This is a genomic window from Bradyrhizobium diazoefficiens, from assembly GCF_016612535.1.
GTDB lineage: Bacteria > Pseudomonadota > Alphaproteobacteria > Rhizobiales > Xanthobacteraceae > Bradyrhizobium > Bradyrhizobium diazoefficiens_C.
Genome location: NZ_JAENXS010000002.1, coordinates 1630546 through 1687530, shown reverse-complemented (window position 1 = coordinate 1687530; position 56985 = coordinate 1630546). Strand labels below are relative to the sequence as shown.

General features: G+C 64.4%; 49 protein-coding genes and 1 pseudogene (1 of these 50 only partly in view). 17 read left to right on the top strand and 33 right to left on the bottom strand.

Going from position 1 to position 56985, the window contains the following annotated elements; all coding sequences use genetic code 11:
• On the bottom strand, positions 1–444 hold the 5' portion of the coding sequence (locus JJE66_RS24910) for a GMC family oxidoreductase (protein WP_200517111.1). Its footprint begins 1176 nt before the window's first position; only the first 444 of its 1620 coding nucleotides appear in the window; the start codon lies at positions 442–444; its stop codon lies beyond the left edge, outside the window.
• Between the two features lie 277 nt (positions 445–721).
• On the opposite strand from JJE66_RS24910, the gene JJE66_RS24905 reads away from it, so the two are divergent.
• Positions 722–1894 (top strand): M20 aminoacylase family protein, encoded by a 1173-nt coding sequence (locus JJE66_RS24905; protein ID WP_200517110.1) that lies wholly within the window; start codon positions 722–724, stop codon positions 1892–1894.
• A 73-nt stretch (positions 1895–1967) separates the two neighbouring features.
• On the opposite strand, the gene JJE66_RS24900 is transcribed toward JJE66_RS24905, so the two are convergent.
• Together JJE66_RS24900 and JJE66_RS24895 are read right to left on the bottom strand one after the other, a co-directional pair.
• Positions 1968–3590, bottom strand: coding sequence for an inorganic phosphate transporter (locus JJE66_RS24900; protein WP_200517109.1), 1623 nt, complete (start codon positions 3588–3590; stop codon positions 1968–1970).
• Positions 3591–3706: 116 nt separating this feature from the next.
• Complete coding sequence (locus tag JJE66_RS24895; protein ID WP_200517108.1) at positions 3707–5098, bottom strand: UdgX family uracil-DNA binding protein; 1392 nt, start codon at positions 5096–5098, stop codon at positions 3707–3709.
• 234 nt (positions 5099–5332) lie between these two features.
• On the opposite strand from JJE66_RS24895, the gene JJE66_RS24890 reads away from it, so the two are divergent.
• The 3 genes from JJE66_RS24890 to JJE66_RS24880 are packed head-to-tail and all read left to right on the top strand — an operon-like array spanning position 5333 to position 11080.
• Positions 5333–6160, top strand: a complete 828-nt coding sequence (locus JJE66_RS24890; protein WP_200517107.1) for an ImuA family protein — start codon at positions 5333–5335, stop codon at positions 6158–6160.
• Complete coding sequence (locus JJE66_RS24885; RefSeq protein WP_200517106.1) at positions 6057–7709, top strand: DNA polymerase Y family protein; 1653 nt, start codon at positions 6057–6059, stop codon at positions 7707–7709. Before JJE66_RS24890 ends, JJE66_RS24885 begins: the two co-directional genes overlap by 104 nt.
• Positions 7706–11080 carry an error-prone DNA polymerase gene (locus tag JJE66_RS24880; RefSeq protein WP_200517105.1) on the top strand — a complete coding sequence of 1125 codons (3375 nt, stop codon included), beginning with the start codon at positions 7706–7708 and terminating at the stop codon, positions 11078–11080. Before JJE66_RS24885 ends, JJE66_RS24880 begins: the two co-directional genes overlap by 4 nt.
• A gap of 110 nt (positions 11081–11190) precedes the next feature.
• On the opposite strand, the gene JJE66_RS24875 is transcribed toward JJE66_RS24880, so the two are convergent.
• The gene (locus tag JJE66_RS24875) at positions 11191–11478 is read right to left on the bottom strand and encodes a hypothetical protein (RefSeq protein ID WP_200517104.1); all 288 of its coding nucleotides are present in this window, start codon (positions 11476–11478) and stop codon (positions 11191–11193) included.
• A 113-nt stretch (positions 11479–11591) separates the two neighbouring features.
• Here JJE66_RS24875 and JJE66_RS24870 point away from each other — a divergent pair, with 113 nt between their 5' ends.
• From JJE66_RS24870 to JJE66_RS24860, 3 genes are all read left to right on the top strand, one after another.
• Positions 11592–12992 carry a CoA transferase gene (locus JJE66_RS24870; protein WP_200517103.1) on the top strand — a complete coding sequence of 467 codons (1401 nt, stop codon included), beginning with the start codon at positions 11592–11594 and terminating at the stop codon, positions 12990–12992.
• 145 nt (positions 12993–13137) lie between these two features.
• Complete coding sequence (locus tag JJE66_RS24865; protein WP_200517102.1) at positions 13138–14382, top strand: efflux RND transporter periplasmic adaptor subunit; 1245 nt, start codon at positions 13138–13140, stop codon at positions 14380–14382.
• A 219-nt stretch (positions 14383–14601) separates the two neighbouring features.
• Complete coding sequence (locus JJE66_RS24860) at positions 14602–17718, top strand: efflux RND transporter permease subunit (RefSeq protein ID WP_200517101.1); 3117 nt, start codon at positions 14602–14604, stop codon at positions 17716–17718.
• Between the two features lie 60 nt (positions 17719–17778).
• On the opposite strand, the gene JJE66_RS24855 is transcribed toward JJE66_RS24860, so the two are convergent.
• The 4 genes and pseudogenes from JJE66_RS24855 to JJE66_RS24840 form a co-directional block, all read right to left on the bottom strand.
• Positions 17779–18408 (bottom strand): LysE family translocator, encoded by a 630-nt coding sequence (locus JJE66_RS24855; protein WP_200517100.1) that lies wholly within the window; start codon positions 18406–18408, stop codon positions 17779–17781.
• A gap of 199 nt (positions 18409–18607) precedes the next feature.
• Positions 18608–19519 (bottom strand): amidohydrolase family protein, encoded by a 912-nt coding sequence (locus tag JJE66_RS24850; RefSeq protein ID WP_200517099.1) that lies wholly within the window; start codon positions 19517–19519, stop codon positions 18608–18610.
• A gap of 40 nt (positions 19520–19559) precedes the next feature.
• Positions 19560–20115, bottom strand: a pseudogene (locus JJE66_RS24845) (hypothetical protein).
• A gap of 24 nt (positions 20116–20139) precedes the next feature.
• Positions 20140–21570 carry a TolC family outer membrane protein gene (locus JJE66_RS24840; protein WP_409362844.1) on the bottom strand — a complete coding sequence of 477 codons (1431 nt, stop codon included), beginning with the start codon at positions 21568–21570 and terminating at the stop codon, positions 20140–20142.
• A 196-nt stretch (positions 21571–21766) separates the two neighbouring features.
• Here JJE66_RS24840 and JJE66_RS24835 point away from each other — a divergent pair, with 196 nt between their 5' ends.
• Positions 21767–23626 carry an acetyl-CoA hydrolase/transferase C-terminal domain-containing protein gene (locus JJE66_RS24835; RefSeq protein ID WP_200518759.1) on the top strand — a complete coding sequence of 620 codons (1860 nt, stop codon included), beginning with the start codon at positions 21767–21769 and terminating at the stop codon, positions 23624–23626.
• 143 nt (positions 23627–23769) lie between these two features.
• Here JJE66_RS24835 and JJE66_RS24830 read toward each other — a convergent pair whose 3' ends face one another.
• Positions 23770–24549 carry an enoyl-CoA hydratase gene (locus JJE66_RS24830; RefSeq protein ID WP_200517096.1) on the bottom strand — a complete coding sequence of 260 codons (780 nt, stop codon included), beginning with the start codon at positions 24547–24549 and terminating at the stop codon, positions 23770–23772.
• Positions 24550–24662: 113 nt separating this feature from the next.
• Entirely contained in the window at positions 24663–25325 is a 663-nt protein-coding gene (locus tag JJE66_RS24825) for a hypothetical protein (protein ID WP_200517095.1), read from the bottom strand.
• 294 nt (positions 25326–25619) lie between these two features.
• Here JJE66_RS24825 and JJE66_RS24820 point away from each other — a divergent pair, with 294 nt between their 5' ends.
• Together JJE66_RS24820 and JJE66_RS24815 are read left to right on the top strand one after the other, a co-directional pair.
• Positions 25620–26165 (top strand): sigma-70 family RNA polymerase sigma factor, encoded by a 546-nt coding sequence (locus JJE66_RS24820; RefSeq protein WP_200517094.1) that lies wholly within the window; start codon positions 25620–25622, stop codon positions 26163–26165.
• A 2-nt stretch (positions 26166–26167) separates the two neighbouring features.
• Entirely contained in the window at positions 26168–26806 is a 639-nt protein-coding gene (locus JJE66_RS24815) for an NrsF family protein (protein WP_200517093.1), read from the top strand.
• Here the strand turns inward: JJE66_RS24815 and JJE66_RS24810 are convergent.
• Positions 26803–27906: a DUF2336 domain-containing protein gene (locus JJE66_RS24810; RefSeq protein WP_200517092.1), complete on the bottom strand. Its 1104-nt coding sequence runs from the start codon at positions 27904–27906 to the stop codon at positions 26803–26805. The genes JJE66_RS24815 and JJE66_RS24810 overlap by 4 nt on opposite strands.
• A 62-nt stretch (positions 27907–27968) precedes the next feature.
• Complete coding sequence (locus JJE66_RS24805) at positions 27969–29126, bottom strand: GGDEF domain-containing protein (RefSeq protein WP_200517091.1); 1158 nt, start codon at positions 29124–29126, stop codon at positions 27969–27971.
• Between the two features lie 437 nt (positions 29127–29563).
• Here JJE66_RS24805 and JJE66_RS24800 point away from each other — a divergent pair, with 437 nt between their 5' ends.
• From JJE66_RS24800 to JJE66_RS24785, 4 genes are all read left to right on the top strand, one after another.
• Complete coding sequence (locus tag JJE66_RS24800) at positions 29564–30133, top strand: sigma-70 family RNA polymerase sigma factor (protein ID WP_200517090.1); 570 nt, start codon at positions 29564–29566, stop codon at positions 30131–30133.
• Positions 30130–30822, top strand: coding sequence for a hypothetical protein (locus JJE66_RS24795; RefSeq protein ID WP_200517089.1), 693 nt, complete (start codon positions 30130–30132; stop codon positions 30820–30822). The genes JJE66_RS24800 and JJE66_RS24795 overlap by 4 nt, the downstream gene beginning before the upstream one ends.
• A 16-nt stretch (positions 30823–30838) precedes the next feature.
• Entirely contained in the window at positions 30839–32527 is a 1689-nt protein-coding gene (locus JJE66_RS24790) for a S8 family serine peptidase (protein ID WP_200517088.1), read from the top strand.
• A 483-nt stretch (positions 32528–33010) separates the two neighbouring features.
• Entirely contained in the window at positions 33011–33574 is a 564-nt protein-coding gene (locus tag JJE66_RS24785; RefSeq protein ID WP_200517087.1) for a TIGR03809 family protein, read from the top strand.
• 24 nt (positions 33575–33598) lie between these two features.
• Here JJE66_RS24785 and JJE66_RS24780 read toward each other — a convergent pair whose 3' ends face one another.
• The 14 genes from JJE66_RS24780 to JJE66_RS24715 all read right to left on the bottom strand — a co-directional run bounded on the left by JJE66_RS24780 (position 33599) and on the right by JJE66_RS24715 (position 46395).
• Positions 33599–34966: a TIGR03808 family TAT-translocated repetitive protein gene (locus tag JJE66_RS24780; RefSeq protein ID WP_200517086.1), complete on the bottom strand. Its 1368-nt coding sequence runs from the start codon at positions 34964–34966 to the stop codon at positions 33599–33601.
• Between the two features lie 208 nt (positions 34967–35174).
• Positions 35175–35822 (bottom strand): pyroglutamyl-peptidase I, encoded by a 648-nt coding sequence (locus JJE66_RS24775; RefSeq protein WP_200517085.1) that lies wholly within the window; start codon positions 35820–35822, stop codon positions 35175–35177.
• Positions 35819–36808 (bottom strand): methylmalonyl Co-A mutase-associated GTPase MeaB, encoded by a 990-nt coding sequence (gene meaB / locus JJE66_RS24770; protein WP_200517084.1) that lies wholly within the window; start codon positions 36806–36808, stop codon positions 35819–35821. Before meaB ends, JJE66_RS24775 begins: the two co-directional genes overlap by 4 nt.
• Before the next feature lie 81 nt (positions 36809–36889).
• Positions 36890–37876, bottom strand: a complete 987-nt coding sequence (locus tag JJE66_RS24765) for a tripartite tricarboxylate transporter substrate binding protein (protein ID WP_200517083.1) — start codon at positions 37874–37876, stop codon at positions 36890–36892.
• A gap of 123 nt (positions 37877–37999) precedes the next feature.
• Positions 38000–38752, bottom strand: a complete 753-nt coding sequence (locus JJE66_RS24760) for an RsiV family protein (protein ID WP_200518757.1) — start codon at positions 38750–38752, stop codon at positions 38000–38002.
• 52 nt (positions 38753–38804) lie between these two features.
• The gene (locus JJE66_RS24755; protein WP_200517082.1) at positions 38805–39101 is read right to left on the bottom strand and encodes a nucleotidyltransferase family protein; all 297 of its coding nucleotides are present in this window, start codon (positions 39099–39101) and stop codon (positions 38805–38807) included.
• A 37-nt stretch (positions 39102–39138) separates the two neighbouring features.
• Positions 39139–41295, bottom strand: a complete 2157-nt coding sequence (scpA, locus tag JJE66_RS24750) for a methylmalonyl-CoA mutase (protein ID WP_200517081.1) — start codon at positions 41293–41295, stop codon at positions 39139–39141.
• 22 nt (positions 41296–41317) lie between these two features.
• The gene (locus tag JJE66_RS24745; RefSeq protein ID WP_200517080.1) at positions 41318–41782 is read right to left on the bottom strand and encodes a GFA family protein; all 465 of its coding nucleotides are present in this window, start codon (positions 41780–41782) and stop codon (positions 41318–41320) included.
• The gene (locus JJE66_RS24740) at positions 41779–43650 is read right to left on the bottom strand and encodes a methylmalonyl-CoA mutase family protein (protein ID WP_200517079.1); all 1872 of its coding nucleotides are present in this window, start codon (positions 43648–43650) and stop codon (positions 41779–41781) included. Before JJE66_RS24740 ends, JJE66_RS24745 begins: the two co-directional genes overlap by 4 nt.
• A gap of 81 nt (positions 43651–43731) precedes the next feature.
• The gene (gene folK / locus JJE66_RS24735) at positions 43732–44223 is read right to left on the bottom strand and encodes a 2-amino-4-hydroxy-6-hydroxymethyldihydropteridine diphosphokinase (RefSeq protein WP_200517078.1); all 492 of its coding nucleotides are present in this window, start codon (positions 44221–44223) and stop codon (positions 43732–43734) included.
• A 1-nt stretch (position 44224) separates the two neighbouring features.
• Complete coding sequence (gene folB / locus JJE66_RS24730; protein WP_129269276.1) at positions 44225–44593, bottom strand: dihydroneopterin aldolase; 369 nt, start codon at positions 44591–44593, stop codon at positions 44225–44227.
• Positions 44590–45462, bottom strand: coding sequence for a dihydropteroate synthase (gene folP / locus JJE66_RS24725; protein ID WP_200517077.1), 873 nt, complete (start codon positions 45460–45462; stop codon positions 44590–44592). Before folP ends, folB begins: the two co-directional genes overlap by 4 nt.
• A 135-nt stretch (positions 45463–45597) precedes the next feature.
• Complete coding sequence (locus JJE66_RS24720) at positions 45598–46005, bottom strand: DUF4332 domain-containing protein (protein ID WP_200517076.1); 408 nt, start codon at positions 46003–46005, stop codon at positions 45598–45600.
• Positions 46006–46029: 24 nt separating this feature from the next.
• Positions 46030–46395, bottom strand: coding sequence for a DUF2267 domain-containing protein (locus JJE66_RS24715; protein WP_200517075.1), 366 nt, complete (start codon positions 46393–46395; stop codon positions 46030–46032).
• A gap of 362 nt (positions 46396–46757) precedes the next feature.
• On the opposite strand from JJE66_RS24715, the gene JJE66_RS24710 reads away from it, so the two are divergent.
• The 3 genes from JJE66_RS24710 (at position 46758) to JJE66_RS24700 (ending at position 51316) form a co-directional block, all read left to right on the top strand.
• Positions 46758–48380 (top strand): helicase HerA-like domain-containing protein, encoded by a 1623-nt coding sequence (locus JJE66_RS24710; protein WP_200517074.1) that lies wholly within the window; start codon positions 46758–46760, stop codon positions 48378–48380.
• 143 nt (positions 48381–48523) lie between these two features.
• Positions 48524–49882, top strand: a complete 1359-nt coding sequence (locus JJE66_RS24705) for a glycosyltransferase family 87 protein (protein WP_200517073.1) — start codon at positions 48524–48526, stop codon at positions 49880–49882.
• A gap of 24 nt (positions 49883–49906) precedes the next feature.
• The gene (locus JJE66_RS24700) at positions 49907–51316 is read left to right on the top strand and encodes a M20/M25/M40 family metallo-hydrolase (protein WP_200517072.1); all 1410 of its coding nucleotides are present in this window, start codon (positions 49907–49909) and stop codon (positions 51314–51316) included.
• Between the two features lie 25 nt (positions 51317–51341).
• Here the strand turns inward: JJE66_RS24700 and JJE66_RS24695 are convergent, their stop codons facing one another.
• From JJE66_RS24695 to JJE66_RS24665, 7 genes are read right to left on the bottom strand one after another with little or no spacing between them, the layout of a single operon-like run.
• Positions 51342–52886, bottom strand: coding sequence for a response regulator (locus JJE66_RS24695; RefSeq protein WP_200517071.1), 1545 nt, complete (start codon positions 52884–52886; stop codon positions 51342–51344).
• A gap of 15 nt (positions 52887–52901) precedes the next feature.
• The gene (locus tag JJE66_RS24690) at positions 52902–53363 is read right to left on the bottom strand and encodes a response regulator (protein ID WP_246756524.1); all 462 of its coding nucleotides are present in this window, start codon (positions 53361–53363) and stop codon (positions 52902–52904) included.
• Position 53364: 1 nt separating this feature from the next.
• Entirely contained in the window at positions 53365–54372 is a 1008-nt protein-coding gene (locus JJE66_RS24685; RefSeq protein WP_200517070.1) for an ATP-binding protein, read from the bottom strand.
• Positions 54369–55004: a SpoIIE family protein phosphatase gene (locus JJE66_RS24680; protein ID WP_200517069.1), complete on the bottom strand. Its 636-nt coding sequence runs from the start codon at positions 55002–55004 to the stop codon at positions 54369–54371. Before JJE66_RS24680 ends, JJE66_RS24685 begins: the two co-directional genes overlap by 4 nt.
• Positions 54992–55396 carry an anti-sigma regulatory factor gene (locus tag JJE66_RS24675; protein ID WP_311979955.1) on the bottom strand — a complete coding sequence of 135 codons (405 nt, stop codon included), beginning with the start codon at positions 55394–55396 and terminating at the stop codon, positions 54992–54994. The genes JJE66_RS24680 and JJE66_RS24675 overlap by 13 nt, the downstream gene beginning before the upstream one ends.
• Positions 55386–55760, bottom strand: coding sequence for an STAS domain-containing protein (locus JJE66_RS24670; RefSeq protein WP_200517067.1), 375 nt, complete (start codon positions 55758–55760; stop codon positions 55386–55388). The genes JJE66_RS24675 and JJE66_RS24670 overlap by 11 nt, the downstream gene beginning before the upstream one ends.
• A 10-nt stretch (positions 55761–55770) precedes the next feature.
• Complete coding sequence (locus tag JJE66_RS24665) at positions 55771–56724, bottom strand: protoglobin domain-containing protein (RefSeq protein WP_200517066.1); 954 nt, start codon at positions 56722–56724, stop codon at positions 55771–55773.
• Positions 56725–56985 lie beyond the last annotated feature (261 nt).

The window sequence follows — 56985 nt, the reverse complement described above, 5'->3', positions numbered from 1 at the left end:
CCAGCCGCCGCCGGTGCCGTGGTGCTCGCTTGCGCCCAGGAAGTGATCCTCCAACCGCTTGAACAGCGGCAGCACGTCATCATAGCCCCAGCCGGTCATGCCGAGCTGGCGCCAATGATCGTAATCGGCGGCCTGGCCGCGCATCGAGATCATGGCGTTGATGGCCGAAGAGCCGCCGATTACCTTGCCGCGGGGATAGGCGAGCGAGCGGCCATTCAGCCCCGGCTCGGCTTCGGTCTTGAACATCCAGTCCGAGCGCGGATTGCCGATGGCGAAGAGATAGCCGACCGGGATGTGGAACCAGATCCAGTTGTCGTCGCCGCCGGCCTCGAGAACCAGGACGCGATTCCCGGGATTGGCCGACAACCGGTTGGCGACGATGCAGCCCGCCGTGCCGGCGCCCACGACAATGTAGTCAAACTCACCTTCGAGCCGCCTTGGCATTTTGCTTCCACCCGGATGGTCCCTTGACGTTCCATCCAAATAAGGCGTTTTCGAGCGAAGTGGAAACCGGTTCGCGTGAAGAAAACGCGTCAAAACAAGAATCTAGAGCTCCGGTTCTGATCCAATCAGAACCGGAAAGCTCTAGGCAGACCGAGACGACCCGGACAAGCCCGGCCATGCCGGGCGGGCAGGGCTAGACCCCGATCCCTGGCGGTTGGGTGGACTGGCGCTTGCATGGTAGACAGGCCTGCATTTTCAACAAAGCTCGAGACCCTCCATGCCTATCGTGAACCGCGTCGCCGATCTTCAAGCCGACATTCAGACTTGGCGGCGGGACATCCACCAGCATCCCGAGCTTCTGTATGATGTCCACCGCACCGCAGCATTCGTCGCAGATCGCCTGCGCGAGTTCGGCTGCGACGAGGTCGTGACCGGCATCGGCCGGACCGGCGTGGTCGGCGTGATCAAAGGCAACAAGCCGGCCGGCGAGGGGCTCAAGGTGATCGGCATGCGTGCCGACATGGACGCGCTGCCTGTCGACGAGCAGACCAACCTGCCTTATGCCTCGAAGACTCCGGGCAAGATGCACGCTTGCGGTCATGACGGCCACACCGCGATGCTGCTCGGTGCTGCGCGCTACCTCGCCGAGACCCGCAACTTTGCCGGCGATGCCGTCGTGATCTTCCAGCCGGCCGAGGAGGGCGGCGCCGGCGGCGCGGCGATGGTCCGGGACGGCATGATGGAGCGCTTCGGCATCGATCAGGTCTACGGCATGCATAACGGTCCCGGCATTCCGATCGGCTCGTTCGCGATCCGACCGGGTCCGATCATGGCGGCGACCGATGAGGTCGACCTCATGATCGAGGGCCTCGGGGGCCACGCCGCGCGTCCGCACAAATGCGTCGATTCCGTCCACGTCGGTGCACAGCTGATCACCGCGTTGCAGTCGATCGTCGCGCGCAGCGTCGATCCGCTGGAATCGGCCGTGATCTCGATCTGCGAATTCCACGCCGGCAACGCCCGCAACGTCATCCCGCAAACCGCGACGTTGAGGGGCACCATCCGCACGCTGACGCCGGAGGTGCGCAAGCTGGTCGAGAAGCGCGTCCGTGAAGTGGTGGCAGGCGTGGCGCAGATCACCGGCGCCAAGATCGATCTGCACTACAAGCGCAACTATCCCGTCGTGAACAACCACGCCGCGGAGACTGAGGTGGCGACGCGCATTGCGAAGCAGGTCGCGGGCGATGCCAATGTGCTCGATATGTCGCCGCTGATGGGCGGCGAGGACTTCGCCTACATGCTGGAGGCGCGGCCCGGCGCGTTCATCTTCTGCGGTAACGGCGACAGCGCCGGCCTGCATCACCCCGCCTACAATTTCAACGACGAAGCGATCGTGTTCGGCACGTCCTACTGGGTCAAGCTGGTCGAGGAACAGCTCGCGGCATCGTAAGCTTCAAGTCAGTCGGGATGAAAAAGGGCCCGCGCGACGAGCGCGGGCCCTTCGTCGTTGAGGACGTGATCTCTCAGAAGACGTGAGAGAAGAAGTAGTACAACGCGCCGGAGATGATCATCGCGACCGGCAGCGTCAACACCCAGGCCATGGCGATGTTGCGGATGGTTGCCATTTGGAGGCCCGAGCCGTTGGCGGCCATCGTCCCCGCGATGCCTGACGACAAGACGTGCGTGGTCGACACTGGCAGGCCGTAGCCGTCGGCGGCGGCGATGGTGGCAGCCGCCGTGATCTCGGCGCAGGCACCCTGCGCATAGGTCAGATGGGTCTTGCCGATCTTCTCGCCGACGGTGACGACGATACGCTTCCAGCCCACCATGGTGCCGAGACCGAGCGCGATGGCGACCGCGATCTTCACCCAACCAGGGATGAACTTCGTGGCGCTGTCGAGCGAGCCTTTGTAGGCGTTGAGCGTGGCGACGTCTTCGGCGCTGAGCTCGGCTTCCTTGTCCTTCGTCAGGAAGCGGAGCGCTTCCGAAGTGAGGTACATGTCGTTGCGGGTGTTGGCGACGGCTTCCGCCGGCACCTTGGCGAACGACCCGTAAGTGGTGACCTGGGTCGAGATATCGCGAATGAGCACGGCGAGTGACGGGAAGGTGCCCCCGTTGACTTCGCGCGTGGCGACGTAGCTGGTCACGGCGGGGCGCGGATTGCCGATGACGTTGTAGCCGGCGGCCTTGGCTTCGACGACCTTGCTGGCAGCTTGCGAGTTCTTGGTGAACGCCTCGATCTGGCTCGTCGGCAGCGCGCGATTGAGCGCATACGCGGTCGGCACCGTTCCGATCAGGATCAGCATGATCAGGCCCATGCCCTTCTGGCCGTCATTGGAGCCGTGGAAGAAGCTCACCAGCGTGCAGGTCAGGATCAGGATGCCGCGGATCCACCACGGCGGCGGCTGGTCGCCCTTCGGCTCGCCGAACAAGGCCGGCGTCGCGCGCAGCAGAACAGTGCGCAGGACGAGGAGCAGGATCGCGGCGAGCGCGAAGCCGAACAGTGGCGACAGCAGCAGCGCCTTGCCGATGTTGGTTGCCTGCGACCAGTCAACGCCCGACGTGCCGCTGCGACCGTGCAGCAGCGCGTTGGTGATGCCGACGCCCATGATCGAACCGATCAGCGTGTGCGAGCTCGAGGCTGGCAGGCCGAAATACCAGGTGCCGACGTTCCAGATGATCGCCGCGATCAACAGCGCGAACACCATGGCAAAGCCTGCGCCGGAGCCGACCTGAAGGATTAATTCCACTGGCAGCAGCGACACGATGCCGAATGCGACTGCGCCGCTGGAGAGCAGAACGCCGAACAGGTTGAACATGCCGGACCACACCACGGCGATGTGGGCAGGCAGCGAGCGGGTGTAGATGACGGTTGCGACTGCGTTTGCAGTATCGTGGAAGCCGTTCACGAACTCGAAGCCGAGCGCGATCAACAGCGCGACGAAGAGCAGGAGGAAGGGCGCAATGGACTTGACCTGCGTGCCGGCCGCGTCGACGTCGGCATAGATGCTGTAGGCGACGAAAAGCAGCGCCACGGCGACGACGCCCATGTAGATAATGCCGGTCAGCGGATGGAATCCGCCGTCAAGGTCTGGCCCCTTACGCAAGGCTGGCTCGATGGAGCCGGGTAAAGCAACGTCACTCATCGGAATTCTCCTGTCCCAATGCCTCCGATTTTGCGCGCGGCATGTGACAGCCAGTTGAAATGGTTGAAAAAGTCTTGATAAGGCGGAAACTTTTCCGCCGACTGTTGCGGAGAGCGTCAGGCGGCGTGCGCGGATTTCTTCTGCAAGCCAGCGGCAATCTTCAGGTCTTCAACAAAACGCTGATATTCCAGAACCTTCGCCGCCGGATCCGGCAGCCGGAGCAGATAGGACGGATGCACCGTCACCAGCGCCTTGCGTCCGTCGGGGAGGTCTATGAGCCGGCCGCGTGTCTTGCCGATCGGCGTGATCTTGCCAAACACGCTTTGTGCCGCGGTGGCGCCCATCGCGACGATGAGATCGGGCTGGATTGCCGAAACTTCCCGCTCGTACCACTGCCGGCACGCTCTGATCTCCGGCGTTGCCGGCTTCTGGTGCAGGCGGATTTTTCCGCGGGGCACAAATTTGAAGTGCTTCACGGCGTTGGTGACATAGACCTTCTTGCGATCGACGCCGGCCTCCGCCAGCGCACGGTCGAGCATCTGGCCGGCCGGCCCGACGAAGGGATGTCCGGCGAGGTCTTCCTTATCGCCGGGTTGCTCGCCGACCAGCATGATGGTGGCGTCCTTCGGGCCTTCGCCGAACACGGTCTGCGTCGCGTCCTTGTAGAGCGGGCAGGCGCGACAATGGGCGGCCTCCTCGCGGAGTGCTTTGAGATCGTCGGTGGCAGGTTTGCGCCGCATGACAGCCTCTGGACGTGGCGAGATCCGTCCGCCGGTCCAGCGTTCGGCATCGGCGAGCAGGGGTTCAAGTATCGAACCTTCCTGGAGGTTCCTCCGGCGCTGCTTCGATGTGTCCTCATGCAGCGCCTTCGGCCGGAAGTGGCGGCGCCAGGTCTCCTCCAACCGGCCCGGTGCGGGCATCTCCGTCTGGCTGATCCCGGGCGTAAAGGAGATCGCGTGGCCGTCCCAATGGGCGCACACGTCCGGCGTGAGGATCGACCAGGGCATGTCTGCATAACGGCGCGCGAAAAACGGCGCGACGAACTGGACGATGTGATGTTCCGGCTCGAACCAGGCGGCGTAATGCGCCTTCTGCTCGCGTCCGATCTCGCGGAAACGGACGAGATCGCGCATCCGCTGCGCATCGCGATGGACACTGCCGGCCATCGCGGCGGCCTGCACCACATCGGGATCGCTCATCGTTTCCAGAAGATCGTGATCGGCTTTCAATCGCCACAGCAGGCGATAGAGCAGCGCAAAACGTTCGCCGTCGCGATGCAGGATCGCGAGGTGTGCGAGCTCGATGAAATTGGCCGGTACGCTGAAGGTGCTTTCGGTCTCGATCGGCGGCAGGCTTGGTGCTTCCGACAAGCCGGGCGCAAGCGGCTCCGTCTGGCCTTGCACGCCCCACGTTACGTCCGTCGGCGCGACCTGATGCAGTGCCAGCGTACGCGCGGCTTTGCGCCAGCCGTCGAAGTCGGTCTCGCTATCGAGGGTAATGAGGTACATGGTACTTGAATCCTCTTGATTCCGCTCATGAATCGGAAAGAGCGCCAATTCGATTGACTCCAAGGCCGCCGTTAGCTTTATATTAGAACATATCATGAACAAATGAGCCAGCCGCTGGTTCTTATTTTTGAGCCACGGCACCCATCTCAAAGGAGCGGCGAGCATGCAGAGCGCGATCAGCAAAAGTGGTCGCCGGTTTTGCGTCCGATCGCGCTCTTCTTTTTAAGAGGGCGCATGATCTTGTCGCCAAACCGCTCACACTTTGGCGGAACATGCGCCACCGCACGCATCAGCGCGCTTGCGACCTTGCGCGGCCAGATCGAGCGCATCGAAGCCGCGGAGGTCGTGCATCATCGCGATCGTGTCGTGCTCGGCCACAGCGAGGTCGACCGCGCATTGAAGGGCGGGCTCGCGCGCGCGGCGATCCACGAGGTGTTTTGCGAGGGGCGTCAGGGCGCGGCAGCGACGGGCTTTGTCATGGGGCTTGCGGGCCGCGTCACGGCGCAGCGGCCGCTGCTGTGGGTGCGACAGGATTTTTCGGAAATTGAAACCGGCGCGCTGTCGATGAGCGGGCTCGCCGAGCTCGGCCTCGATCCGCGCCGCGTGGTGATGGTGCGTGCCGCCGACGTGGAGAGTGCGCTGCGCACCTCGGCCGATGCGCTCGCCTGCGATGCGCTCGGCGCCGTCGTGCTCGAACTCTGGGGCGAGACCAGGCAGTTCGATCTCGTGGCGAGCCGCAAGCTGATGCTGGCCGCGCAAGGCTCCGGCGTCACCGGCCTGCTGCTGCGGATGGCGGCGCAACCGCTGCCCTCGACTGCGGAGACACGATGGATGCTGCGCGCGGCGCATTCGCCGCCGGGAGCGATGTGGAGTGCCTGGGGCGCGCCGCGCTTCGATGTCGAACTCCTGCGCAATCGTCATGGCCCGTGCGGCCGGTGGATCATGGAATGGAAATGTGATGAGTGCCAGTTCACTGAACCGTCGGCGCATCCTCAGCCTGTGGCTGCCGCGCCTGCCCATCGACCGGATCCAGCGCTTTTTCAGCAGCGCCGGGCTGGGTAAAGGCATAGCGTTTTCAAGCGAAGTGGGTACCGGTTCGCGTGAAGAAAACGCGTCAAAACAAAAAGACGATCCCAACATTGTCGTCATCAAGGGCAACAATGCGCTGGTGATCCATGCGCTGGATGAAGCCGCCGAGCGCCTCGGACTGCACATCGGCCAGCCGCTGGCGAATGCGCGGGCGATGTGCCCGGACTTGAAGGTGTTCGACGCCGATGTCGTGGCCGATGCGAAGACGCTCGGCGACATCGCCGATTGGTGTGACCGCTTCACGCCCCTGGTGGCACTCGATCCGCCGCACGGGCTGTTTCTGGACATCACCGGCTGCGCGCATCTGTTCGGCGGTGAGGCTGCGCTGTTGCAGGCGCTGGTGCGTGCGCTTGCCCAGCAAGGCTTTGCCGTCAGCGCGGCCATTGCCGGCACCTCAGTCTGTGCGCGCACGCTGACACGGCAGGCCACAGGCACCATCGTTGCCGATGGCGGGGAAGCGGCGGCGATCGACCGGCTTCCGGTATCCGCGCTCGGTGCGGACGAGACCATCACCACCGGCCTGCGCCGCGCCGGGCTGAAGACCATCGGCGATGTCGCTTCGCGTGCGCCGAGCGAAATCACGGCACGGTTCGGCGCGCGGTTCTCGACCCTGCTCGCCCATGCGCTCGGGCATGGCGATGCGCCGATCAGTCCTCGCAAGCCGCTGCCCGACTACATCGTGGAAAAACGTTTCGCCGAGCCGATCGCGACCGACACCATGATCGCGATGACGTTGTCGCGGCTGGCCGACACGCTGATCGCGTCGATGGAGAAGCTGGGCAAAGGTGCACGCCGGTTGGAGGCCGCGTTCTTCCGCACCGATGGCGTGGTGCGCGCGATCATGGTCGAGACCGGACGGCCGGTGACGCGAAGTGCGGTGATCGACCGGCTGTTCCGTGAGCGCCTCGATGCGCTCGCCGATCCCCTCGATCCCGGCTTCGGCTTCGACATGGTGCGGCTGTCGGCGAGCCGCACCGAGATCGTGGTGCAGGAGCAGCGCGATCTCGACGCTCATGTCCACGACAATGACGAGCTCGCCGCGCTGATCGACCGTATCGCCGCGCGTATCGGCGGAAAACGCGTCGTCGTGCATCTGCCGCAGGACACGCATATCCCAGAATGTGCGGTGCTGGCCGCGCCCGCCCAGCATCATCTTGCTGCGGCCATGCAGGCCGAATGGCCGGTGCGCGCGGAGAGCGAGCCGCCGCTGCGTCCCCTGCGGCTGTTCGATAACCCGGAGCCGGTCACAGTGCCGTTCGCGACCGTGCCGGACGGCCCGCCGCATCAATTCACCTGGCGGCGCGCGCTGCATGCGGTGGTGCGGGTGGAGGGGCCCGAGCGCATCGCGATGGAATGGTGGCGGCAGGACGGCAAGCAGCTGACGCGGGATTATTTCCGCATCGAGGATGCCGAGGGCCTGCGCTTCTGGATCTTTCGCGACGGTCTTTATGAGGGAGAGTGCTTCGACGACGACGGCAAGCCCGTTCCTCCCCGCTGGTATGTGCACGGTCTCTTCGCATGAAGATATCAGCTTATGCCGAGATCGGCATTACCACCAACTTCTCCTTTTTACGCGGCGGCTCGGATCCACGCGCCTATGTGCATCAGGCGAGCAAGCTCGGCATTCCCGTGATCGGCATCGCCGATCACAACACGCTGGCCGGCGTGGTACGCGCCTATAAGGAGCTCGAAAATGACAAGGTGCTGCACAAGCCAAAATTGCTGATAGGCGCGCGCATCGTCTTCATCGACGGTACGCCCGATGTTTTTGTCTATCCACGCGACCGCGCCGCCTATGGCCGGCTGTGCCAACTTCTGACCCGGGGCAAACGCGGCGACGACATCACGCGGATCGAGAAGGGCGAGTGCCGTCTCACCTTCGCCGATCTCCTGGAGTTTTCGCAAGGCCAGCTCCTGATCCTGACGTTGCCGCATCGCTTCGAACCCGAGCAGGCGCTGGATATTCTTGCAAAGCTGAAAGCAAGTCGCGCCGAGGGCGTATGGCTGGCGGCGAGCCTGATCTATCGCGGCGACGACCGGCGCCGCCTGGCGCAACTCGACGATCTCGCGGCAACAGCAAAGGTGCCACTGCTCGCGACCAACGAGGTGCTCTATCATGATCCCGGCCGCCGCCCCTTGCAGGACGTGCTCACCTGCATCCGGGAAAAGACCACGATCGAGGCAGTCGGACGGAAGCTGGAAGCCAATGCCGAGCGCTTTCTGAAGACTCCCAGAGAGATGTCGCGGCTGTTCCGCGATTTCCCCGACGCGATCGCGGAGACCATGCGCTTCGCGGACAAGATCGACTTCTCTCTCGACCAGCTTAAATACCAATATCCGGACGAGCCGGTGCCGCCGGGCAAGACCGCGCAAGGGCATCTGGAGGATCTGACCTGGGCGGGTGTCGACACATATTTCGGCGGCAATATCGACGACAAGCTGCGCGCGACCCTGCATAAGGAGCTCGCGCTGATCGCCGAGTTGAAATACGCGCATTACTTCCTCACCGTGCACGACATCGTGCATTACGCGCGCAGCCAGAACATTCTGTGCCAGGGTCGCGGCTCGGCGGCGAATTCGGCTGTCTGCTACGTGCTTGGCATCACCTCGGTCGACCCGACCAAGGTCGATCTGCTGTTCGAGCGCTTCATCTCCAAGGAGCGGCTGGAGCCACCGGACATCGACGTCGATTTCGAGCATTCGCGGCGCGAGGAGGTGATGCAATATGTCTATCGCCGCTATGGCCGCCACCGCGCCGCGATCATCGCCACCGTCATCCATTATCGTCCGCGCAGCGCCATCCGCGATGTCGGCAAGGCACTCGGGCTGACCGAGGACGTCACCGCTGCGCTCGCCGATACCGTCTGGGGAAGCTGGGGCAAGGGCCTCAACGACATGCAGGTCAGGCAGGCCGGGCTCGATCCCAACAACCCCATGATCAACCTCGCGGTCGAGCTTGCGACCGAGCTGATCGAATTCCCGCGCCATCTCTCTCAGCATGTCGGTGGTTATGTGCTGACGCAGGACCGGCTCGACACCTATGTGCCGATCGGCAACGCTGCGATGGAGGACCGCACCTTCATCGAATGGGACAAGGACGACGTCGATGCGCTCAACATGATGAAGGTCGACGTGCTCGCGCTGGGCATGCTGACCTGCATCCGCAAGTGTTTTGATCTGATAGACCAGCACAAGGGCGAGCGATACGAGCTTGCGGACATCAAGTCGGAGGATGAAGACGAAGTTTATCAAATGCTTCAGCGGGGGGAATCGCTCGGCGTTTTCCAGGTCGAGAGCCGCGCCCAGATGAATATGCTGCCGCGCCTGAAGCCACGGACTTTTTACGATCTCGTCATCGAAGTTGCGATCGTGCGGCCCGGTCCGATCCAGGGCGACATGGTGCATCCGTACTTGCGGCGACGGAAAATGAAGCCGGAGGATATCGAGTATCCTTATCCAAAGGGTGGCAACAAGAATGAACTTCGTGAGGTCTTGCACAAGACCCTCGGCGTGCCCTTGTTTCAGGAGCAGGCCATGCGGATTGCGATCGTAGCCGCAGAGTTTACCTCGGAAGAGGCCAACGGATTGCGGCGTGCCATGGCAACCTTCCGAAATGTCGGGACTATCGGCAATTTCGAAGAAAAAATGATCGGCAACATGATCCGTCGGGGTTACGACCCTCAGTTCGCCAAGAATTGCTTTGAGCAAATCAAGGGTTTCGGCTCTTACGGTTTCCCCGAAAGCCATGCAGCCAGTTTCGCGCAGCTCGTCTATGTCTCATCATGGCTAAAGCATCATCACCCCGACGCATTCTGCTGCGGCCTGCTAAACTCGCAGCCAATGGGCTTTTACGCGCCAGCGCAGATCGTCGGTGATGCGATCAAGAATAGGGTCAAGATTCGTGCGATCGATGTTTCCCATAGCTTCGCGCAGAGCACGCTAGAAGAACCGGACGGAGACTATTGCGCCGTGCGTCTGGGTTTTCGCCAGATTGACGGCTTTCACTGGCTCGATCCTGATGAGGAGAAACTTAAGAAGAAGCAGGCAGAGCGGCGAGGTGAAGAATACGTCAGCCCGGAAGACTGGGCCGACCGCATCATTAAGGCTCGCAACCGCCGCTCCTTCTCCTCGCTCGAAGATTTTGCCCGCGACACCGGGCTGCCCAAGCGCGCATTGATTTTGCTGGCGGACGCCGATACGTTCCGCTCGCTTGGGCTCGATCGCCGCGAGGCGCTGTGGCAGGTGCGGCGGTTGCCCGACGATGTGGCGCTGCCGCTGTTCGAAGCGGCCACCGCGCGTGAGCAGCCGGACGAGCAGGCCAAGCCGTTGCCAGCGATGCCGCGCCCCGAACAGGTCGTCGCCGACTACCAGACCATCCGGCTTTCACTCAAAGGCCATCCGATGGAATTTTTGCGCGAGATGTTTTCGCGCGAGCGGATCGTTACCTGCAAGGAGATCAGCCATGAGAACGAGCGGCGCCGCGTTCGCTGCGCCGGCGTGGTGCTGGTGCGGCAGCGGCCGGGCAGCGCCAGCGGCGTCGTGTTCATGACGCTGGAAGACGAAACCGGCATCGCCAATGTCGTGGTGTGGCCCAAGATCATGGAGCAGTACCGAAAAGAGGTGATGGGCGCGCGCCTCATCGAGGTACAGGGCTATATCCAGAGCAGCCCCGAGAAGGTGACGCATCTGATCGCGCAGCGCATGATCGACCGCTCGCATGATCTGGTCGGCCTTGCCAACGATGCGCTAGGCCGCAAGCATCCGGTGCCGGCAGGCGCCGACCTGATCGAGCCGCTCAACGACGACCGTCGCGACCACGCAGATATGCCGGCGCAAAAAATCCGCCACCCCCGCAACGTGCGCATCCTGCCGCCGTCGCGGGATTTTCATTGAGGCAGCCTCGGCCGATAATTGTCTCACCGTCACCCTGAGGTGCCGGAGCGTAGCGGAGGCCTCGAAGGATGACGGGGATTGGCAACCCGGCACTCACACGCTTTACAGCCTCACTCCGGCGCAGCTCCGACCGGCGGGCCGCCGGGCGGCCGGTGTAAAAAAGTCAACGACGCGTAGGCGCCGACCCAGGAGCCCATCGCCGCGAAAGCGACATAGAAGGCGTTTTCGGTGTAGCTGATCACGGCGTAGGAGGAGAGCAGATACCAGACTGCGCTCCAGTTCGCCGCCGGCACGCGTTTGCGCGCGATGACGGCGGACGTGAACATCACATAGACTGCGTCGGTGGCCGCCGTTGCGATGAACACGGCGCCTGCGGTGAGGGGATCGATGGCGGCCATTACGGTCCTTTCCGTGCTAATGGGAGGGTCGCAAAACTAGAGCATGATCCGGAAAAGTGCGCAGCGGTTTTCCGAAAAGATCATGCTCCAAACGACAAGGGAGAGAAGAGGCCATGCAAAGCCCCGTCGACATTCTCAGCGATATCTGGACCTCCGCCGGCGGCGATGCGGCCGCGCTCGCGCGTGTACGACTGACCGGCGAGGAGCCGCAGATCCCGTCTTCGTTTCGCGTCGCCGTCGCCGGGCAAACGACAATCGCCGCCACAGGCCTCGCCGCTGCCGAGATCTGGAGACTGCGCAGCGGTGAGGCGCAGGACGTGACCGTCGACATGCGCCACGCCGTCGTCGAGTGCCGTTCGGAACGTTATCTGCGCCTCGACGACAAACCGCCGCCGCCTGCCTGGGACGCCATCGCGGGAGTCTACAGCACCGGCGACAACCGCTTCGTCCGCTGCCATACCAATTTTAGGCATCACCGCGACGCCGTCTGCAAGGTGCTCGGCTGCGAGGCGGAGCGCGAGAAGGTGCAGGCCGCGTTGATGCAATGGAAGGGCGAGAATTTTGAAACCACGGTCTATGCCGCCGGTGGCGTCGTTGCGCTGATGCGCTCCTACGACGAATGGTCCGCGCTGCCGCAGGCACGTGCGCTCGCCGAATTGCCGCTGATCTCGATCGAGAAGATCGGCGACGCACCGCCGAAGCCGTGGCCAAGAGGCGATCGCCCGCTCTCGGGTCTCCGCGTACTCGACCTCTCCCGCGTCATCGCAGGTCCCGTCGCGGGCCGCACGCTCGCTGCGCACGGTGCGGATGTTCTGCTGGTGTCAGGGCCCGAGCTGCCCGCCATTCCCTGGCTCACCATCGACACCGGCCGCGGCAAGCTCACCACTTTCATCGAGCTGAAGAGCGAGGCGGGCAGGGCGCAGATGCGCGCACTGTTGAAGGACGCCGACATCTTCTCGCAAGGTTATCGTCCACGCGCGCTCGCCGCCCTCGGCTTCTCGCCGGAGGAAGCAGCCAGCATCAATCCCGGCATCGTCTACGTCACCCTGTCCGCTTACGGCCATGCCGGCCCATGGGCCGAGCGCCGCGGCTTCGATTCGCTGGTGCAGACCACGACCGGCTTCAACCATGCGGAAGGCAAGGCCGCTGGCATCGACGGTCCCAAGGAATTACCGGCGCAGATGCTCGATCACGCGACCGGCTATCTGATGGCGTTCGGTGCGATGATGGCCAAGGCGCGCCAGGCCCGCGAAGGCGGCAGCTGGCACGTGCGCGTGTCGCTGGCGCAGACAGGACGCTGGCTGTGGAATCTCGGCCGGCTCGACGGCGGTCTCAGCACCCCGGATCTTGCGGGCGAGGCCGTACATGCTGCGTTCATGGAAACCGTGTCATCTGGCTTCGGCACGTTGAACGCGGTGCGCCATTCGGCGGTGCTGTCGAGGACGCCGGCGCAATGGCGCCGCCCTGCCATGCCGCTCGGCAGCCATCCGTCACAATGGCCGGCACGAAGCTGACGTGAAGCTGACGTGTCGCAAAATTTTAACGCAAACCGAAAGACGACTGGCGTTTTTTAGGTTGTTTGAAATCTCAATTCGGCACTATTAGCGCGACCGATGAGGCAGTCGTCTGCCGAGATCGTCGCAGACATGACCGGGCCCCATGGTAGCTGAAAATACCAAGCGATTGCAGGTGCTTACAAAACGACGGGTGATCACATCCGTAGTTTTACTGGCGCTTGCCGGGGCTGGCGCCTACGGCTTTCTCTTTACGGGTGGCAAGCAGAAGAACCATTCCGAAGTCTCCAGCCAGTCGCGCAGGAGCGCTCAGAATTTCACGCCGACACCATCCGAATGGGCGACGCTAACGATCGAGCCGGTCAACGCCAAAACGTTCCGCGCCGAGTACGTCACCGAGGGCAAGGTCGCGGTCGATGAGGATCGCTCGACGCCGGTGTTCTCGCCCTATGCGGGCCGCGTGACCAAGCTGCTTGCCAAGCCCGGCGAGAGCGTGACGCAAGGTCAACCGCTGTTCACAATCGAGGCCGCCGACACCGTGCAGGCCCAGAACGATTTCATCGCGGCGATGACGTCGCAGAACAAGGCGAAGTCGGCGCTCGAGCTTGCCGACATCCAGTACAGGCGCGCCAAGGATCTCTACGAAGGCCGTGCCATTCCGCTCAAGGATTATCAACAGGCGGAAGCGACCCAGGTGCAGGCGCAGAACGACATGCGCTCCTCGGTGACGGCGCTGGAGGCCGCAAACAACAAGCTGCGCATCCTCGGTTTCACCGACGAGACGATCAAGGCGTTCCAGAACAAGAGCACCATCAATCCGGAGATCACGATCTATGCGCCGATCTCGGGCACGGTCGTGCAGCGCAAGGTCGGGCCCGGTCAGTACGTCAGCGCTGGTGCCAGCGATCCGGTGTTCGTGATCGGCGATCTTTCGACGGTCTGGCTCACCGCCTTCGTGCGAGAGAGCGATGCCGCCATGGTGAATGTCGGACAAGACATTGCGGTCAACGTAATGGCGCTGCCGGGCCGCCCCTTGACCGCCAAGATCAACTACGTCGCCGCCGCGATCGATCCCAATACCCGCCGCCTGCTGGTCCGCGCCACCATCGACAACAAGGACGGCCTACTCAAGCCGGAAATGTTCGCCAACGTCACGATCTATTCGGCCGGCGACCGCGCGGCACCTGGAGTGCCGAAGCAGGCGCTGATCTACGAAGGCGACCAGGTCCGCATCTGGGTCGCGCGTGAGGACAAGTCGCTCGAGCTGCGCCAGATCAAGGTCGGCCTCATCAACGGCAACCTCGCCGAGGTCACCAGCAACCTGAAACCCGGCGAGAACATCGTCGTCAAAGGCAGCCTGTTCATCGACCGCGCGGCGTCCGGTAGCTGAAAGAATGTTGACGTGAATCAGGTCGCGCACGGGCTCGCTTCATCTCGCCCCGCTGGCGGGGAGAGGTCGGATTGCGCTCGGCGACGCAAAGCGTCGTCCGGTGCAATCCGGGTGAGGGGGGCTCTCCGCGAGGCCAACTCTCACCGTCCCCGCGGAGACTCCCCCTCACCCCGACCCTCTCCCCGCAAGCGGGGCGAGGGAGAACAACTGCCGGCCTAAATGGATCGCCTCGTCGCCCTTGCCGTCAACCGGCGCTTCCTGATGGTCGGCATGTTCGTCGCCGTGTTCATCGGCGGCCTGATTGCGTTCAACCAGCTCAACATCGAGGCCTATCCCGACCCGACCCCGCCGATGGTCGACGTCGTCACCCAGAGCCCGGGCCTGTCGGCGGAGGAAATCGAGCGCTACATCACGATCCCGATCGAGACCCAGGTCGCGGGCCTGAAGAACCTCACGACCATCCGCACCATCTCGCTCTATGGCCTCTCCGACGTCAAACTCCAATTCTCATTCGCCTACACCTATGAAGAGGCGTTGCAGCAGGTCTTGAATCGCCTAGCGCAGCTCGCGCCGTTGCCGGGCAACGTTCAGCCGCAGATCTCGCCGCTCAGCCCGATCGGCGAAATCTTCCGTTATCGGCTGGTCGGTCCGCCGAACTACAGCGTGCTCGACCTCAAGACCATCCAGGATTGGATCCTCCAGCGCCGCTTCCGTTCCGTGCCCGGCGTGATCGACGTCACCGGATGGGGCGGCAAAAGCAAGACTTATGAGCTCCAGGTCGACAACAACAAGCTGGTCGCCAACGGACTGACGCTGCCGCAATTGCTCCAGGCGGTCAGCAATTCCAACGTCAATGTCGGCGGCAACACCGTCAATATCGGCCAGCAATCGGCCGTGGTGCGCGGCGTCGGCCTGATCCGCTCGATCGACGATCTCGCCAATACCATGGTCGCCCAGACCAACGGCAATCCGGTGCTGGTGAAGGACGTCGCCACCGTCACCGTCGGCCAGAAGCCGCGTCTCGGCATCGCCGGTCTCGATGATGCCGACGACATCGTGCAGGGCATCGTGCTGATGCGCCGCGGCGAGCAGAGCACGCCGACCATCAATCGCGTCGAGCAGCTGGTCCAGCAGATCAACGGCTCGACCATCCTGCCGCCGGGCGTGCGCATCGAACGCATCTACGACCGCAAGGACCTGATCGATCTCACCACCCACACCGTGCTGCACAACATGGTGGTCGGCATCCTGCTGATCGTGCTGTTGCAGTGGATCTTCCTCGGCGATCTCCGCAGCGCGCTGATCGTCGGCGCCACCATTCCGTTTGCGCTGTTCTTCGCCGTGATCATCCTGGTGCTGCGCGGGGAATCCGCGAATCTTCTGTCGGTGGGCGCCATCGATTTCGGCCTGATCGTGGACGCCACCGTCATCATGGTGGAGGCGATCTTCCGACGCCTGACGCAAACCACGCCGCCGAACGAATCCGAGCAGATGTCGCCCGAGACGCTGTTCGGTATGAAGAGCCATGCCATCCTCAGCGCCGCGGCCGACGTCTCGCGCTCGATCTTCTTTGCCGCCGCGATCATCATCGCGGCATTTTTGCCGCTGTTCACGCTGTCCGGCGTCGAGGGTAACATTTTCGGCCCGATGGCACGGACCTATGCCTACGCGCTTGCCGGCGGTCTGCTTGCGACCTTCACCGTCACGCCAGCGCTGTCCGCGATCATCCTGCCCGCGCATGTCGAGGAGACCGAGACCAGGGTGATGCAGATCCTGCACCGGATCTACATGCCGGTGCTGCGTTGGGCGGTCGCCAATCGCAGCATCATGCTCGGCGCTGCGGTGGGCCTCGTGCTGATGACGGTGGCGCTCGGCCGGCTGCTTGGCCTCGAATTCCTCCCCAAGCTCGAAGAGGGCAATCTCTGGATCCGCGCCACGCTGCCGCCGACCATCTCGCTCCAGGAAGGCAATTCCTACGTCAACGAGATGCGCAAGCTGATTCGCGCCCGGCCCGAGGTCGAGTCCGTGGTGTCGCAGCATGGCCGTCCCGACGACGGCACCGACGCCGCCGGCTTCTTCAACGCCGAGTTCTTCGCGCCGCTGAAGCCCGCGAGCGAGTGGCCCGGCACGCATGACAAAGAGGAGCTGACTGCGGAGCTGCTCAAGCAGCTCGACGATCGATTCCCCGGCGTCGAGTTCAACTTCTCGCAATATCTGCAGGACAACGTCTCGGAAGCGGTCTCCGGCGTTAAGGGCGAGAACTCGATCAAGCTGTTCGGCAGCGATCTCCAGGCGCTGACCGACACTGCCAACAAGATCAAGTCGGTGCTATCGACCGTGCAGGGCATCACCGACCTCGCGGTGTTCACCTCGCTCGGGCAGCCGACCGTCCAGATCGACATCGACCGTGCCAAGGCCGCGCGCTACGGACTCGCTCCCGGCGACATCAACGCCACCATCAAGGTCGCGATCGGCGGGGACACCGCGGGCGATCTCTACGAGCCGGGATCTGACCGCCATTTCCCGATCATCGTTCGCCTCGCGCCGGAATATCGCCGGAGCGCGGAGGCGATCCAGAACATCCGGATCGGCGCGCCCGGGCCGAACGGCTCCGTCACGCAGATTCCCCTCAGTGAGGTGGCTACGATCAGCCTCGTCTCCGGCGCGGCCTACATCTATCGCGAGCAGCAGGAGCGCTACCTGCCGATCAAGTTCTCGGTGCGAGAGCGCGACCTCGGCAGCGCCATCCGCGAGGCCCAGCAGAAGATCGCCGAGCAGGTGCAATTGCCGCCGGGATCGCACATGGAATGGGTCGGCGAGTTCGGCAATCTCCAGGATGCGATCCGGCGGCTGTCGATCGTGGTGCCGATCTCGCTGGCGCTGATCGCCGTCCTGCTCTGGTTCAATTTCGGTTCGATGGTCGACACGCTGCTCGCCATGAGCGTGATCCCGATGGCGATCTTCGGCGGCGTGCTCGGGCTATTGATTACCGGCACCGCCTTCAGCGTCTCGGCCGCGATTGGCTTCATCGCGTTGTTCGGCATCGCCGTGATGGACGGCATCATCATCCTGTCGCAGTTCAACCAGTTGATCGATGAGGGCATGGACCGCGTGAGCGCGGTGATCCGCACCGGCGAGTTGCAGCTCCGCCCGGTGCTGATGACCTGCGTGGTCGCCGGCGTCGGCTTGCTGCCGGCCGCGCTGTCGGGAGGCATCGGCTCGCAGGTGCAGAAGCCGCTCGCGGTCGTCGTCGTCACCGGCATGATGCTGGCGCCGATCGTGATTCTGGTGACGCTGCCGGTCCTGATCTCCTTCTTCTCCCGCCGCGCGCGCTGACGGTTATTGTTTGAGCACGATCTTGTCGGAAAACCGCTGCGCACTTTTCCGGATCATGCTCTAGCCCAACATCCGCTGCGCGATCCGCAGCAGCATCGTGGTGCCGAGCCCGAGCAGCATGAGGCTCGCGAACCGGCTGCTCAGTGACAGCATCCGCGGCGTCAGTCGTGAGCGCGCGGTTGCGACGATCGTGCTGAGCATCATCCACCAGACGGCAGAGCCGACGAAGACGCCCGCGATCAGCGGTGCCGCAGCGGCTTGCGTGGAGAACGCGTGCAGCGCTGCCAGAAACAGGATGACCGTCAATGGATTGGTCAGCCCGAGCGCGATGGCGCTGAGATAGGCGCGTGCGAGACGCACTTTGTCGAGCTCACCGGTGTCCTGGAGCACGAGGGAACAGCGATGCGTGCGGATCGCGAACCACAGCAGCGTGATCGCCGAGACGATGCCGAAGACGACGGCATTCGCCTCGACCCAAGGCTGTGCAAGCGCGCCCAATCCCAAGACGACGAAGGCGCTGTAGGTGAGATGCACAGTTGCCGCACCGAAGCCGGTGGCGAGCCCTGTGGCCATGCCCGATGCCAATGTGCGCTGAATGCACAGCATGCCCATTGGCCCGATGGGAGCCGCGACGGTGAAACCGATTCCAATGCCGGAGAAAAGCGCGGCAAGATAATGTGATGGAGGCATGTATCCGCACGAACAAATGAAATCTGCTCGTGCGTACCGGTGAAATCGAGGATGCGCGTCAACCGGATGGGTGAGAAGCAAACGAGAATGCAAACACGATCGTGTGAGTCAGTGCCGTTGTGCTCTCGCGACAACAGTTCCATCGCTCAACTTGGAACCGCATCGCATCTTGTTTGAACCTAATCGGATTTGTGGCGACTCAGAAGCCGTAGAGTCGTGCCGGATTGTCGACCAGGATCTTCTTGCGCATGTCCGCATCGGGCGCCCACAGTGGAAGCTGGTTGAGCAGCCGGCCGTCGTCGATCGGGTGGAACGGTGCGATATCAGTGGCTTTGCGGCCCTGGACTTGCGCCGAATCCGGGTGCGGCCAGTCGGTCCCCCAGACGATGCGATCCGCGTTCGCGGCGATCAATGCACGCGCATAGGGCGCCATGTCCTGATACTCGGGCGCGAGCTTGGACGAGCGGTAGGCGCCCGAAATCTTCACATAAGCCTTGCCGGATTTGACCAGCGCGATGAGGTCGGAAAATCCCGGCTGCTCCAATCCGAGCGAGGCCTCCAGCCCGCCAAAGTGGTCGAACACCGCAGGCACCGGTGCGGCCAGCACAAGATCCCTGATCGCGGAGATCATCGCCAGCGTGGTGTAGAGCTGCACGTGCCAGCCGCGCGCCTTCATGCGCTCGACGGCGACAGTGAAACGGGTGCGGCCGACGTCGGGATCGTTGATGCCGTCGGTCGCGAGATTGATGCGGATGCCGCGAAAGCCGTCCACTTGCATCGCGTCGAGCTGGGCCTCCGTGGTCTCGTCGTCGATCACGGCCACTCCGCGCGCGGTTGCGCCCCGGGCCTTCATGCCGAACAGGCTGGAGGAATTGTCGGTGCCGTAGACGCTCGGCGTGACGATCACCACGCGGTCGATATGCAGCGCCTTGTGCAGTGCCGCCATCTCTTCGGGGCTTGCCGGTCCCGGCGTATAGACGCGCCCCGCGAAGAACGGAAATTTTTCGACTTCGCCGTGGATATGGGTGTGACAGTCGCAGGCGTGCGCCGGCACGTCGAAATTGATCGGCGTCGCGGGTTGCTCTGCGCGCGCGTGGACTTGGTCGGTCATGGCTGCTCCGGCGGCGAGAAAGCCGCGGGACGATAGCACATCAGCCCGGCAGCCGCGTCACGTCGCTGCATAGCTGTTCGACGAGCTGCGCGACCGGCTGCGCCGTCGACACGAACAACCGGGCAGGGCAGGCCCGCGAGCCATGCCTCATCTTTTGCGAGACTGCGGCCTTCGCGATCACCAGCTTCGTAGTGCGAGGCCCATTCAACGAACGACGCCGTTTCCTCATGACGCCAGCCCCCGGGCGCGACAGCATCGGCACCGAAATGCGCAGTCTCGCGGGCACGCAGGCGCCTCAAGCGCAGCTCGCGCGGCGTGGTCACGAAGACGACGAGGTCGAAATACGAGACAAGTTCGTCGCCCCAGCCGGTGACGGTTCCGCTCAGCACCCAATCGAGGCGCGGCAGGAACATCTCGCGCATTAGGCGCAGACGATCTGCGGCGGGGCGCGTCGTCTGGTAAGGCGGCGCCGTCGGCAGCCAGAAATAATCGTCGGTGTCGTGATGCGGCAGCGCCAGCCGGTCGGCGAGCGTACGACCGAGCGTCGTCACGCCGGAGCCTGACGCGCCCATCAGATGAATGCGAAGGCTCTTCATGCGCACCGGCCCGAAGATTTGAAACTACTGCCCCGACGGCGTGCGCAGGCCATGCCAGGCATCGCGGACCTGATGATAGTGCACCTCGGGCAGATAGTCGGGCGTGTTCAGGCTCAGCGTCTTGACGTCGAGGTGGCCGACGGCGCTCAGCAGCGTGTAGGAGGCGATGACGCGGTCACGCAACGCGCCGATCAAACGGGCCCTGGCCTGGATCAGATCGGCCTGCGAGTTGAGGACGTCAACCGTCGTGCGCTGTCCGCCGGCGGCCTCGCGCTGCACGCCCTGGAGCGCGACGGTCGCAGCCTTCACCTCGGACTCCGAGGCCGAGACCGCGATCTTGGCGCCCTCGTTGGCGACCCAGGCGCTGACTGCCGCGGTGCGCGCCTGGTTGCGCACCTGATCGAGCACGAGCCGGCTCTGCGCGGTGACTTCCTTGGCCTGCCGGGTCTGTGAGGCGGCCTGGCCGCCGTCGTAGATCGGCGCCGTGACGTTGGCGACGATCGAGGCCTGGTCGGTGGCGAAGGTGCTGAGCGATGGGTCGTTGTCGCGGCTGCGGCTGATGCTGCCCTGGAGGCTGGCGCTCGGCAGCAGCGCACCTTCGGCGACGCGGATATTGGTCGAGGCGATGTCGACGTCGAAGCCCGCGGCCATCACTGCCGGATGCTCGCGGATCGCCATCGTTATCGAATCCTCGCGGCTCTTCGGCAGATAGCGATCGACGACCTCGGCGGGGCGAAGCTGTGCGGGTGAATTGCCGATCACTTGCGCATAGGTCGCCTGGCTTATGGCGAGTGCGACTTCGGCGGCGTTGAGATCGGCAAGGCCGCGGCTGAGGCGCGCCTCGGCCTGGGCGGTATCGGTCGGGGTGACGTCGCCGGCATTGAGGCGGCGCTGGGTGATGGAGAGCGTCTCGCGCAGGAAGGCGACGTTGGAGCGTTGCGCCTCGACCAGTGACTGGTTGGCGAGCACGTTGGTGTAGGCGGTGACCGCATCGAGCAGCACGCCTTGGCCGACATTGCGCAATGCCTCGCGTCCGGACTGCACCTGGAGCTCCGCAACCCGTACGCTGTTGGCGGTCCGGAAGCCGTTGAACAGGGTCTGCGACACTGTGACCCCGATGGTCCAGGGCTTCAGCCTCGCGGTCTGGATGGTGTTGTCCGGAAGCAGGTTGCGCACCGCTTGCAGGCCGGCGCTGAGGCTCGCCACGATCTGCGGCCGATAGCCGGCGAGCGCCTGTGGCACGTTCTCGTCGGTGGCGCGCTGCCTTGCGCGCTCGGCGTTGATTTGCGGATTGGTCTGGTAGGCCTTGACCAGCGCCTCCGGCAGGGCTTCCGCCCATGCCGTCGCGGGCAGGGCGCAACAGAGTCCCAGCGCGGTCCATGTCGCCAGGACAGGACCCACGCCCGATCGACGCCGCGTCATCACGCGACCAGCTCTGGCGGCACGCCCAATCATGTAATCCCGCAAAATCCCGGCTGTCCGCCCCCGCCGACGGCGGCTCTCTTAACTGTTTAACCAGCGCGGGTCCCGCAGGCAAACTGCCGCGGGGAAAACCCCCATGTATTCCGTGCCTGTTGCAGGTGCGTCACACCGCAAATGCGCTATAGGATTCTCGTCAGGTGCTTGTCACGCGGTCCGGGTCTCACGGATGATGCCGAAATTCTTCGCCGATCCCGATGCGCTCGCGGAGGAGATCATTCGCGACGTCGGACCCGATCTGGTGGTCGGTCTGCCGCTCGGCCTCGGCAAGGCCAACCACGTCGTCAACGCCCTCTACGCGCGCGCCTGCGCCGATCCTTACATCAAGCTGACATTGCTGTCGGCGCTGACATTGGAAAAGCCGAAGCCGAAGGTCCTGATCGAACGCCGGTTCATCACGCCGGTGATCGACCGCCTGTTCGGGGGGTATCCCGATCTGGCTTACGCCGACGCGCTGCGCGAAAATCGGCTGCCGTCCAACATCAACGTGGTCGAATTCTTCTTTCTTGCCGGACGCTGGCTGCACGTGCCGGCCGCGCAGCAGAACTACATCTCGGCCAACTACACCCACGCCGCAAGCTATTTGCTGGCCCGCGGGATGAACGTGGTGACACAGCTGGTCGCCAAGCGCGTCGTCGACGGCGTGCCGCGCTACAGCCTGTCCTGCAACACCGACACGACGCTGGATGTACTGCGCGAGCGCGGCGCCGGACGCGCATCGTTCAAGCTGATCGCGCAGGTCAATTCCGAGCTGCCGTTCATGCCGGGCCCGGGCGATCTTGCGGCCGAGGCGTTCAGCGCCGTGCTGGACAGCACGACGACCGACTTTCCCCTGTTCGCGCCGCCGTCGGAGCCGATCTCCGATACCAAATACGCCATCGGCCTGAACGCGGCATCCGTGGTGCGCGATGGCGGCACGCTTCAGATCGGCATCGGGCAGATCGGCGATGCGCTCGCACAGGGCCTGATCCTGCGCCATCGCGACAGCGCAGCGTTTCATGACGTCGTCATTCGGCTGTCGCCGGCACGACCGGCCGTCGCACGGGAAGCCCATGCCTTCGAGGCCGGCCTCTATGGCGTCAGCGAGATGGTGACCGAGGCCTTCATCGGCCTGATCGACGCCGGCATTCTCAAGCGCGCCGTCGACGGCGTGGTGCTGCACGGCGCCTTCTTTCTCGGTCCGAAATCCTTCTATCGCGCGCTGCGCGAGATGCCGCCGGATCAGATCGGGCGCATCCAGATGATGCCGGTGTCGTTTACCAACGAACTCTACGGCGATGAGGAGCGGAAGCGTCGCGCCCGCATTGGCGCACGCTTCATCAACAACACGATGATGGCGACGCTGCTGGGAGCGGCAGTCTCCGACGGCCTCGACGATGGCCAGGTCGTGAGCGGTGTCGGCGGACAGTACAATTTCGTGGCGCAGGCCTTCGCGCTCGAGGGCGCGCGGTCGGTCTTGACGCTCGAAGCGACGCGACAAGCCGGACGCGCGCTGAAATCCAACATTCTTTGGCACTACGGGCACGAGACCATCCCACGGCATCTGCGCGATGTCTTTGTCACCGAATACGGCGTTGCCGATCTCAGAGGAAAGTCGGATGCCGAGGTGATTGCGGCGATGCTCGCGATCGCTGACTCCCGCTTCCAGGACGAGCTGGCGCGGGTCGCCAAGGAGGCAGGCAAGCTGCCGCGAGGCTACGAGGTCCCGGCGGCCCACCGCGAAAACCATCGCGAGCGGATCGCGGCAGCGCTCAAGCCCGCGCGCGACGCCGGGCTGTTGCCGTCGTTTCCATTCGGCTGCGATTTCACCGAGGTGGAGCAGCGCCTCATCCCGGCGCTCGAGATCCTGCAAGGTGCGCAACATTCGCCGCGTGCGCTGGCGGGCCTGCTTTGGGAGGGATTGCGTCGAAAGCCTGATACGGATGACGAGGCGTGTCTCGCGCGTCTCGGCCTCGATCGACCAAAAACGTGGCCGGAGCGCTTTTGTCGCGCGCTGGTCAGCGCGGCTTTGGCGCGCTGCAGTGGCGCCTAGCTCCACTGTCGTCCCGGCGAAGGCCGGGACCCATAACCTCAGAGAGTAGTTGGCGAAGACTCGTCGTTCGGTACTACGACCGTCTGCTACCGGAAGATTCCGCGGTGGGTCCCGGCCTTCGCCGGGACGACAAGATACAATACTTACCGGTTCTTGTTCACCGGCTTGCGCTTCTCGATGAAGGCGGCCATGCCCTCGGAGCGGTCTTCGAGCGCGAAGGTCGAGTGGAACAAATTGCGCTCGACGCTCATGCCCTCGGCGAGCGTGGTCTCGAAGGCGCGGTTGACCGCTTCCTTGGCCATGGCGACGGCGGGGCGTGACATCGCGGCGATCTTCTCGGCGGCCGCCATCGTCTCGTCCATCAGCTTGTCGGCGGGCACGATGCGGCTGACGAGGCCCGAGCGCTCGGCTTCCGCGGCGTCCATCATGCGGCCGGTGAGGCAGAGATCCATCGCCTTGGACTTGCCGATCGCGCGCGTCAGGCGCTGGGTGCCGCCGATGCCGGGGATGGTGCCGAGCGTGATCTCTGGCTGGCCGAATTTGGCGGTGTCGGCGGCAATGATGAAGTCGCACATCATGGCGAGTTCGCAGCCGCCGCCCAGCGCGTAGCCGGCGACAGCGGCAATGGTCGGCTTGCGGCAACGCGCGACGCGGTCGCCGCCGATCGCGGCAAAATCCTCGGAGAACATCTCGATGAAGCCCTTCGGCTGCATCTCCTTGATGTCGGCGCCGGCGGCAAAAGCCTTCTCGCTGCCGGTCACGACGATGCAGCCGATGGCATCATCGGCCTCGAGATCGTCCACGGCCGCCGCGATCTCGCGGAAGACGCCGAAGGAGAGCGCGTTGAGCATCTTCGGCCGGTTCAGCTTGATGATACCGACCGCACCGATGCTTTCGACGATGATGTGTTCGAACGTGCTCATGCTCCACCCACGCTTTTGATTGAGCGGGCAATGTGCCCGCTGGCGGGGTGGGCTTCAAGGGGGGCCGGAGCGCGCAAGCGCGTGCGTTCCGGACGGGCTCCTCAGGCCAGGAATTAGGCCATAAACATGCGCGCTGCGGAGGCCAGCGTCAGCAGCGTGCCGACGCCGATGAAGATCTTGCCGATCAGGGAGCTCTGGTCCCAGGCCGAACTCGGCTGGCTGCTGGCCATGACCGGCGCTGGGCGCGGCTGTGCGTCGGTTGCGGCCACCACGGCCTTCTGCGCCGGCGGGTTGTCCTGTTGCAGGGCGCGATCGAGGTCGTTGAGCTGGTCGGGCGCGACCACCTGGTTGTCGGCATTGGGGGCGGCGGCATTGTCGGCCGCGGCCTGGACATTGTCACTGGCGCGGCCGGTCATCGCGGAGGCTGCGGCCGCAGGCGGCGTGTCGGCGGCGAGCTGCGCATTGGCATTGGCGACTTCCGGCGGCATTTGGCTCGCGGACGGGACGTCGGTGCCGGCCTTGACCTCGTTCTTGACCTCGTCGGCCCGCGGTGTGGCGTCGGTCTTGTCGTCGGATTTCTGCGCCGTCTTGCTGCCGGTGCTGTGGTGAGACGCGTGGCGCCGCTGCTTGCCCGGCTTAACCGCATCGGCCTGTTTGCTGGCGCTGTCCGACCGGGTGTTTGCCGCAGAACTCGGCGCGGCCTGCACTGAAGCTCCAAACAGCAGCAATAGTCCGGTCAGAGCGACCAATGCCGCGCGCCCGCTGGCTTTCATCATGTTGACGATCTCCCCAATTCACCCGTCCCGGAAACGAACAGAGACCCCGGCGCATGACGACAGCGGGGCAAAAAATGGGAATCTTCGGGCCACACCGGGCAAAACCGGGGCAAACCGGCCACGCCTGCCGCGCCGCCGGGTGCAGTGCGGACCGATCGGTGTTATGAGCCTCCCGGGCTTTTGCGGCCGGATCGGATTCTTTGGGGCCCTCGGCTGCAGATCACGACTTCGTGATTTCTGAGGTGCCGACGTAACAAATTGAAAGGGCGGCCGAATTGCCGTGTAGGAGCGCGCGTGCGCGGACGTGAGGACGAGTGGACCGGCCTGATGCGGTCGGCCATGGCAGGCGATGATGCGGCGTATCATCGGCTGCTGAAAGCGGTCACGCCGGTGCTGCGCGCTGCCGCGAGGCGCGGCCTGGCGAGGGCCGGGCAGCCTCCCGATCAGGCCGAGGATATCGTGCAAGAGATCTTGTTGGCGGTGCATCTGAAGCGGCACACCTGGGACAGCGAGGCCCCCTTCGCCCCCTGGCTGTTCGCGATCGCGCGCAACAAGCTGATCGATACGCTGAGGCGGCGGGGCAGGCGGATCTTCGTCAATATCGACGATTTCGCCGAAACGCTGCCCGGCGAGACGCCGCAGGAGACGGCATCGGCGGGCGAGGTCGCCGGCCACCTCAGCGCCCTGCCGCAGCGTCAACGCGACGTGTTGCAGTCGATCGCGGTCGACAGCGCCTCGATCAAGGATACGGCGACGAAATTCTCGATGAGCGAAGGTGCAGTGCGGGTCGCGCTGCATCGGGGGCTTGCGGCCCTCACAGCCAAACTGCGGGACTACTAGTCATGGATACCGACCAACTCATCCGCACGCTCGCGGCCGACAACACCCACCGCGCCCCGCGCGTCGGCGCCTTGCTGACGATGGGCCTGCTGGTGGCGGCGCCGTTCTCGATCCTGATCTTCGCCACGTTCCTGGGCATCCGGCCGGACGTAATGACGGCGATGCACAATCCGTTCTTCGACACGAAGTTCGCGGTCACGTTGTCGCTGGCGATCCCGGCGATCATCATCAGCCTGCATTTGTCGCGGCCCGAAGCCTTGATGCGCGGCTGGGGCTGGCTGCTGCTGCTGCCCGTCGGGTTGCTGGCGGTCGCGATCGGCAGCGAAGCGATGATGGCGCCGGCCATGCCGATGACGGTGCGGCTCGTCGGCAAGAACTCGCGGTGGTGCATGTCGGCGATCCCCGCGATGTCGCTGCCGCTTCTCGCGGGCGCATTGTTCGGCCTGCGTCACGGCGCGCCGTCGCGCCCCGCGCTTGCCGGCGCGCTCGCCGGCCTGTTGTCGGCCGGGCTTGCGGCGACGCTCTACGCCTCGCACTGCACCGACGACTCGCCGCTGTTCGTCGCGACCTGGTACACGATCGCGACCGCGATCGTGACTGCGATCGGCGCGGCCGTTGGATCGCGAGTCCTGAGGTATTAAGCCGCCGGAATTGCACCCTGCTGCATGCGGTGGAAGCGCAGCACCTGCTGCGCGGTCGAGCCGCGCAGGGCTTCGTAGGTATCGCGCAGCGTCAGCATGTCGGTCTGCGAGCCGCCCGAGAGCTTTTCGCGCAGCGCGATGATCGCGCGCACGCTCGACCATTGCATGCCGGCGACCTTGGCGAGGATCATCACGCCCTCGGTGCGGCTTTCGATCATCAAGTTCTCGGCGGTCTCCACCGAAACGCCTGCGAGCGCTGCCAGCCCCGCATTGGTCTCGTCGAACTTGCCATGCTCCGCGAACGTCGTGACCTGGAATTCGTTGAGACGGCCATCGTCGTGGAGTGACTTCACCAGCGCGCGTGCCATTTCGGTCTGCCGGGTCATGGCGGCGGTACGGACCCGCTGCGCCGCCTGCTGGACCACGTTCGACACTTCGTCGGCGAGTTCGGGATGGGCGGCCTCCAGCTTCCTGCGCACTCTCAGGGAGGCCTTGGCGATCAGCTTCAGATAGTGATGGCGCGGCAGGTCGGGCCGTAGGCCAATGCAGGTGGCGAGGTCGTCGTCGCGCTCGGCGCGGGTGACGAGATCGGCGAGGCTGCCCTCGGAGAGCTGCGCGCCCGGGTTTGCAGCGGTCGACTGCACCACGTCTTCGTTGCCGCGTGTCACCAGCACGTCGGTCAGGGCTTCCGACAGCACCCGCCGCAGCGAGATCGCCTTGAGATGGGCCTGGCTCTTGCTGCGCGCGATCTCGATCAGGGTGGTCTCGTCGAGCCGTTCCGACTTCGTCAGCACGGGGCCGGCGACCTCGATGACGTCGTCGAGTGCGAGCGTGCGGATGATCTGGGGCGGCGCGGCTCCGATCGGCGCGAGCCGGTCGGCGAGCAGCGCCTTCGCCGAGGCCTCGATCTGCTCGATCAGGCACTGGAAGACGTCGTCGAACACCCGGATATGGTCGTCGGAATAATCCACCGCGTTGTTAATGAACAGATCGGTGACGCGGCGCAGCGTCTCGACCCGGCGCGCAACGGTGCCGTGGGAGAGGGCGGTCTGCAATTCCTCGAGCAGGTTCTCGGATGACTTAGCGGATTTGGTTCTCATAGCCCTGTCCTGGAGCGTTCGGCCCGGTCGCGGCTTCTGCGCGGCCGGTGGCAATGGATTGGTCAGCTCGTTGCAATGCGGTTGCGGCCTTGTGCCTTGGCGGAATAGAGCGCGCTGTCAGCGCGCGCGAGAAACGTGTCGGCAGTATCGTTGTCGCGCAGCGTCACGACGCCGGCGGAAATCGTCACCCGCATGCCGGGCGAGAATGCGCTCCAGTCGAGCTCGGCGACGATGCCGCGCAGCCGATCGAGCATGCGCGATCCGGCGTTGCTGTCCGTATTCGGCAGCAGCAGCAAAAACTCTTCGCCGCCATAGCGGCCGAAACGATCGTCGGGGCGGATGTTGGCGAAGATGGTGATGGCGAAGGTCCGCAGCACCTCGTCGCCGACGGGATGGCCGTGGCCGTCGTTGATGCGTTTGAACCAGTCGAGATCGATCAGCGCGATGGCGCAAGGCAGGGCTGCCTGCCTCGACTTTTCCATCTCTGCGTCGAGCAGCCGCATGATGCAGCGGCGGTTGTAGGAGCCGGTCAGCTCGTCGAGCTCGGCGAGCTCCTCGATGCGCTGGTAGGCGGCCTTCAGCTCGATGCTGCGCCGGTACAGGATTTTGCGCAGGGTGGCGCCGAACAGGCCGAGGAACGCGCACTGGCCGATCACCAGCACGAAGCACAGCATCGAGGCGGTTCGCTGCAGCCGCGTCGCAACCGGCATGCCGATCGGCAGGTCCGAGCCGAGGAACACGGCCGCGAGTGCGCAGGTCGCGATCGCCCAGGTCAGCATCGCCTGGGCCGAGGTCATGCGCAGCGTGCCGAATGCGAAGATCAGGAACAGCACGCTGATGAAAGCGATTCCGATCGTCGGCACCGACACCAGGAACACGAATTGCAGCGCCATATGCGCCGAGATCTGGAAGACCGTGAGATAATGGTCGTTGTGCCGGTCACCGACGCCGGCCTCCGACATCACAAGGAAGATTCCGATGATCAAGAGGCCGCCGAGCCAGAACAGCGATGGCACGCTCATATGAGCGGCGCCGTCATAGGCGTAGAGCAGCAGCACGAAGGCGCCGAGCGAATAGCTGGCGACCTGGCCGACATACATCTGCCGGCGCTGCCGGACCCGCCGCGCCAGCACCTCGGGCACGGCCGCCTCGGGCGTGAGGACGAGGTCCGCGACCTCTGCGGCATTCCTCTCCGGAAAGGACGTCGCGGCCGTGTTCATGGTCCCGCCAATGGTGGATGTCAGCCGAAAAAATGTACGTGGCAAGCCTTTAGGTTTGGTATCCTTTTGCACCGAATCCGGCGGTGGCGCGGTGGCGTGGGTGACGGGGCCTCGTGCAGCGCGGAATTTGCCAGTTAGGCATCGCAGGCGATGCGGACCAAAGTCGGCGCCGTGCGACATAAGCTGCATGGGGCTGTGATATTGATCGGGCTCGATCGGGCCGTCTGCGACCGCCTCATCGTAGTTTGCGGGAGATGTTTCCGTATTATGTTACCGTTCTGGAGCGAGGCGGCCAGCCGCCGCGGGTGGGACAAGGAAAATGCGCGTATGTGGGGTAGATCACACAGATCCCCGTATGACTGCGGTAGATTGAACAATTTTGCACGTTCCGTCGAACCCTCGGCCGTATCGACCCGACCAATCTTGCGAGACGGCCTTTGAGCGTGACACAGGCGGCTACGGACGAGGTCCTGATCGCCAGGATCGCCCAAGGCGACCGGCTCGCCATGCAGGTGCTGTACGGGCGGCACCATGTCAGGGTGTATCGGTTCGGGCTGAGACTCGTGCGCGACGAGCAGACGGCGGAAGACCTCATCAGTGAGGTGTTTCTGGACGTCTGGCGTCAGGCCGGCAAGTTCGAGGGCCGATCCGCCGTTTCCACCTGGCTCCTGGCAATCACCCGATTCAAGGCCCTGTCTGCGCTCCGGCGCAGGAAGGATTTTGAGTTGGACGACGAAGCCGCCAACGCGATTGAGGATTCATCCGACAATCCGGAAACGGTGGTGCAGAAGAAGGACACCAGTGAAGCGTTGCGGGAGTGTCTGACGGGCCTCTCGCCGGACCATCGGGAAATCGTCGACCTCGTCTACTACCACGAGAAGTCGGTGGAAGAGGTGGCCGAGATCGTCGGGATCCCGGAGAACACGGTAAAGACGCGCCTTTTCTATGCGCGCAAGAAATTGGCCGAACTGCTGAAGGCAGCCGGCATTGAGCGAGGCTGGCCATGATGGCGTTGAGCAAGAAGATGCTGGAGCAAGAGCCCAGTGAGATCGAACTGCTGCTGCCCTGGCATGCCGCCGGCACGCTGAACGCCCGTGATGCCCGCCGCGTCGAGGACGCGCTCGCCAGCGATCCGGAGCTTGCGAAGCAATATGCGGCGATCCGCGGCGAATACGAAGAGACCATCCATTTGAACGAGAGCCTGGGTGCTCCGTCGGCGCGCGCGATGCAAAAGCTGTTTGCCGCGATCGACGCCGAGCCGGCGCAGGTCACTGGTTCGCTGCCGCTGTCGGCGCGCGTTGCCACATTCTTCGCCGGTCTGTCGCCGCGCACGCTGGCCTGGTCGGCGAGCCTGGGTGCCATCGCGCTGCTGCTGCAGGCCGGCATCATCGGCGCCGTGCTGATGAAGACCCAGACCGCGACTTTCGAGACCGCATCGCTTTCGACCGGCGCTCCGATCACGCGCGAGCTAGGGGCGGCTACGCCGGCGCGGGCGCTGGTGCGCTTCACGCCCGAAGCGCGCGTCGCCGACATCACCGCGCTGCTCGACAGCTACCAGGCCTCGATCATCGGCGATGCCAAGGGCGGCATGTTCCGTCTCCAGTTCGACAAGGCAATGAGCCAGGACGAGCTCGCCGCGCTGCTCGGCAGGATGCAGCGCGAGAAGGTCGTCAACCTCGCCGTGGCGGCGCCTTAAAGGCGCCTCTGCACCAATGACCCGCAAGTCCGAGAGTAAGTTGCGAGCCGGGGCCTATGCTTCGTCGGTCGGAGCGGCGCTCCTGGTCGCTACCTGTCTCGGCATCGAGGTCGCCCATGCCCAGGCGATCATGCGCACGCCCACCATCAGCCTTCCCTCGAGGAGTCCGACGATCTCTCCGAGCGTCGGGGCCAAGGTGATGAGCATCGACCACGGTCCTCGGGTCGTCCCCGCCATCCCGCATACCTCCACAGCGCGGATCGGTTCGACGCCGGTCCTGCCCTACGCGCACTACTCGCCGAACCTCTATCCGGCTTGCACCGCGGCCTATCGTGACGCCGACGGCGAGTGCCTCGCCCAGCCAAACGGGAGCGGCGACGGCTCCGGCAAATCAGGCAAGAAGAGCGCCGGCAAGGGCCGAGGCAACAACACGCCGGTCGCCGCGAACTTGCGTACCTTCGCCAACGAATTCGTGGCCGAGATCGACAGCGCGCTGTCGGTGACCGAAGCCGACGAACTGGCGCGCCGACACGGCTTGACCCGTGTGACCTCCGAGAATTTCCTGCTGATCGGGGCCACGGTCGGTCTGTTCCGCATCACCGACGGTCGGCCGTATGAGACGGCGCGACGCGAATTCGCGGCCGACGCCAGCGTGCGCTCGCTTCAGCCGAATTTCCGCTACGTGCTCCAGGATCAGAAGCGGGCGGTGCCGACCGAGGGCGACCCGGCGCAATATGCGTTGACGAAGCTCCGCCTGCCGGAGGCGCACAAGCTCGCGCACGGCGCCAATGTCACGGTCGCGGTGATCGATTCCGGGATCGACGTCAGGCATCCCGAGCTCGCCGATTCCATTGCGGACAATTTCGACGCGCTTGGCAGCACCGAGGGCCCGCATATCCATGGCACCGGCATTGCGGGGGCCATCGTGGCGCATGCCAAGCTGATGGGCAGTGCGCCGGAAGCGCGCATCATCGCCATTCGCGCCTTCGGCGGCACCAGCGGCGGCGCCGAGAGTTCCTCCTATATCATCCTGCGCTCGCTCAATTATGCCGCCGAGCACGGCGCCCAGATCGTCAATATGAGCTTTGCCGGTCCGAAGGATTCGGTGATCGAGCGCGCCATCGCGGCGACCGCCGCGCGCGGCCTGGTGCTGATCGCCGCCGCCGGCAACGCCGGGGCCAAGTCGCCGCCGCTCTATCCCGCGGCCAATCCCAACGTGATCGCGGTCAGCGCGACCGACCGGCAGGACAAGCTGTTCGCAGCGTCGAACCGCGGCAATTACATCGCGCTCGCCGCACCCGGCGTCGACATCTTCCTGCCGGCGCCGGACGGCAAATACCAGATGACGTCGGGGACCTCGTTCTCGGCGGCCTATGTCTCCGGCATCGCGGCGCTGCTGCTCGAGCGCAACTACGCGCTGAAGCCGGAAGCACTGCGCATGACGCTTGCGAAGACCGCGCGCGACCTCGGCTCACCCGGGCGCGATGATCTCTACGGCGATGGCGAGGCCGACGCTTTTGCCGCGGTCATGGCCGTTCCAGCCGATAGCGCGACGCCGGTTGCCGCCGCGTCCGATACAAGAAAACGTGAAGATGCCGAGAAGCGTCGCGACGAGCCTGGCATCCGCACAATAGAGCAACCCTCGCTGTCGAGCACGGACGATAAATCCGCGGTTTCTCAGGCGGATAGGCCGGCAACGCGATAGCGGCTGCGACAAGATTGGACGCCGCCGGGTGGTGAGAAAATCGAACGCCGCATTGAACGTTCAGCTCCCTGCCACGACCAAATTATGTGGGAGCGGTCATCCCTCCCCATAAGTCATATCAGGCGCGAGCGCCCATCCACCCCAAGCGCCCATATGGCTCGACCCGTCCGGTTGTCCCCCCGGACGGGTCTTTTCTTTTTGGGCGTCCGATTTCTCGAAGCGTCACGTGAAATCAGCTTGCGGTTGAGGTTGCGGGCACGATCGTCGTCGTAGGCTGAGCCGGCACGCGACAAGTCCGCTATGCTTGCGCGAAGCTTGACTCGCAAACCCCTGAAAACTCCGCACGATTACGGTATTTCATGACGCGGGTCGTGTCGCTGCTGGACAAGTCAAAACTTTTCCACAAAATATTCATGTCGCGTCTAAATTGATTCGTGTGCGTTGCGTCTCCGCGTCCGTACTTTTCTCCTGACGGGCTGGTTCATGACACTTCGCAAACAGGTTGGCCAACTGGCTGGCCAAAGCGCGGCTGGAAGCCGCGACATTGCGGCACGCTGGTGCGCTCTCGCCGAACAGCGGCTGGAACATCTCTCCGAAATGTTCGAGACCGGACGCTGGCGCCGCTACCATTCCGAACTCGCATTTCTCGAAAACATCCAGGAAGCCAAGCGCGCGGTGCAGACCTGGCGCGCCATCGCGACAGGCGGGGACGTCGCCGCAGCCGCCGCGAGCGTGACCTCCGCATTCGGCTGGTCGCCGGCGACCTTGGCGCGGACCGCCCCGCGGGAGCAGGCCCAGACCATGCAGCCAAAGGCCGTGTACATCGTGCCCGAGACCGCCGTGCCGGTCAGGCTCGAGCCCCAGCCGGACGTGCTCGCCGAAATCGTCGAGGCTCCAATTGCACCGGTCGCGTCGATAGCGTCCTTCCTGCAGACCTTCTCGCCACCGGCCGCCGAAATCGTCGCGGCCCCCGAACGCGTGGTCGAATTCACCTTCAGCCTCGACGGCATCGAGGCGAAGTACCCGCTGCTGCGCAATACGTTCTAAAGCGAGGGCGGGGCTTCCCGCCTACTACCGCACCGCATTCCCGCCGACTATCACTTGCGCAAATCTTTGCGCACCGTCTGCCGACAGGTCCGCGGTCACGGCTCGCGCGTGCTCCAGCCCGACCACGGCGCCGCGCGGGGTTTCCGAGATCATGTTGTTGTTGACGAGTGCGGTGCCGGCGCCCGGCACGACGGAGACGCCGACGCCGGCCAGCGCCTTGCGGATCACATTGCCCGAGATCACGACGTCGCGCAGATATTTGCCCCAGCCGGCGACGATGCCGTAGGACGGCGCGTTTTCGATCACATTGCCGGTCACCGAAGTGTCCGCCTCGATATAGATGCCGACGCCCGCATCGTCGTCCGGTGCGGTGCCGATCGGCCGCTTCGGGATCAGATTGCGGATGATGTTGCCCTGGACCACCGCGATGCGGCCGCCCTCGTTGAAATTGCAGACGGAGACGCCGACTGCGGCGCCGTCGACAATGTTGTTCGCAATCACCGCGGCCTCGAACGCGAACTCGGAATAGAGCGCGACCTCGCGCACGTCGCTGACGCTGTTGCCTGATATGTGGATGTTGGAGGCCGAATTGCCGCGCACCGCGGAATAGTCGCAGTTCTTGATGCGGTTGCCGCGCACGATCACGTTGCCGGCGCGGAAGGCGTTGATGGCGTTGCCGTACTGGCCGGAGCCGCCGGGGCCGGCCTTGATGTTCTCGATGCGGTTATCAGTGACCAGCGTGCTGTCGTCGCCGATCGCGGTGCGCAGGATCTCGATGCCGTTGTCGTTGGTGCCGATAACGGTGTTGCGGGACACGCTGAGGCCCTTGGCGTCGAACGAGACCACCGCCGTCACCGCGATGTTCGTAAGAATGTTGCCGGAAATCTCGCCCGACACCTGCTCGAGCCAAATGCCGCTGCCGCCGGAGCCGGTGATCTCGCAATCGGTGATGCGGACGTCGCGCCCGCCGAGGACATGGATCAGTCCGCGCCGGGTCGGCAGCGGAACGCCGCCGCCGTCGAAGGTGAGACCGGTGAGGCCGATTGAGTCCGATCCGTCGCTCTGGATCGCCGAAGCCCCGCCGGTGAAGACGAGCTTGGTCGCGCCACGCACGCCGATCAGCTGTGCACCGTTCGGCAGCCGCAGCAATCCGGTTCGGTAGACCCCAGGCGGCAGCGCCAGTGGCATCTGCGCACGCGCGGCCTCATCGATGGCCCGCTGGAGCGCGCGCGTCTGATCCTCGGCTACGCCGGGCCGCACGCCATATTGGGTCGCATCGCGGCCGAGCAGGGACGTCAGCGGTGCCGCGCGAGCGGCGTCTGCCGGCATGGCGAGCGCGCCGGCGATGCCGGCGGTCGAAGCTCTGATGAGATGGCGACGATTGAGGCCCATGACGCGTCCTTCGGCGGACGCGGGAGGTGTCCGCGGGGATTAGGTAGCGCAGCGCGGCAGAGATCGCGAGGATTGTTGGCGGTAGGGTTAAGTGTTTACGCAAAGACGGTGTCGTAGGGTGGGTTAGCCGTAGGCGTAACCCACCATCTCGCCGCAACATCGGTGCCCGTTGAAGCAGAAGAGGTGGATTACGCTGCGCTAATCCAGTCTACGAAATGCGTCCCTTCCTTGCCAATTGGGCCATCTCCATCAGCATCGCTTCCCCGGCATCCACCAGTTCATCCAGCGTGATCCGTGGCGCACCCTTGCGCCGCACCGCGCCGCTGCGCGCAAGCAGCGGGATATGGATGAATGCCGCCAGCCGCGGCCCGCCGGCCCTGACGTTCTCGATCGCGCGCCAGCTCAGATAGTTGCAGAGATAGGCGCCGGCATCGCGCGAGGCGCGCGCATCGATGCCGGTGAGCCGCGCGGCGCGCAGCAGCCTTGCCGTGTGCGGACCGAAAATCATGGCGTCGGCATGACCGGCGATGCCGCGCTTGCTGGAGCGCGTGTTGGCGGCATCGGGCCACAGCATGGTGACGGCGTTGCGCGCCCGGCTCTCGACGCGCAAATAGGGCGTGCGCGCAGCGAGGCCGAACATCAGCAGCGCGTCCGGTTTTACCTTCGCCAGCACCTCCGGCAATTGCCGGTCGACCGCGGCGTAGGTAACCGGAAAGATATGGCTCGATAGCTCGACATCGTCGAGCGCGGGACGGCGCAGTTGCGCCAGCCGCGCCACCAGCGGCTGGGTCGGATTGTGCGGCGCCCCGGGAAATGGACCGAAGCCGGTGAGGAGGATGCAGAGCTTTTGGCTCATTGCAGCAACTCCAGAATCTGCTCGGCGGCGAGCGCCGGGGTGAGATGGCCGTTGGCCACCTCAGTTTCGATCTTCCTGACCTTGATGCGCACGGACGCTTCGCTGCGCAGCCGCGTCAGCATGCGCTGCTCCAGCATCGACCACATCCATTTCACCTGCTGGTCGCGCCGGCGCGCAGCGAACTCGCCGGACGCGTTCATCGCCTTGCGGTGTTCGACGACCTTTTGCCAGAGCTCGGCGATGCCAGTGCCGGCCAGCGCCGAATAGGTGACGACCGGTGGGTGCCAGTGTTCGGAGCGGGGGCTGAGAATGTGCAGCGCGCCGCGATAGTCCGCGGCCGTGATATTGGCGCGCTTGAGATTGTCGCCGTCGGCCTTGTTGATCGCGATCATGTCGGCGAGTTCGACCAGGCCCTTCTTGATGCCTTGCAGCTCGTCGCCGCCGCCCGGCAACATCAGCGCGAGGAAGAAGTCGGTCATGTCGCACACCGCGGTCTCGGACTGGCCGATGCCGACGGTTTCGACCAGCACGACGTCGAAGCCGGCCGCCTCGCACAGAAGCATCGCCTCGCGCGTCTTGGCGGCGACGCCGCCGAGCGTGCCGGAGGATGGCGAGGGACGGACGAAGGCATCATCGGACGCCGACAGCCGCGCCATTCGCGTCTTGTCGCCGAGGATCGAGCCGCCGCTGCGGGCCGAGGATGGATCGACCGCGAGCACCGCGACCTTGTTGCCTTGCTCGATCAGATAAGTGCCGAGCGCATCGATGGTGGTGGATTTGCCGACGCCGGGCGAACCGGTAATGCCGACGCGAACCGCCTTGCCGGTGTCCGGCAGCAGCATCTGCACCAGCTCACGCGCCAGTGCCTGATGGTCGCCGCGCCGGCTCTCCACCAGCGTGATGGCCCGCGCCAGCGCCGCGCGATGGCCTGCACGGAGGTCGCGGGCGAGCGATAGGATGTCCAGCGAAGCTTTCTTCTCAACCATTCCCTGCTTTACAACGCCCCGATGGGGCAGGCGAGGGCCTCCCGGCGCGAAGCACGTTGACGCGGATCGGGCGCAGTCAATTCAGGCCTTGGCGAACCCGGCCGCCTTCATGGCTTGCCCCATCTGGCGATCCGCCTGGTCCATGAAGGTCGAGAACTGGCCAGCATCGCGCCAGACGGTGCCAAAGCCACGTCCGGTCATGAAGTCCTTGAAGGCGGGCGAGTCGTAGACCTTCTTCAGGGCCGCAGTCAGCCTGGCGGCGATCGCCGGGGGCAGGCCTCTGGGCCCGCCGATGCCGCGCCATGAGCTGGTGGAATAGTCCACGCCGAGTGACTCTTTCAGCGTGGGCACGTCGGGGAAGATCGGATTGCGCGCATGCGCCATGATCGCGAGGCTCCGCGCCTGGCCGGCCTCGATGGTGGCGCGCGCCTCCGGCACCGAGCAGGTGGTGAGATCGAGGCTGCCCGCGACGAGGTCCTGCATGGCCGGTGCCGCGCCATTCGACGCCGACCACGCGACTTCGTTTGCCGGCAATCCCATCGCCTGCATCCAGCCGACGAGGGCGAGATGCCAGATGCCGCCTTGTCCCGTGCCCGAGGCCTTGAACCTTCCCGGCGGCGCCAGCTTGATGGCGTCCACGAGCTCCTTCACCGTTTTGTACGGCGAGGTCGCGGAGACCTGGATGCCCGGCGGATCTTCGTTCATTAACGCCAGCGGCGTGAAATTCCGCGGCGTCAGATGCGTCATGGCCTGCCAATGCAGCATCGCGATTTCCACGGTCAGCATGCCGATGGTGTAGCCATCCGGCGGCGCGGTCGCGACCTCGGCGTGGCCGACGATACCGGACCCGCCAGTGCGGTTGACGACATTGAAGGGCTGGCCGAGCTCCTTCTCCAGCAGCGTGGCGACGATGCGCGCGGTCGCATCCGTGCCGCCACCCGCACCCCAGGGCACGATCAAGGTCACCGGCCGCGCCGGATAGGCTTGCGCGTGCGCAGGCGTGAGGAGAGCGGACGTGGCGGCAGCCACAGAAGAGGCCGCGAATGTGCGGCGCGTGATCCCTGGCATCAATGGTCCCGGCGGCGCCCTCGGGAATCGGGCGGGTGTCTGTGCAACATGCTACGCGGCTTTGCACGGATGTCGCAAGCGGCCGCGCCCTGTGGCGCTGTAAGCAACGGGTTCCGTCGGAACCTATGGCTGCTCGTCAGCGTCGCCCTTCGGCCGAGCGCCGCCGAAAATGCGCACACCCTCCGGTGTGAGATATGGCTTCAGCGTTTCCCACGGCACATACGCGACATACTGGCCCTCGGCGTAGGGACCGACCGCATAGGGCGGGTAGTGGAAGGTGAGCCCGGAACTCTTGCCGGCTTCCGTCGAGGGCGCCAGCGTCACCGCGCCAATCTTGAGCAGGCTCGGCTCGACGCCCTTGAACCATTCCTCTGTCGCGGTCTCGCTGGTGTCGCGCTTCTTCTTCTCGATTTTCAACGAGGCGATCACCGCCTTCACCATCGCCTTCATGGTCGCCCCGTTGTCGGCGGTCTCCGTGAAGAACGGACGGATCGAGATGCGCTTGTTCTCGGACCTGTCCCACAGGATCGTGTTCACGTCGGAATTGGGATGGGCACCGTGGGTATCCATGTAGTCGTCGCGGAGGATGCTGACATAGCGATCGGCGACGACGGAGCGAATCGAATATTTGCGCTCGAAATCCCAGCCGCCGTCCCTGAAGAACTGCGGATCCTCCTTGCGCGAGGCGGCGGCGTCAGCCGCGTTCTTGTCGAGCCACTTCCTGCCCTCGGCCAGGCAATCGGCCGCCAGTGCCGCATCGGCCTTGATCTTGTCCTCGAGGAAGATTCGCGCTTCGATGTTCTTGTTTCTGATGACGGCGTCGGGTTTGGGGTCGGCGGCGAAAGCGGATATCACGCACGTTGCGCTAAGCGCCATTGCGACGCTCAATTTGGTGATAAACTTCAAGGGGAGTGCTCCTACGTGAGCATCAAAAGACTTCGAGGATGTCGTCAGAGATACGCTGCGCAAAGCGGGGAGAGGCGGATCGTCGTACGGTCGCCTGAGCCTGCAAGCCCGTCGCATCCTCGATGATGTGTTCGACATCAATTAGGTTGAGCAGCGAGAAGGACGCGTCCGCTTCGACCTCGACAAGAATATCGATGTCGCTGTCCGGCTGATAATCGTCGCGGGCGCGCGAGCCGAAGATGGCGAGCTTCGACACGCCTTTGCCTTTGATGGCATGGGCGTTCCTACGTATGGCAGCAATGATGTCGTCACGTGTCATGGGCACAACCTGGCCGGTTATCAGGCCAGTGTATCATTTACTCCGCCGCCTCGCTATGCCCGAGCCGGGCGTTCAGCTTGCGGATCAGCTCCTCGGCCGCGTCCGCGATCACCGTGCCCGGCGGGAAGATGGCCTCGGCGCCGGCCGCATAGAGCGCGTCATAATCCTGTGGTGGCACCACGCCGCCGACGATGATCATGATGTCCTCGCGGCCCTGCTTCTTCAGCGCGGCCTTCAATTCCGGCACTGCCGTGAGATGGGCGGCGGCGAGCGAGGAGACGCCGAGGATATGCACGTCGTTCTCGACCGCCTGCCGCGCCGCTTCGTCGGCGGTGGCAAACAGCGGCCCGATGTCGACGTCGAAGCCGATATCGGCAAACGCGGACGCGATCACCTTCTGGCCGCGATCGTGGCCGTCCTGGCCGATCTTGGCGACCAGGATGCGCGGGCGGCGGCCTTCTGCCTCCTCGAAGGCGTCGATCAGCGCCTGAACCTTCTCGACCCGGTTACCCATGCTGGACGCCTCCCGCTTGTAGACGCCGGTGATGGATTTTATTTCGGCGCGGTGCCGGCCGAACACCTTCTCCATCGCGTCCGAAATTTCGCCGACGGTCGCCTTCGCCCGTGCCGCGTCGATCGCGAGTGCCAGCAGATTGCCGTTGCCTTCGGCGGCCGAGCGCGTCAGCGCGGCGAGCGCCGCATCGACGTCCTTCTGGCTACGCTCGGATTTCAGCCGCGTCAGCTTGTCGATCTGCAAGCGCCGGACATTGGTGTTGTCGACCTTGAGGATATCGATGGGCGCCTCGTCCGTCGGCTTGTACTTGTTGACGCCGATCACCGCCTGCTTGCCGGCATCGATCCGGGCCTGGGTCTTGGCCGAGGCCTCCTCGATGCGCAGCTTCGGCACGCCGGCCTCGATGGCCTTGGCCATGCCGCCGAGCTCCTCGACCTCCTGGATATGGCCCCAGGCTTTCGCCGCGAGGTCGCGCGTCAGGCGCTCGACGTAATACGAGCCGCCCCAGGGATCGATGATGCGGGTGGTGCCGCTTTCCTGCTGCAGGAACAGCTGGGTGTTACGGGCGATGCGCGCCGAGAAATCGGTCGGCAGCGCAAGCGCCTCGTCGAGCGCGTTGGTGTGCAGCGACTGGGTGTGGCCTTGGGTTGCCGCCATCGCCTCCACCGTCGTGCGCATCACGTTGTTGAAGACGTCCTGCGCCGTCAGCGACCAGCCCGAGGTCTGGGAATGCGTGCGCAGTGACAGCGAGCGTGGGTCCTTCGGATTGAACGGCTTCAGCAGCTTTGCCCACAACAGCCGCGCAGCGCGCAACTTCGCGACTTCCATGAAGAAGTTCATGCCGATCGCCCAGAAGAACGACAGCCGCGGCGCGAAGCGGTCGACGTCCAAGCCTGCGGCAAGTCCGGCGCGCAGATATTCGACGCCGTCGGCGAGCGTATAGGCGAGCTCGAGGTCCTGCGTCGCGCCGGCTTCCTGCATGTGATAGCCGGAAATGGAAATAGAATTGTATTTCGGCATCTTCTGCGAGGTGAAGGCAAAGATGTCCGAGATGATCCGCATCGAGGGCGCGGGCGGATAGATGTAGGTGTTGCGCACCATGAACTCTTTCAGAATGTCGTTCTGAATCGTCCCTGAGAGCTTCTCCGGTGCCACGCCCTGTTCGCCGGCGGCAGCGACATAGAGCGCGAGGATCGGCAGCACCGCGCCGTTCATGGTCATGGACACGCTCATCTGGTCGAGCGGGATGCCCGCAAACAGCGTGCGCATGTCGTAGATGGAATCGATGGCCACACCGGCCATGCCGACGTCGCCGCCGACGCGCGGATGGTCAGAGTCATAGCCGCGATGGGTGGCGAGATCGAAGGCGACCGAAAGGCCCTTCTGTCCGGCAGCTAAGTTGCGGCGGTAGAACGCGTTGGAATCCTCCGCCGTGGAGAAGCCGGCATATTGCCTGACCGTCCAAGGCTGGTTGACATACATGGTCGGGTAGGGGCCGCGCAGGAACGGTGCGATGCCCGGATAGGTGTCGAGGAAATCGAGCCCGGCGAGATCAGCCTCGCCATAGGCGGGCTTCACCAGAATGCCCTCGGGCGTCAGCCACGGTTCGGCACTGCCTGAAGGGGCGGCGGTCGCGGTTCGCTCGAAGGCGACGTCGGCGAAATTGGGAATGCGGCTCATGGTTTCAACCATATCAGGGCGTTCAATCATGGTCCGGATGCTGGTGGCTGACGATGGTCGCCATCTTCTCCGGCCCGTAATTCTGCTGCGTAGTCTGGCTCGGCAGGTTGGCGATGCCGACCACCCAGCCGAGGCGGGATTCAGTTCCGAACTGACGCGTCGGCACCAGCCGGTCTGGCCGGTCGAACGCGCCGGTCATGATCTCGATCCGCTCGCCGTCGATGCGGCCGAAGCTGAGTGGGGTACCGCAGGCGGCGCAATAGCCGCGATCGGCGATCGAGGACGAGCGGAAGAACTTCGGCTCTCCCTTGGTCCACGAAAAATCCGTCCGGTTGATGTCAGCGAAGGAGGCGAACGGCGCGCCGGTCGCCTTCTGGCACATCCGGCAATGGCAGATTGAAATCTTGTTCGGCGTCGCCGTCAGTGCAAAGCGCACCGCGCCGCATTGGCAGCCGCCGGTGAGAACGGATTTGCTCGCGTCGGTCATGCCTGTTCCATCCGCAAATAGGCGTCTTGCAGCGTGGCAAGCGCATCGCCCCCGGCGAAAACAAAACCCGTGACGCCAGCGGCCCGCAGGCCCGCCTCGGCCTCAGCCGGGCGGCCTGCCAGATAGATATGTCGGCCGCCTGCGGTTTGCAGGGCCTGGGCGGCCGCTTCCGCTTGGCCGGCATAGACCCCGTCGCTGGAACAGAGGCAGGCGAGCTCCGCGCCGGAGGCCTTGAAGGCGGCGGCCAGCTTGGCCGGATCGACAAAACCCTCGTTGTCGAGGGCCTCGATGCCGCCGGCCTCGAAGAAGCTTTTTGCAAATGTCGCGCGCGCGGTGAAATCGGCCGCCGTGCCGAGATTGGCCAAAAACACCCTTGGCCGCGCACCGCGTGCCTTCAGCGCCGCATCGGATTTGTCGCGCAATGCCTCGAACGGTTGCGCGAGCCTGATCGGGATGAGCGCGTCGAACTTGAACTTCTGCTCACCGTAAGGTGCGAGCGCGATCGGCGTCGCCGTCAGCACCGCCGTCGCTCTCTCGTGCAGGTTCGGAAACTCGCTGGCTCCCGTCAGCACGTCGCGGCGCTTTGCGATGTTGGCGTCACGCGCTTTTCGCGCTGCGGCAACCTTGCTCTGGAACAGGCCCTGCTGAAGCGCCGCAAAAGCGCCGCCGGCCTTCTCGCTCTCCTGGAACAGCGCCCAGGCCGCATCGCAAAGCTGCGCCGTGAGCGTCTCGATGCCGCCGGAGCCGGCCGCGGGATCGCTGACCTTGGCGAGGTTGCTTTCTTCGAGCAGCAGAAGTTGCGTGTTGCGTGCCACGCGCCGCGCGAACGGATCGGGCAGCCCGAGCGCCAGCGTATGCGGCAGCACCGTGATCGCGTTGGCGCCGGCAAGTCCGGCTGCGAACGTCGCGATGGTTGCACGCAGCATGTTCACGTAAGGGTCACGCTGTGTCAGCATCCGCCAGGCGGTGTCGGCGGCAACGAAGAGCGGTTTGGGCGCCAGCCCGCAGGCCGTCTCGATGTGCGCCCAAAGCAGCCGCAGCGCTCGGAATTTTGCCATGCTCAAGAACTGGTCCGCATCGGCGGCAAGTCGCGCATAGACCATGCCCTGCGCCTGTTCCAGTGCAACGCCGGCGCTTTCGATCGCGCGCAGATAGGCAACACCGCAGGCGAGCACGAACGCAAGCTCCTGCACCTCCGATCCCCCTGCGTCATGGATCACACGTCCGTCGGCGGAAGCAAACGGTCCCTTGAAGCCGAGCCCGGCGAGGCCCTTGATGCCGCCGGTGACGGCGGGAACGATCTCTTCCCAGCTATAGGGACTGTGGCCCCACACCGCGCAGGCCGCGAGCGGATCGAGCCCGAAGCGGATGTCGCAGGCCGCAGGATCGATGCCGTTGCTCGTCACATATTCCGCGACATGGATCGCAGCCATCCGCGATTGCGGACCGACCTGGAGCTCGATGCCGATGCCGGCATCGAGATGAATATCCCTGAACACTTTCGCGACCGCATCGGCCGTCGGTTCCACGCCGAAGCCGTGGCTGCCATTGCCGCCGGCGAACACCAGCGAAAGTCCGGTGGCGCCGTTTTCCAGGTCCTGCAAGGCCTGCGCGTTCGCTAGCGTCGCGTCGGGATGATCGACCCGCTGCATGATCTGCCACGGTGCGGCCGCGGCCCGCCCCACCACCGGCGCAACGCCCTTGGCGCGCGGATAGAGCGGCTTGATCTTCAAGCCGTCATAGGTCTTGCCGACCAGCTTCTCGAACGGTGCGCCCTTCAGCACGCCGTCGACCAGCTTGCGCCAGTCCTCGTCCGTCGCCTTGGGAAAATCGGCCGCCAGCGGCAGATCGTCAGTCACGGAGGTCATACGGCCAAGGGCTCCCGGAAATCTTGCTGTTCGCAGGCGAAATTGCCACGGCCGGCCGTCCCTGCAAACGGTTGTTTTTGGTTAACCGGTATCCGGAAGCCGCTCAATGCCTTGCGTCGAGACGCTGGCAAGCCCGTCACGCACACGAATGCCTGAGATCACGCGGTTGGGCGCGATTTCGGCGAGTGGCACCAGCACGAAAGCGCGCTCGAACAGCCGCGGATGCGGCAAGGTCAGGTCGGGCTTCGCCATCGCCACATCGTCATAGGCGATCATGTCGAGATCGAGCGTGCGCGGGCCCCAGCGCCGCTCCTTGTCCCGGGTGCGGCCGAATTTCTGCTCGACCTTCTGCATCACGAATAATAGCGCGTGCGGATCGAGGTCGGTCTCGATCTCGACGCAGGCATTGATGAAGGGATCCTGGTCCTCGTCGCCCCAGGGCGGCGTCGCATAGTCGGAGGAGCGCGCGATCATTGCGGCTTGCGCCATGCCGCAGATATGGGCGATCGCTTTCCGGAACGTCGCGCGGACATCGCCGACATTGCCGCCGAGTGCGATCAGCACGCTCGCCATGTCAGGGATGCCGCGAGCGGGTCAGCATGATGCCGACGTCGTCGAAGATCGCGGCGATCGGCGCATGCGGCTTGTGCACGGTGATCTTCACGGCGCGGATGCGCGGGAAGTGCGACAGGATCGCGTCGGCGACCGCACCCGCTGCGCGCTCCAAAAGCTTGTAGTTGGTGTTCTTGAATGCCGCGGTCGTGGTCGCCACGACTTCGGCATAGGACACCGTATCGGCGAGCCGGTCGCTGCGCGAAGGCTCCGACAGGTCGGTGTAGAGCTCGAGATCAATGACAAAGCGCTGGCCGACTTCGGTTTCGTGCTCCATCACGCCGTGGCGCGCATGGATCGACAGGCCGGTCACGAAGATCGTATCGGTCATGGCTTGCTCTCTGGCTTGCTCTCGATTGCATGCGCGACCCGCAGGGCCTGCAAGGTCTCGGCGACGTCATGGGTCCGGATGATCTTTGCGCCGCGCTGCGCGGCGATGAGGTGCGCGGCGATCGAACCGGCAAGTCTTTCCTTCGGCTCCGACGGCGACACCGAGGCGATGAAGCGTTTTCGCGAGGCACCAACGAGGATTGGCAGGCCGAACATGTCGAGCTCGCGCAGCCGCGCCAGCGCGATCATGCTCTGCTCGGCGGTCTTGCCGAAGCCGATGCCGGGATCGAGCACGATTTTTTCGCGCGCGATGCCGGCCTTGGCGGCGATGTCGAGCGAACGCAGGAAGAACGCCTTGATGTCCGCGACGATGTCGATGGCGGAATCGACAGTCTCACGATTGTGCATGACGATGACGGGGACGCCGCGCGCGGCGATCAGCGGCGCCAAGTCGGGATCGCGCTGCAGGCCCCAGACGTCGTTGGCGATGGCCGCGCCCTGGTCGAGCGCGAAGGCTGTGACCTCCGCCTTCATGCTGTCGATCGAGACCGGCACGCCAAGCGCGACGATGCCTGCCAGCACCGGCTTCAGCCGGGTAAGCTCGTCCGCCACTGTCACCGGCTGGGCGCCTCTGTAGGGCCGGGTGGATTCGGCGCCGATATCGATGATGTCGACGCCGGCGTCGATCATCGCCCGCGCGCGCGCCAGCGCCTGCTCTGGCGCGATGAAGTCGCCGCCGTCGGAGAAAGAGTCGGGCGTCACGTTGAGCACGCCCATCACCGCCGGGAGAGGCCGGCCCACGAGCGTTCGCAGCACGTCGAGCCCGGCCGAGCCGGCCGGCGGGACGGATGGAGAGGGCGAGGCATTCATGCGCGTGGCTTTGCGCGGTCGGGGAGGGGGTGTCAAGATGGGAGGAGGGCGTCGCTGCAATGCTGGACAGTTGCCCCGATACCGCTCCACCGTCGTCCCGGCGAAGGCCCGGCCTTCGCCGGGACGACGGAAAAATCAATACGTAATCTTCGGCGGCAGCTTCCTGGCCTTGGCGATGATGTCGCCGACCGATTTTTCGGAAGGAAGGATGCGGACGAGCTTCCTTCGGTCGTTTGCCTCGCGCATGCTCTGCGCCAGCCTTGCCGGATTTCGATAGGCGAGCTCACGCACCGTGGTGACGCCGGCGGCGCGGACCAGGCCGACCTTGGCCCGGCCCATGCCGGGAATGCGCATGTAGTCGGAGACGTTGGCCCACTCCAGCAGCAGCTGCTCGCTGATGCCGGTCCTGGCCGAGAGCGCCTTGCGGCCCTTGGCGGTGCTCGCGGCTTCCAGCAGTGCGTCGGTGGTGCGGATACCCTGCGCCTTCAACTTGTTGGCGGCAAAGGCCGGCAGGCCCTCAATCTCGGAGATCGGATATGTCATGATACTCAATATAAAATGCGTCGCTCAGGCGAACTGGCTGAGGCCCGGCGTGCCGGCGATGATCTTGCCCATCTGATCCGCTCCGATTTTGTCTCGACCGAAGCGAAAAAGTTCACGGGCAATTTTCTGGATGTCGGACATGCCGAGCCCGAGGGCCATCAGGCGCGTGCCGACGGCCATCAGGCCGCCGCCCATCAGCCGCGACAGTCCGCCGCCGCTTCTCGACGCATCGATGGCCCCTTCCGCACCCGGGATCTGGTCGATCAGGGCCTGCACGCTGTCGGACGGACCTTCGCTGCGGAGGAAGCCCAGGATAATGCCGACGGTCTTTTCAGCCACAGCACTATCTATGCTGGCGTTAGTCGCCAGCCGTCCGATCAGCTCGTCCATATGGCCTGCCCCTCAGCCGGTTCACATGCCGGAGATTATTTTCGAAAAGTGATCTTGAGCCGGTGCGATGTGAAATACAAGCGATGAACGCACGCAACGTTCCGATTCATTCTCGAACACGCGAAAAGTGTTGCAGCGATGCAAGAGGGGCGAAGAAATCCATGAAAAATTGCCGCAATGCGAATGTATCGCTCCGACTTTTGGCGGATGCCGTGCGCGCAGTCTCCGACAATGTCGCATGTCGGCGATGCCTCGAATGGTTTCAATCGGCTTGCGACATGCGTTAAACTAGGGAACTGGTGGGCTCGAGTTTCAGTAAGCGAAACAGACAATAGTAAGCGAAACAGGCAATAGAGAGAGTGATGACGGCGCAGGACACCAAGCTCGGCGATACCGACGACAAGATCTTCGTCGGCAAGGGAGACGAGCAGGCCTGGCTGACGCTGGCGCTCGCTAATCGCCACGGCCTCGTCACCGGCGCGACCGGAACAGGCAAGACGGTATCGCTGCAAGTGATGGCGGAAGGCTTTGCGCGGGCCGGTGTTCCCGTGTTCGCCGCCGACATCAAGGGCGACCTCTCCGGCATCTCCGAGGTCGGGGAGGCAAAAGACTTCATCGTCAAGCGTGCCAGCGAGATGGGGCTGACCTTCGAGCCCGACCAGTTCTCGACGGTGTTCTGGGACGTGTTCGGCGAGCAGGGCCATCCGGTGCGGGCCACCATCACCGAGATGGGGCCGCTGCTGCTGGCGCGCATGCTCGATCTCAACGACGTGCAGGAGGGCGTGCTCAACGTCGCCTTCCGCGTCGCCGACGACAATGGCCTTGCTCTGATCGACATGAAGGATCTGCGGGCGTTGCTCGACGCCATCGTGCCCGACAGCGGCAAGAGGGGGCCGGACGACGGAGATGATCCGCTCGCACCGATCCGGAAGGCGGCGCAAGGATTCGGCAACGTCACCAAGGCCACCGTCGGCACGATTCAGCGCCAGCTCCTGGTGCTGGAGAACCAGGGTGGCACCAAGTTCTTCGGCGAGCCGGCGCTGACCTTGAAGGACTTCATGAAGACCGACCGCGACGGCCGCGGCATGGTCAACATTTTGGTCGCCGACAAGCTGATGCAGAGCCCGCGGCTTTACGCGACATTCCTGCTGTGGATGCTGTCAGAACTGTTCGAGGAGTTGCCCGAGGCCGGCGACCCGCCCAAACCAAAACTGGTGTTCTTCTTCGACGAGGCGCATCTGTTGTTCAACGACGCACCGAAGGCGCTGATGGACAAGATCGAGCAGGTGGTCCGCTTGATCCGCTCCAAGGGCGTCGGCGTCTATTTCGTCACGCAAAACCCGATTGACGTGCCCGATCGCGTGCTCGGGCAGATGGGCAACCGGGTGCAGCATGCATTGCGCGCCTTCACCCCGCGCGACCAGAAGGCGGTCGCCGCCGCCGCCCAGACGTTTCGGCCCAACCCGAAGCTCGACACCGCCAAGGTGATCATGGAGCTCGGCAAGGGCGAGGCGCTGGTGTCGTTCCTCGAAGGCAACGGCACGCCTGCGATGGTCGAGCGAGTGATGATCCGCCCGCCCTCGGCCCGTATTGGGCCGATCACGCCGGAAGAGCGCAAGGCGATCATGGATGCGAGCCCGGTAAAGGGCAAATACGACACTGCGATCGATGCCGAGTCTGCCTACGAAATCCTCCAGAAGCGCATCGCGCGCACCACGGCGCCGGCCGACGGCCAGGCCGGCGGAAGTGGTGGCGGCATCCTCGGCCAGATCGGCTCGATCGTCGGCACCATCTTCGGCACCAACACCGGTCGTAACCGACTGACAATGGGACAGCGCGTCGTGCGCGACGTCACGCGCACGGTCACCGACAAGGTGGTCGGCGGCGTCGTGGCCGACCTCGGCAAATCGGTAGGCGGCCAACTCGGAGGCTCGGTCGGCCGTGCGCTCGTCCGCGGAGCGCTTGGCGGACTGCTGCGAAGGTAGGCAGAACGGCCGGATTGCGGGCTGCCGGTCCGCTCCGGTTGCGCGGATGAGCGGCATTTTTGCCAGGTACAAATTCGGGTGATGGGGACTCTCCAACCGCCGGTCGGTCTGCTACGTGCTATGTGTTTCCGACTGGACATGATGTGACACCACCGACTTCATCCGATAAACCGCGCGCACTCCGCCTCCCGTCGCTGCGCGCGCCGCTCGATCTGCTCTTCCTGCTCTGCTGCGTCGTCCTCACCGCCGATGTCCTCGGGCCGGAGATCTTCGGCCACGGCAAAACCAAGGACTATGCGCTGTGGTACTGGGCCGGGCAGCAGGTGCTGCATGGCGGCCCGCTCTATCCCGGCAACATCCATCAGCAGTTCGATTTCATCTATCCGCCGCTGCCCGCGATCCTGCTGGCGATCCCGAGCTGGTTCGGCAAGATCCCGCTCTACGCCGTGCTGTCGATCCTGAACGTGGTGGCGTGGTGGTACACGGGCATTCTCTCCAACGCCATGACCGGTTCGGACCGCAATCCCGGCCCGTGGCTCGAAGCACTGCCGGCCCTCGTCACCGTGACTTTCGTGTTCGACATGTTCGATCTCGGTCAGCCGAACCTCGTCCTGCTGGCGATGATGCTCTACGGCTTCTGGAGCCTTCAACATCGGCGGTCCTGGCTCGCAGGGTTCATGTTCGCACTCGCCACGGCCATCAAGGTGTTTCCAATCGCGGTGTTGCCCTATTTGGTCTGGCGCCGGCAGTGGGCGGCGGTCGTCAGCATGATCGCCTTCATCGGCATCCTTCTCTACGTCTTGCCGGCGCCGATCCGTGGCTTCGAGCGTAACGCGGCCGAGCTCAACACCTGGTACCAGGGCATGGTCGCCTCGAGCTCGGAGAAGGGATTTGGCCAGCGCGACGAGCAGAACTGGTCATGGGTCAACCAGTCCATTATTGCGGTGACGCACCGTCTGGTTCGGCCGATCAACTACAATCAGGAAGATCCCGACAAGCCGCCGCGCACGATGAACCTCGTCGATGTCGACTACAGGACGGCCAACTGGATCGTGCTGGCGATATCGGCGTTGCTCGGCCTCGGCTTCGTCGCGGTTATGCCGCCGGCGCGGCGGCGAACCGCGCGATCGGACGCCGAGGAGCTGGGCATCCTGTTCTGCCTGATGACGGTGGCCTCGCCGCTGGCGCGACAGTATTACTTCATGTGGTTGTTCTTGCCGATGACGGTGCTGATGCATCGGGCCGCCTTCGACGCGCGGGCGGGTGTGCGGCTGGGAACCTGGCTTGCGCTCGGCGCCGCCGGCATCCTCATGCTGCTGTCGCTGCCGCCGTTTCCCAATGTCATCCAGGCTTGGGGCAATAACCTCCTCGCCACGGCGGTCCTCGCCGTTGCGCTCGCCTGGCACATCCGGCATCCGCCGGTTGCGGCTGGCTCCGACGCAGCGGCAGGGTTAAAACCGGCAGGACTAAAACCGGCAAGGCTAAAACCGCATCCGTCTTGAGACTCAAAAGTCAGGAATCCGACCATGGCCAACGCGCAGCTTCAATCCGTGCTCGACCACATCGACAAGGACTTTGACAACAGCCTGGAGCGTTTGTTCTCGCTGTTGCGGATCAAGTCGATTTCCGCAGATCCGGCCTTTGCCGGGGATTGCAAGGCGGCGGCCGAGCATCTGGCCAAGGACATCGCGAGCTTCGGCGTCGCGACCGAGGTGAGGCCGACCGCCGGCCATCCCGCCGTCGTCGGCAAGACCAAGGCGGACATCAAGGCGGGCGGACGGCCGCATGTGATCTTCTACGGCCATTACGACGTGCAGCCGGTCGATCCGCTCGAGCTCTGGCACCGTCCGCCGTTCGAGCCCGTGGTCACCGATCATACCGACGGCCGCAAGATCATCGTCGCGCGCGGCGCCGAGGACGACAAGGGCCAGGTGATGACCTTCGTCGAGGCCTGCCGTGCCTGGAAGAAAGTCACGGGATCGCTGCCGATCGACATCACCTTCCTGATCGAAGGCGAGGAGGAGGTCGGCTCCAAGAATTTCGTGCCGTTCGTCGAGACCAACAAGGACGAGTTCAAGGCTGATTACGTGCTGGTGTGCGACGCCGGCATGTGGGACCCGAACACGCCGGCGATCACCACGGCGCTGCGCGGCCTGCTCTATGAAGAGGTGAAGATCACCGCCGCCAGCCGCGATTTGCATTCCGGCGTGTTCGGCGGCACGGCGATGAACCCGATCCGGGTGCTGACCAAAATTCTCGGTGGGCTGTTCGACGACGACAACCGCATCACCATTCCCGGCTTCTATGATGGCGTGAAGGACACCCCGCCGGAGATTCTGGAGCAGTGGAAGAAGCTCGACTTCACGCCGGAAACGTTTCTCAAGCCGATCGGCCTGTCAATCCCGGCCGGCGAGAAGGGACGCCTGCTGGTCGAGCAGGCCTCCACGCGTCCGACCTGCGATGTCAACGGCATCTGGGGCGGCTATATCGGCGAGGGCTCCAAGACGGTGATCCCGTCGCATGCCTCGGCCAAGGTCTCGTTCCGGCTCGTTCAGGGTCAGAATCCCCAAAAAATCCGCAAGGCCTTCCGCGATTACGTGACCGCCCGGATTCCCGGCGATTGCAAGGTCGAGTTCGGCGACCATTCCGCCGCGCCGGCCGTGGCGCTCGACTGGAACATGAAGCCGCTCGCCGCGGCCAGGAAGGCCTTGACCGAGGAATGGGGCAAGGAGACCGTGCTGATGGGCTCCGGCGCCTCGATCCCGATCGTCGCCGATTTCAAGCGCGCGCTTGGGCTCGACTCGCTGCTCGTCGGTTTCGGGCTCGACGACGACAACATCCACTCGCCGAACGAGAAGTACGATCTGCGCAGTTTCCAGAAAGGCATCCGCTCCTGGGCACGGATCCTCGCCGCGCTGGCGGAGGTGAAGAGCTGATCGCAAGAAGCTCAGTGCAGGAAAGTCAGCGCATGAGTTCCTGCACGAGGTTTCTGAGCGCAGTGAACTTGAAGGGCTTGTCGATCGTGCGATGCGGGAATCTGTCCAGAAAAGCGGATGCTTCGGCGGAGAAGGCGCCCCCGGTCATGAATACGACCTTGTCGGCGAGTGCGGGACCGATCTGTAACAACGCTTGGTGAAACTCGATGCCCGTCATCTGCGGCATCATGACATCCGAGAGGATCAGGTCGAAGTGATCGCCTCTTTCGATGAGCTGAAGGGCTTGCTTTGCGGATTGGAGGATCGTGACGTCGTGTTCGCTCGACAATATGCGTTCGATCGTTGCACACAACATCGGTTCATCGTCAACGACGAGAAGCCTGCCCCTTCGCTTGATGCTTTGCGCGGCCACGGGGGCCTCGACCGTGGGCAGCGACGTCCCGGCGCGAGGCAGGGACACGCTGAATGTCGTGCCGTGTCCGGGGCGGCTTTCGACGGAAATGTCGCCGCCGAAACTCGAGACGATGCGATGGCAGATGGCCAGGCCGAGGCCGGTGCCGACGCTGTCAGGCTTGGTGGTGAAGAACGGATCGAAGATGCGGGAGACGATTTCGGGCGCCATGCCGGAGCCGGTATCGCTGATCTGGACCACCACACGGTTGTTCTCGCCACCTCGTATCGACAGCTTGATCGTGTTCTCGCTGGCCCGGCCCTCGGGGATAGCCTGGGAAGCATTGACGACCAGGTTGAGGAAGACCTGACCGAGCCGCGCCTCGTTTCCATGGACCGGAGGGACCGTGTCGTAGTGTCTGACAACGCTGGCCCGATGCCGGATCTCATTGGAGGCCATTCTCACGGCCGACTCCAGCACGCGCTCGATATCGACCGGTCCGCGTTGCTCCTCATTGGATGAACGCGAGAAGATCTTGAGATCGCGGGCGATGTTGCTGACCCGTTCGGCGGCTTCGTGCGCATCGCGCAATGGTCCGATCAGCGCATCGCGGAGCGGGTCGGCCGGCGCAGGCGCGCCGCTGACAGGCGCTTCCAGCTGCTGTAGGACAATCTCGAGATTGGCCAGGACCACCGCCAGCGGATTGTTGATCTCGTGCGCAACGCTCGCCGAGAGCATGCCGACCGATGCCATGCGTTCGGAGATCAGCAGCTGCTCGCGCATCTTTTTGCGCTCGGCGCGCGCGGCGGCCTCGCGCAATTCGCGGTCGATGGCGGGCAAGAGGCGCGCCATGGCGCCCTTGGGCATGAAATCATTGGCGCCGGCGCGCATCGCCTCGACTGCGGTCTCTTCGCCGATCGTCCCCGAAACGATGATGAAGGGAAGGTCAAAGCCGCGCCTGCGCACCAGCTCCAAGGCGGCCGGCGCGCTGAACCGCGGCATCGAATAGTCGGAGAGCACAATGTCCCAGGCCTCCCGGTCGAGCGCGGCATTCAGGGCCTCCGCCGTCTCGACCCGCTCCGAACTGAGCTCATAACCACCGCGATTGAGCTCGCGCCTCAGCAATGTGGCGTCGCGCTCATCGTCTTCGACGATCAATGCCTTGAGCAGCTTTGTCATCGGAAGTTCCCGCCCTCAGGATGTCCCGCCCAGCGGCGGCATGGTGTTGAGAAGAAGCCAGTACAGCCCGAGCTGCCGCACGGCCTCGGTGAAGGCGACGAAATCCACTGGCTTGCGCACATAGCTGTTGGTGCCGAGCCGATATCCTTCCAGGATGTCCCGTTCTTCCACGGAAGAGGTCAGGATCACGACCGGCAGCAGCCGCGTGGTCTCGTTGGCGCGTATGCGGCGCAGGACCTCCAGCCCGTCGATTTTCGGAAGCTTGAGGTCGAGCAGCACCAGTTGCGGCAAAGCCCCTGCGGGGGTCCCGTCCGATCCCAGCAGATAGTTGAGCGCCTCGGCTCCGTCACGCGCCACCACGACGGCGGCCTGGAAGTTGTGCCTCTCGAGGGCGCGCCGGGTCAGGGCCTCGTCTTTGGGATTGTCCTCGACCAGCAGGATGCGCTTGTCTTGGAACATCGCAGCCTCAGCCGCCATATCAGGTGCTCCAAAGTGTGAAGAAGAAAGTTGCGCCGCGGTCGACTTCGCTCTCGGCCCAGATCCGGCCGCGATGGCGCTTCACGACCCGCTGCACGGTCGCCAAGCCGATGCCGGTCCCTTCGAATTCGGCTGCCGAATGCAGCCGCTGGAACGCGCCGAACAGTTTGTCGGCATATGCCATATCGAAGCCGGCGCCATTGTCGCTCACAAAATAGATGCATTCGCCGTTGTGCTTCCGGCAACCCACCTCAATCCTCGCTACGGCGCGGTCGCGCGTGAACTTCCAGGCGTTTCCGAGCAGGTTTTCCAGCACACTCTGAAGCAACCGGGCATCGCCGTGGTTGGTCATCTCATCGGCAACCACGGTCTCCACCACGCGGCCGGGGGCCGTCCTCCGGAGTTGCGCGAAGACGCTGCGCGCGATCCCTGCAATGTCGATCGCTTCGCGGCGCAGTTCGCTCCGCGTCACGCGCGACAGGGCGAGCAAGCCGTCGATCAAGGCGGCCATATCCTGCGCCGCTTCGCGCACGTAACGCAGATGACGTTTTCCCGCGTCATCGAGCGCTCCGGCGCAATCCTCCAGAACGGCCTGACTGAAGCCGTCGACGCTGCGCAACGGGGCGCGCAGATCGTGCGCCACCGAATAGCTGAAGGCCTCGAGCTCGCGATTGGCGGCATCGGTTGCGGCCTTGGCCTGCAGCAGGTCCGCGTTCGCGATGGAAAGCAGCCGATTCGCCTCGCGATAGCCGCGCATGGTCATTTCAAAGGGCGAGAGACTTTCGGCGAGGAATTCCGCGGCTCGGTCGAGCCGCAGCGATCCGGAGCCGGCCAATGTCGCTAGCGCCTCATGATGAAGCGCGACGATGTCGAGCACGCCGACGCCGCCGGCGAGCGCCTTGCGTCCGAGTTCGTGGGCGTGCAATCGCGCGGCTTCGTCCGCCTCGATGAGATAGCCGCCGAGGCTTCCGGCGTATTCCCGGCGAATCTCCTCTCGCGTCGGGATCATGGAATGTCCCCGATCACACGGGCGATGAGGACGAGAGCGTCATCGGTGTCCTTGCCGTATCTGCGCAGGATGTGGTCGGCGGCTTCCTGCGGCTGCCAGCCGATCGGGGATTCCATGCTGAAGGCGCCGTCAATGCCGTCAGTCGTGAAGACCAGCGTATCGCCGGGAGCGAGCGGAAGCGTCGCCTGACGAAGCGGTGGAATTTGATAGCCGACAACTCCGCCCCGGTGTGCCAGCGACTCGCGCGGCGGGACCGCGTTGGCGCGATACAATGTGCCATCGACGTTTCCCACGCCCAGCCAGGTCAGCTCGCGACCCCGTGCCTCGACCATCGCCACGCTGAGCACAACGCCGCGGCTCCTCTGGAGCGCCGCATGACATCGCTCTATCAAGATTATGACGGGTTCGCCGAGATGGTCATGCAGGGTCGCCGCGGCGATCCGCGATGCGAGTGCCGCCTCCGGGCCATGCCCGAGGCCGTCGATGGCGGCAATCAGCACGCCTCCCGAAAAGGCCTCGATAAAATGCAGGTCACCCGACTCCGGTTCGCCGTGCAACGCGCGGGACGCCACGCCCCATTCGACGGAGCCTGCGCGTGCGTTGGGAGAGTGTGCCCCGGTCATGCCTTCCATTTCCGCATGATCACGGTCGTTCCTCGTCCGACCGCCGAGTCGATCTCGAAATCGTCCATCAGCCGCCTGGAGCCCGGCAAACCGAGGCCGAGGCTGTTGCCGGTGGAGTAGCCGTCGCGCATGGCGCGTTCGATATCAGGGATGCCAGGTCCCTCGTCCCGGGCAACGACGAGGATGCCGCGCTTGCCGTTCTTCTCGGCGATGCTGAGATCGATATCGCCGTGGCCGGCATACACAACGATGTTTCGTGCAACTTCCGAGATCGCGGTGGCGATGAGCGTGAGGTCGCTGCCGGTAAATCCGATTTGCTGCGCGAGCTCGCGCCCTTTCTGCCGCGCCTCTACGATGTCGCCGTCGCGTGTGATGGCAACGCGGGTGGCGTCAGCGGTCACCGGATGTCCCCCCGTCCGGCTGCGGACGCATGCGCGCGAGGCCCTCATCGAGATCGAGGGCGGTTTCGATGCCGTCGAGCGTGAGCCCGAGCTGGACCATCGCAAAGGCGACGTCGGGCTGGATGCCCACGATCACCGTATTGGCGCCGCGCAGCTTGGTCGCATGCGCGATGCCCCTCAATGTGCGTGTCGCGAACGAATCCATCACGTCGAGCGCACTGACGTCGATGGCAACGATGCGCGAACGGAAATGACCGATCTTGTCGGCCAGCTCGTCCTTGAGCTGGATCAGATCCCGATCGGTTGGAGCAGCCTGAAGGCTTGCGATCAGGACGGCGCCTTGCTTCAGGATGGGGATCGCCATGGCGCGTCCTCTATGCCGAAAGGCGTGGCCCCGTCGTCTCGTTCCCGCGAACGACCCGGTAGCCGAGCATCCGTTCCGCTTCCTCGAGCCCGCCCTGAAGATCTCCGGTCGTGCTGATCTTGCCGAGGTCGACGCCGAGCGCGACCAGCGCCTGCGCGACATCGGCGGACAGCCCGGTGACGATGACGGTGCTGCCCATCAGCCGGGCCGCGGCGATCGTCTGAATCAGGTGATTGGCGACTTTGGAATCGACGGCCGCGACACCGGTGATGTCCATCACCACCATTCTGGCCCGGTTCGCGCGAATGCTTCGCAAAAGCCCATCCGTCAGTTGCTTTGCGCGCTGGGAGTCGATCATGCCGATGATCGGGAGGATGAGCAGCCCTTCGCGGACCTGGAGAACGGGCGTGGACAGCTCGCGGATCGCGTCCTGCTGAAGGTTGATCGTGCGCTCGCGTTCGCTGATCAGCACATCCGTCATGATGCCGATGTCGAAGAACGCCACCTTCTTCAAGGACATGAAACGCTGGAACGCGTCGTTCGGGTCCTTCACGCTTTTCATGATGTCGTTGCCGAGCGCGCGCAGCAATTGGTGGAATGCGCCGAGAAACACAGGTGTCGATACGCCGTGCCGGCTATAAAGCAGGGCCAGCGCAATCCGCTGCTCGACATAACCGCGATCATATTGCGCGGCGGTCATTGCCGCGAGATGCTCGCGTTTGCGGCGCTTGGCCTCTTCCAGGACCTCGCGCTTGCCGAACAGGGCCGGCGCCTCGCCCAGGTCGTCGAGATAACGGAAGAAGGCATCCACGTAGCGGTCGGTCTGCTCCGCGACCATGTTCCGCAGCGTGACGATGCGTGAAATGTCCTCGCCCGACAGATCGACGATCCTCTTGCGCCGATCGACCTCAGCCTCGGTGAGCGGGATGGACGATGATTGCAGCCTGGATTGTTGGTCCAACATCCGTCCTCCTGCCACAAATATGCTGCCCAGCTCAGTCGAAGCTGGCCGGCTATATTTTGATGGAATTGTATCGAACGCCATACATGCCGGTCGCGGCGACCCGGCGGAATTGAAGCCCAGCTCGTTGCTGGCCGGTACGATTCGTACTATCGCACCGGTAGCAAAACCGTGTCAATGTAGCTTCGCTCGTGCACTTCGATCACAGGGATGAGCCTTAAGGCAAAGTAAAATAAGGCAAAGTAAAACGCCGCCCGGAATTGG

What these genes read in the sequence shown, in the direction of transcription:
- JJE66_RS24905 (WP_200517110.1), top strand. Translation starts at nt 722, where the DNA reads ATGCCTATCGTGAACCGCGTCGCCGATCTTCAAGCCGACATTCAGACT.
- JJE66_RS24900 (WP_200517109.1), bottom strand. Translation starts at nt 3,590, where the DNA reads ATGAGTGACGTTGCTTTACCCGGCTCCATCGAGCCAGCCTTGCGTAAG.
- JJE66_RS24895 (WP_200517108.1), bottom strand. Translation starts at nt 5,098, where the DNA reads ATGTACCTCATTACCCTCGATAGCGAGACCGACTTCGACGGCTGGCGC.
- JJE66_RS24890 (WP_200517107.1), top strand. Translation starts at nt 5,333, where the DNA reads ATGATCTTGTCGCCAAACCGCTCACACTTTGGCGGAACATGCGCCACC.
- JJE66_RS24885 (WP_200517106.1), top strand. Translation starts at nt 6,057, where the DNA reads ATGAGTGCCAGTTCACTGAACCGTCGGCGCATCCTCAGCCTGTGGCTG.
- JJE66_RS24880 (WP_200517105.1), top strand. Translation starts at nt 7,706, where the DNA reads ATGAAGATATCAGCTTATGCCGAGATCGGCATTACCACCAACTTCTCC.
- JJE66_RS24875 (WP_200517104.1), bottom strand. Translation starts at nt 11,478, where the DNA reads ATGGCCGCCATCGATCCCCTCACCGCAGGCGCCGTGTTCATCGCAACG.
- JJE66_RS24870 (WP_200517103.1), top strand. Translation starts at nt 11,592, where the DNA reads ATGCAAAGCCCCGTCGACATTCTCAGCGATATCTGGACCTCCGCCGGC.
- JJE66_RS24865 (WP_200517102.1), top strand. Translation starts at nt 13,138, where the DNA reads ATGGTAGCTGAAAATACCAAGCGATTGCAGGTGCTTACAAAACGACGG.
- JJE66_RS24860 (WP_200517101.1), top strand. Translation starts at nt 14,602, where the DNA reads ATGGATCGCCTCGTCGCCCTTGCCGTCAACCGGCGCTTCCTGATGGTC.
- JJE66_RS24855 (WP_200517100.1), bottom strand. Translation starts at nt 18,408, where the DNA reads ATGCCTCCATCACATTATCTTGCCGCGCTTTTCTCCGGCATTGGAATC.
- JJE66_RS24850 (WP_200517099.1), bottom strand. Translation starts at nt 19,519, where the DNA reads ATGACCGACCAAGTCCACGCGCGCGCAGAGCAACCCGCGACGCCGATC.
- JJE66_RS24840 (WP_409362844.1), bottom strand. Translation starts at nt 21,570, where the DNA reads ATGATTGGGCGTGCCGCCAGAGCTGGTCGCGTGATGACGCGGCGTCGA.
- JJE66_RS24835 (WP_200518759.1), top strand. Translation starts at nt 21,767, where the DNA reads ATGCCGAAATTCTTCGCCGATCCCGATGCGCTCGCGGAGGAGATCATT.
- JJE66_RS24830 (WP_200517096.1), bottom strand. Translation starts at nt 24,549, where the DNA reads ATGAGCACGTTCGAACACATCATCGTCGAAAGCATCGGTGCGGTCGGT.
- JJE66_RS24825 (WP_200517095.1), bottom strand. Translation starts at nt 25,325, where the DNA reads ATGATGAAAGCCAGCGGGCGCGCGGCATTGGTCGCTCTGACCGGACTA.
- JJE66_RS24815 (WP_200517093.1), top strand. Translation starts at nt 26,168, where the DNA reads ATGGATACCGACCAACTCATCCGCACGCTCGCGGCCGACAACACCCAC.
- JJE66_RS24810 (WP_200517092.1), bottom strand. Translation starts at nt 27,906, where the DNA reads ATGAGAACCAAATCCGCTAAGTCATCCGAGAACCTGCTCGAGGAATTG.
- JJE66_RS24805 (WP_200517091.1), bottom strand. Translation starts at nt 29,126, where the DNA reads ATGAACACGGCCGCGACGTCCTTTCCGGAGAGGAATGCCGCAGAGGTC.
- JJE66_RS24795 (WP_200517089.1), top strand. Translation starts at nt 30,130, where the DNA reads ATGATGGCGTTGAGCAAGAAGATGCTGGAGCAAGAGCCCAGTGAGATC.
- JJE66_RS24790 (WP_200517088.1), top strand. Translation starts at nt 30,839, where the DNA reads ATGACCCGCAAGTCCGAGAGTAAGTTGCGAGCCGGGGCCTATGCTTCG.
- JJE66_RS24785 (WP_200517087.1), top strand. Translation starts at nt 33,011, where the DNA reads ATGACACTTCGCAAACAGGTTGGCCAACTGGCTGGCCAAAGCGCGGCT.
- JJE66_RS24780 (WP_200517086.1), bottom strand. Translation starts at nt 34,966, where the DNA reads ATGGGCCTCAATCGTCGCCATCTCATCAGAGCTTCGACCGCCGGCATC.
- JJE66_RS24775 (WP_200517085.1), bottom strand. Translation starts at nt 35,822, where the DNA reads ATGAGCCAAAAGCTCTGCATCCTCCTCACCGGCTTCGGTCCATTTCCC.
- meaB (WP_200517084.1), bottom strand. Translation starts at nt 36,808, where the DNA reads ATGGTTGAGAAGAAAGCTTCGCTGGACATCCTATCGCTCGCCCGCGAC.
- JJE66_RS24765 (WP_200517083.1), bottom strand. Translation starts at nt 37,876, where the DNA reads ATGCCAGGGATCACGCGCCGCACATTCGCGGCCTCTTCTGTGGCTGCC.
- JJE66_RS24760 (WP_200518757.1), bottom strand. Translation starts at nt 38,752, where the DNA reads ATGGCGCTTAGCGCAACGTGCGTGATATCCGCTTTCGCCGCCGACCCC.
- JJE66_RS24755 (WP_200517082.1), bottom strand. Translation starts at nt 39,101, where the DNA reads ATGACACGTGACGACATCATTGCTGCCATACGTAGGAACGCCCATGCC.
- scpA (WP_200517081.1), bottom strand. Translation starts at nt 41,295, where the DNA reads ATGAGCCGCATTCCCAATTTCGCCGACGTCGCCTTCGAGCGAACCGCG.
- JJE66_RS24745 (WP_200517080.1), bottom strand. Translation starts at nt 41,782, where the DNA reads ATGACCGACGCGAGCAAATCCGTTCTCACCGGCGGCTGCCAATGCGGC.
- JJE66_RS24740 (WP_200517079.1), bottom strand. Translation starts at nt 43,650, where the DNA reads ATGACCTCCGTGACTGACGATCTGCCGCTGGCGGCCGATTTTCCCAAG.
- folK (WP_200517078.1), bottom strand. Translation starts at nt 44,223, where the DNA reads ATGGCGAGCGTGCTGATCGCACTCGGCGGCAATGTCGGCGATGTCCGC.
- folB (WP_129269276.1), bottom strand. Translation starts at nt 44,593, where the DNA reads ATGACCGATACGATCTTCGTGACCGGCCTGTCGATCCATGCGCGCCAC.
- folP (WP_200517077.1), bottom strand. Translation starts at nt 45,462, where the DNA reads ATGAATGCCTCGCCCTCTCCATCCGTCCCGCCGGCCGGCTCGGCCGGG.
- JJE66_RS24720 (WP_200517076.1), bottom strand. Translation starts at nt 46,005, where the DNA reads ATGACATATCCGATCTCCGAGATTGAGGGCCTGCCGGCCTTTGCCGCC.
- JJE66_RS24715 (WP_200517075.1), bottom strand. Translation starts at nt 46,395, where the DNA reads ATGGACGAGCTGATCGGACGGCTGGCGACTAACGCCAGCATAGATAGT.
- JJE66_RS24710 (WP_200517074.1), top strand. Translation starts at nt 46,758, where the DNA reads ATGACGGCGCAGGACACCAAGCTCGGCGATACCGACGACAAGATCTTC.
- JJE66_RS24700 (WP_200517072.1), top strand. Translation starts at nt 49,907, where the DNA reads ATGGCCAACGCGCAGCTTCAATCCGTGCTCGACCACATCGACAAGGAC.
- JJE66_RS24695 (WP_200517071.1), bottom strand. Translation starts at nt 52,886, where the DNA reads ATGACAAAGCTGCTCAAGGCATTGATCGTCGAAGACGATGAGCGCGAC.
- JJE66_RS24690 (WP_246756524.1), bottom strand. Translation starts at nt 53,363, where the DNA reads ATGGCGGCTGAGGCTGCGATGTTCCAAGACAAGCGCATCCTGCTGGTC.
- JJE66_RS24685 (WP_200517070.1), bottom strand. Translation starts at nt 54,372, where the DNA reads ATGATCCCGACGCGAGAGGAGATTCGCCGGGAATACGCCGGAAGCCTC.
- JJE66_RS24680 (WP_200517069.1), bottom strand. Translation starts at nt 55,004, where the DNA reads ATGGAAGGCATGACCGGGGCACACTCTCCCAACGCACGCGCAGGCTCC.
- JJE66_RS24670 (WP_200517067.1), bottom strand. Translation starts at nt 55,760, where the DNA reads ATGGCGATCCCCATCCTGAAGCAAGGCGCCGTCCTGATCGCAAGCCTT.
- JJE66_RS24665 (WP_200517066.1), bottom strand. Translation starts at nt 56,724, where the DNA reads ATGTTGGACCAACAATCCAGGCTGCAATCATCGTCCATCCCGCTCACC.